The following is a 56,829-nucleotide window of genomic DNA, read 5'->3' on the forward strand; positions in this document are numbered from 1 at the left end:
GCCGCCGGGGCCGCCGGGGCGGGCGGACCGGGCACGGGCCGGGGCGGCTCGACCGGCGCGGGAGCAGCCGCCGGCTGCTGTGCAGCCGGGGCCGACGGCTTGGGTGCGGGCTTCTTCTCGGGTGCCGACGGCTTGGGCGCGCCGTTGCCGGCTCCGGCGGGCGCCTTCTCGGCTGCGGGCTTACCGCCACCGAACGACTCACGCAGGCGACGGGCTACGGGCGCCTCGACGGTCGACGATGCTGATTTGACGAATTCGCCCTGTTCACTGAGTCGGGCGAGCACTTCTTTACTTGTGACACCGAGTTCCTTGGCCAACTCGTGCACACGGGCCTTACCTGCCACTACTTCTCCTGTCTGAGAGGCGACAGCGGTGGTAGGCGCCGCGCCTCGGTTTAGCTATGACGCATGGTCATCGGGACTTCACGGTGTGCTCATGTTCTTCGCTACCTGTTCTTCTGCGGCCGGGCGATCAAGGCACCTCGGCAGTTGTGCCGAAACGCTCCATCACCGCGGTGATGTCCGGTGAACCGGTGATCCGCAACGCTCGGCCGAAAGCCCGCCGGCGAATCGCCGCGTGCAGACACTCTGGATCGGGATGCAGCCAGGCACCCCGCCCCGGCAGCGTCCTCGTCGCGTCAACGGTCACGACCCCGGGACCATTCCCGGAACCGTCACCGTCGGCAACAACGACAACTCGAAGCAGTTCGACGGCCAACACTCGTTCCCGGCACCCGATGCACGTCCGCACTGGTCCCCCGGAGGGGTGATCGGTGCTTCCGCGCATCCGAGCCGATGTCTTGCGCTGGATCACAGGTGAGTCTACCGCCATGGGAGGGTCGAAAAGAAAGCCGGTGCGACGGCTTGGCGTGTCAGTCGGTCGATCGTCGCCCCGCTCAGCTCTCCCCCACCGCACCGGGACGAGGCTGTCGTCGCTCGTGCGCGGCGTCGGCCTCGGCGTCGTCACTGCGGATGTCGATCCGCCACCCGGTGAGCCGGGCCGCCAACCGGGCATTCTGGCCTTCCTTGCCGATGGCCAGCGACAACTGGAAGTCGGGGACGATCACGCGAGCAGCGCGGGCAGCTTCGTCGATCACGGTGACCGACACCACCTTGGCCGGCGACAGCGCGTTGGCGACGAACCGCGCGGGGTCCTCGTCGTAGTCGATGATGTCGATCTTCTCCCCCGACAGTTCGCTCATCACGTTGCGCACCCGCTGACCCATCGGTCCGATGCAGGCGCCTTTGGCGTTGAGGCCCGACATCCGCGAAGCCACCGCGATCTTGGAACGGTGACCGGCCTCGCGCGCCACCGCGACGATCTCGACCGAGCCGTCGGCGATCTCGGGCACCTCCAGGGAGAACAGTTTGCGCACCAGGTTCGGATGGGTGCGCGACAACGTGATCAGCGGCTCGCGCGCACCGCGGGTGACCCCGACGACATAGCAACGCAGGCGGTCGCCGTGCTCGTAGCTCTCGCCGGGGACCTGTTCGGCGACCGGGATGACGCCCTCGTTGCCCTTGGTCTCGCTACCCATCCGGACCACGACCAGGCCGCGCGCGTTGGCGCGCGCGTCGCGCTGGATGACCCCGGCGACGATGTCGCCCTCGCGGGCGGAGAACTCACCGTAGTTCTTCTCGTTCTCCGCATCCCGGAGTCGCTGCAGGATGACCTGACGCGCCGTGGTCGCCGCGATGCGTCCGAATCCCTCGGGGGTGTCGTCCCATTCGTGCAGGACGTTGCCGTCGTCGTCGGTCTGGCGCGCCATCACCTTGACCACGCCGGTCTTGCGGTCGATGTCGATGCGCGCCTCGGGTTCGTGCCCCTCGGTGTGGCGGTAGGCCGTCAACAGCGCGGACTTGATGGTCTCGACGACGATGTCGACGCTGATCCCTTTGTCGGCCTCGATCGCGTGCAGGGCAGCCATGTCGATGTTCACGCTCTAGCCCTCCTTTCCGGATTGGCCGGCCAGCTCCAGCTCACGCGGATTGGGCGGCGAAAACTCCACCTGGACAACAGCTTTGACAACATCCTCCAGCGCAATGTCGCGGACGGAGAACTCCGCGCGCGCACCCTGGCGCACCACGACGCGGACCGACCCGTCGTCGACCGGACCGAGCCGGCCCGACACCGTCGATCCGTCGGACAGCGTCAATTCCACTTTGCGCCCCTGTGCGCGGCGGAAGTGCGCCGGCGTGGTCAGCGGGCGGTCGACGCCCGGCGAGGTCACCTCCAGCACGTAGGCGGGGGTGTCGAGTTCGTCGAGAAGCGCCGAAGCGGTGCGCGACAGCGCCGCGACGGCGTCGAGGTCGAGGCCAGAGTCACTGTCGGCGACGACGGTGATGCGGGGCGGCCGGGCGGCAGTGTCGAGCACCACGTCCTCGAGGTCGTATCCGGCGCGCGCGAAGGCCCCCTCGAGCAGTTCGATCACCTGTCGTTGCGACGGCAATCCCGCAGACCGCTCAGCCACGGCGAGCTCCTCATGTTGAATTGTCCGGACCGGTCGCAGCGCAGGGGCGCGGCGAGCTTTCCCCACGATACGCCAGCCGCGGCGCCCTCCTGCTCGAAAAGACCGTGACCTCTGCCGCGCCGGTGCCACCTGGCAGGATGTGGCACGTGCCGAGCCATCCGCCGACCGTCAGCCGCCGTCGTGTGCTGGCCGGGGCGGCCGGTCTCGTCGTTCTGGGTGGGTTCGCCGCGACGACGACGGGGTGTTCTGCTCCCCCACCTCCGGCGGACCTCGACGACCTGACCACGGCATTGGACCGCGCCCGTGCCGACAGCACGCTGGCCGCCGACGTCGCGGCCGCCACCCGCGGCAAGGTGGCCGACACGCTGACCGACGTCGCCACGATGCGCGCCGCCCACGCCGAGGCGCTGTCCGACGAGATCGTGCGGCTGACCGGGCAGCCCGCGCCGACCACGTCGGTGACGGTGCCCACCGCGACCTCGTCGGCCGCGACCGCCCCGGCGCCGCCGGCGCCCAACCCCGCCGATGTCGTCGGCGCGTTGCGCGTCTCGGCCGACAGCGCCGCGACCTCGGCAGCCACGCTGTCGGGCTACCGGGCCGGATTGCTGGCCTCGATCGCCGCGGCGTGCACCGCGGCCTACACAGTGTCGCTGGCCGCACCGGGAGGGTCGCGATGACCTCGGCCGAACCGACGCCCGTTCGTCCCAGTGACGGCATCGACGGCGCCCTGTATGACGCCGTGGCTGCCGAACATGCCGCGATCTACGGCTACGGCATGGTTTCGGCGCGCTCCGAGCCGGAGATCAACTACCTGGTCGCCGACGCCATGGTCGAACACCGGCGTCGTCGCGAGGAGGCGATCGCCCTGCTCGACGAGCGCGGCGTCGCCGCGCCGCTGCCGGCGGCCGGCTACCGGCTACCCATCGACGTCGACGACCCCGCCGCGGCGGCGGAGCTGGCCGTCCGGATGGAGGAGGACGCGGCCACCGCATGGCGCGCCGTCGTCGAACAGGCCACCGACGAGACGCTGCGGGCCCTCGCGGTCGCCGCGATGATCGACACCGCGGTCAGCGCTGCGCGCTGGCGCGCGGTCGGCGAAATCACCCCGGTTTCCGAGGCGTTCCCCGGCGGCACCGAGTAGCCCTATCGGATGGCAGCCGCGATATCGGCGGCTGCCCCTGCTGCCGGCACGTCGCGCTTCTCCCCGCTGAACCGGTTGCGCAGTTCCACCACCCCGTCGGCCCAGCCCCTGCCGACGACGACGATCCACGGCACGCCGAGCAACTCGGCGTCCTTGAACTTCACGCCCGGCGAAGCTTGGCGGTCGTCGAGCAACACGTCGATACCTGCTCGCTCCAACTCGGCGGCCAGCTCGACGGCTCCGGCACGGGCTTGCGCGTCCTTGTTGGCGATCACCACGTGCACCCCGAACGGCGACACCGAGGCGGGCCAGCGCAGCCCGAGCTCGTCGTGGTGCTGTTCGGCCAGCACCGCCACCAGCCGGGACACCCCGATTCCGTAACTTCCCATCGTCAGCCGCACCGGCTTGCCGTTCTCGCCGAGGACGTCGGCGCCGAACGCGTCGGCGTACTTGCGGCCGAGTTGGAAGACGTGCCCGATCTCGATCCCGCGCGCAGCGACCAACGAGCCCGCCCCGTCCGGTGACGGGTCACCTTCCCGAACCTCTGCGGCTTCGATGGTGCCGTCGGCGGTGAAGTCCCGCCCCGCGACCAGACCCACGACGTGCCGGCCGGGCTCGTCGGCGCCGGTGATCCAGGAGGTGCCGTCGACGACACGCGGGTCCACGAGGTAACGGACGCCGTTGGCCTGCAGCCCTTTCGGCCCGATGTACCCCTTGACCAGGAAGCGGTTGCGGGCGAAATCGGTGTCGTCGAGCAGGGCGTACTCGGCGGGTTCGAGCGCCGCGCCCAGCCTCTTGTCGTCGACCTCGCGGTCCCCCGGTATCCCGATCGCCAGCAGTTCCCAGTCCCCGCCCGGCTCACGGACTTTGACCATCACGTTCTTCAACGTGTCCGCCGCGGTCACCGTCCGCCCGGCGAACTGCGGCAGGTCGGCGCCGTTGGCCCAGTCGACCAGCGTCGCGATGGTGGGCGTGTCGCCGGTGTCGTACACCACGGCTTCAGGTTGCCCCTCGATCGGCAGGGGATCGGGCACCCTCGTGACGACAGCCTCGACGTTGGCGGCGTACCCGGACTCGGGGCACCGCACATAGGTGTCCTCACCGACCTCGCTCTCGGCCAGGAACTCCTCGGAAGCGCTGCCGCCCATCGCTCCCGACACCGCCGAGACGATGACGTACCGGACCTGCAACTTGTCGAAGATCCGTTGATAGGCCCCACGATGGGCGTCGTAGGCGTTCTGCAGACCCTGGTCGTCGACGTCGAAAGAGTAGGAGTCCTTCATCAGGAACTCGCGACCGCGCAGGATGCCGGCGCGAGGACGGGCTTCGTCGCGATACTTGTTCTGAATCTGGTAGAGCCGCAGCGGGAAGTCCTTGTACGACGAGTACTCCCCCTTGACCGTGAGGGTGAACATCTCCTCGTGGGTGGGCCCCAGCAGGTAGTCGTTGGCGCGGCGGTCCTGCAGCCGGAACAACGTGTCGCCGTACTCGGTCCAGCGGTTGGTGGTCTCGTAGGGCGCACGCGGCAGCAGTGCCGGGAAGAGGATCTCCTGACCGCCGATGGCATCCATCTCGTCGCGCACGATCTTCTCGATGCGGCGCAGCACCCTCAGGCCGAGCGGCAGCCAGCTGTACAACCCGGGCCCCACGGGGCGCACGTAGCCGGCGCGGATGAGCAGCTTGTGGCTGGGCACCTCGGCATCGGCAGGGTCGTCGCGCAGTGTGCGCAGAAAAAGCTCGGACATGCGGGTGATCACGAGCGACCACCCTACTTGCCGCGTGATTTCGGCGTGCTTACCGTCGCCCAGCGTCGACAACCACGCCGAAATCGCGGGTCAGAGCTCTCCGGCGTCGAGCGCGTCCTTCACCTCTTGCGCGTGCGCCACCTGCTCCGCGGTGTACTTGATGAACAGCGCCGCACCGCCGACGATCACCGCGACCGCGGCCACCCACAGCAGCCCGTAGGTGTAACCCTGGTCGAGGGCGTGCAGCTGCGCGGGGTTCATGTCCTTGACCGGGCCGGTGGTGCCGCCCAGATACAGGGTGCGCGAGGTGATGACCGCCTGGATGATCGCCAGCACCACCGGACCGCCCAGGTTCTGCAGCATCAGCGCGATCGCCGAGACCGGGCCGATCTGGTCGAAGCCGACGCCGGCGATCGCCGAAATCATCAACGGCACCACGATCATGCCGATGCCCAACCCGCCGATGGTGATCGGCAGGACCAGGTTCGGGAAGTACGGGATGTTCGCATCCAGCGTCGAGCCGTAGAGCATCGCGGCGAGCACCAGCACACCACCACCGATGACCAGCACCCGCGGCGGGAACTTCGACACCAATGCCGAGGACAATCCGAGCCCGATGCCGAGAGCGATGACGAACGGGATGAACCCGATGCCCGCCTTCAGCGCGCTGTAGCCCATGATGTCCTGCACGTAGAGACCGATCAGCACCGTCAGCGTGAACATCACGCCACCGGCCAGGAAGATCGCCGCGAACGTGGCGACGCGGTTGCGGTCGAGGAACAGATCGAACGGCACCACCGGGTTCTCCGCGGTGCGTTCGACCCACAGGAACGCGATCAGGCAGCCGACGGCGGCCAGACCGGAACCGAGCGTCACCGGCGAGGTCCAGCCGGCTTCCGGGCCCATCGAGAACGCGAACACCGCGGCCGTGCAGCCCATCGTCGCCAACAGCGCGCCGGCGGCGTCGAGCTTGAGCCGCTCACGGTTGGTCTCCCGCAGCGTCTTGCGCGCCAGGTAGATCATGATCAGGCCGATCGGCACGTTCACCAGGAACGCCAATCGCCAGGACACCTCGGTCAGCGCGCCGCCGACCACCAGGCCCATCACCGATCCGACGCCGGTCATGGCCGCGAATACCGCCGTGGCGGCGTTACGGGCGGGCCCCTTGGGGAAGGTCGTGGCGATCAGCGCCAGGGCCGTCGGGGACGCGATGGCCGCACCGACACCCTGCAGCAACCGGGCGATCACCAAAGTGGCCTCGTCCCAGGCGATTCCGCACAGGACCGAGGCGATGGTGAACAGCGTCACACCGACGATGAAGGTCCGCTTGCGCCCGATGGTGTCGCCGAGGCGCCCACCGAGCAGCATCAGACCGCCGAACGTCAGCACATAGGCGGTGATGACCCAGCTGCGGCCTGCGTCGGAAAGGTTGAGTTCGTCTTGGATCCTGGGCAACGCGACGATGGCGATGGTGCTGTCCATCGTCGCCAGCAGCTGCATGCCGCCGATCGCGATGACCGCGGCGATGAACCGCCGCGACGGCAACCATGCCGGTGTCCTGCCTGCTCGCGCTCCGTCGCCTCCGCGGCCGCCGGCCGTCTCACCCTCGATCCGCGCGGGCAGAGCACGACCCGAGGCTCGTTTCGAGCCTCGATTTTCTCTGTCTTGTGCATCACGGTGGATGGCGGCACGCTCCGCATCGTTGAGAGCCGTCATAACGAGCTACCCTACAGTAATCTTAAGAATCCTCTAAGCCCCGAAGCCTGCCACCGCCCCTATCACGATGATCGCCGGCGGTCTTATCCCGTCCGACCGGATGCGCTCGGGAGCTTCCGACAACGTCGACCGCAACACCCGTTGTGCGTTCGTGCTGCCGTGCTGGACCACCAGCACCGGCGTATCCGCAGGTCTACCGCCTTTGAGCAAGACATCGGTGAAGAGTTCGATGCGCTCGACGGCCATCAGCAACACGATGGTGCCGCTCATCGCGGCCAGCGCATCCCAATTCACTAACGATTCGGGATGCCCCGGCGCAACATGGCCGCTGACCACTACGAATTCATGATTGAGGCCGCGGTGGGTGACCGGCACGCCGGCCAGCGCGGGCACCGCTATGGCGCTGGTCACCCCGGGCACCACGGTCACCGGGATGCCGGCCTCGGTGCACGCGATGATCTCCTCGTAGCCGCGGGCGAACACGAACGGATCGCCGCCTTTGAGGCGCACGACGAACTTGCCCTGCCGGGCCCGCTCGATGAGTACCGAGTTGATGGCGTCCTGCGCCATCGCCCGCCCGTACGGGATCTTCGCGGCGTCGATCACCTCGATGTCGGGTGAGAGCTCGGCGAGCAGTTCCTGTGGCGCCAACCGATCGGCGACGACGACGTCGGCGTGGGCGAGCAACCGCCGGCCGCGGACGGTCATCAACTCCGGATCGCCGGGTCCACCGCCGACGAGCGCGACGCTACCCTTGACCACGCCGGGCGCGTCCTCGGCGCTCTCGGCGATCAGACCCTGCTGCAGCGCTTCCCGGATGGCGGTGCGGATGGCCGCCGAGCGACGGTGCTCCCCGCCGGCCAGCACGCCGATCGACAACCCCTCGTGGTCGAAGCTCGCCGGGGTCACCGCGGTGCCTTCGACCGCAACGTCGGCGCGCACGCAGAACACGCGGCGGCTTTCGGCTTCGGCGACGATCGTGGCGTTGACGTCCGGGTCGTCGGTGGCAGCGATCACATACCAGGCGCCCTCGAGGTCTCCGTCACGAAATTCGCGCAGCGTCAGGGTGATTCCGTCGAGCGCTTCGACCACGGGGGTGGCAGCCTTGGTGATGACGTGCACGTCGGCGCCGCTGGCGACCAGCAGCGGAAGCCGCCGCTGCGCCACGGTTCCCCCGCCGACGACGACGACCTTCTTACCGGCCAGCCGCAGCCCCACCAGATAGGCATCATCAGTACTCATCGAGCGCGTCACCCGGCGAGCTTAGAGGTTGCGGCGGCGGTGACGAAGCCGGTGACGGTGTCCGGGCGGGCCGCGGGATGGGTGTGCAGGTACGCCGCGTGCACGCCGCCCTGCACCACTCCGTCGTCGACGAAGGTGCCGGCGCGGCCCCGCAGCCGCCACGCGGGCCGCACGGGTGAGGCGAACTGCACTGTGGTGCGGTGGAATTCGTGCCCCACCACCCGGTCGCCGGTGGAGTGCAGCGGCGAATCGGTCATCGCGACGGCATCCCGGTAGCCCAGGGTGAGCTTGTCGGTGAACGTCGCCGTGCCGCCGATCACCCCACACATCGGCATGCCGTCGAGTTCGTCGACCAGATAGGTCAGCCCGGCGCACTCGGCATGAATGGGGGCGCCCCGCGCGGCCAGTGCCGCGATCTGTCGACGGACGGTCTGGTTCGCCGACAGATCGGCGCCGAACTCCTCGGGGAAGCCCCCGGGCAGGACCAGCGCATCGGTGTCGTCGGGTAGCGGGTCGCGGAGCGGATCGAAAGCAACGATGTCCGCGCCGGCAGCATTCAGCAGCTCGACGTGCTCGGCATAGCCGAAAGTGAACGCCTGACCGGCCGCCAGGGCGACGGTGACGGGTCCGGTCACCGGCGCGGCGACGGCCGGGGTCCAGGCCGGGGCGGTGACGCGGCTCGACGCCGCCGCCACCACCGCCGCGAGGTCGACATGACGGGCCACCAGCGTGGTCATCGCCTCGATGGCGGCTTCTGCGCGAACGCCGTGCTCGACCGCCGTGATCAGGCCGAGGTGCCGAGACGGTACCGCCAGCTCGTCGGTACGGGGCACCGACCCGAGCACCGGTACGCCGGCCTGCTCGCACGCCTGACGCAGGACCGCGTCGTGGCGGGCCGAACCGACCCGGTTCAGGATCACCCCGGCGATCCGTACCCCCTGGTCGAACGTCGCGAATCCGTGCAGCAGGGCGGCCACGCTGTGACTCTGCCCGCGCGCGTCGACCACCAGCACCACCGGCGCACCCAGCAGTGCGGCCACGTGCGCGGTGGACCCGCGGGCTGTGCCGGCCTCGGCGGCATCGCCGATCCGGCCGTCGAACAGGCCCATCACACCTTCGACCACGGCGATGTCGGCGTCGTCACTGCCGTGCCGGTAGAGCGGACCGATGAGCTGCTCGCCGAGCAGCACCGGGTCGAGGTTGCGGCTGGGACGTCCCGCGGCCAGGCCGTGATAGCCCGGGTCGATGAAGTCCGGACCCACCTTGAACGGCGCCACCCGCTGTCCGGCACGCCGCAGTGCGCCCATCAGACCGGTGGCGATGGTGGTCTTGCCGCTGCCGGAGGCGGGCGCGGCGATCACGACCGCCGGGGTACTCACCACTCGCCGGCCCCAATGTCGTGGCTCGCCGCGCTCACCACTCGCCGGCCCCATTGTCGTGGCTCGCTGCGCTCACCACTCGATCCCTTTCTGGCCCTTCCGCCCCACATCCATCGGATGCTTCACCTTCGTCATCTCGGTCACCAGATCCGCGGCGTCGATCAACGCCTGCGGGGCGTCGCGCCCGGTGATGACCACATGTTGTGAGCCGGGTCGCTCGCCCAGCGTCGCGACCACCTCGTCGACGTCGACCCAGCCCCACTTGAGCGGATAGGTGAACTCGTCGAGCACATAGAAGGTGTGCCGCTGCTCGGCGAGCCGGCGTGCGATCTCGGCCCAGCCCTCGGCGGCCGCCGCGGCGTGATCGGCCTCGGACCCGGCCTTACGCGACCAGGACCAGCCCGATCCCATCTTGTGCCACTCGACCGGTCCGCCGACCCCGCGCTCCTCGTGTGCGCGACCCAGCTCGCGCAGCGCGGTCTCCTCCCCCACCCTCCATTTCGCGCTCTTGACGAACTGGAACACCGCGATGTCGAAGCCCTGGTTCCATGCACGCAACGCCATGCCGAACGCAGCGGTGGACTTTCCCTTGCCGGGGCCGGTGTGCACGGCCAGCAGCGGCGCGTTGCGGCGCGCTCGGGTGGTCAGTCCGTCCTCGGGGACGGTCAACGGTTGGCCCTGAGGCATCAGGTCCCCTTTCTCAGGCGGCGCCGCGGCCGGCCTGACCCCGCACCACCGAAGTGAGGGCATCGGCGCGCAGCTGATCGAGCCGCACCGCGGGCGCCCCGAGCCGGTGCGCCAGGTCGTCGGCCAAACCCAGACGAACATAAGTGGTTTCACAGTCCACCACGACTGCAGCTGCTCCTTCGGCCAACAGCCGCGTCGCAGCCATCCGGGTGCGCCCCAGCGGATCCGGACCACCGGTGGCGCGGCCGTCGGTCAGCACCACCACCAGACTGCGACGGGCACGGTCACGGGCGCGTTCGCGCACCACCATGTCGCGGGCGGCCAGAAGCCCCTGCGCCAGAGGCGTTTTACCGCCGGTGTCGAATCGGGACAGCCGGCGACTTGCGATGTAGACGGAGTTGGTCGGCGGCAGCAGCACCCTTGCTTCCTGCTGGCGGAAACTGATCACCGCGACCTTGTCGCGGCGTTGGTAAGCATCGCGCAGCAACGACATGGTCGCTCCGGTCACCGCCGACATCCGGTCACGCGCGGCCATCGACCCCGACGCGTCGACGACGAAGATCACCAGGTTGCCTTCGCGCCCTTCGCGGATCGCGCGGCGCACGTCGTCGGGGGCCAGCCGTAGCGGGCCGCGCGCGCGGTGGCGCGCAGCACCGGCCAGGACGGTGCCGAAGACGTGTACCCCGTGTCCGTCGGTGGAATCGGTGGCCGCGGCGACGACGGTGCCGGTGCGGTTGCGCGCCCGCGAGCGCCGGCCGGGCGCCCCTTCCCCGACGCCCGGCACGACCAGAGCACGGGTCCGGAACGTCGCCGCCGGGGGCGCGCTCGGGCGGGTCGACGACTTTCCTTGCCCCGCAGCCGGTTCCGAGACCGAATCGGGCAGCTCGCCGCCCCCACCGCCCGGTGGCTCCGGATCGGGGTCCGGGTCGTGGTCGGGGTTCGCCGGCTCATCCTGCGCAGACTCGCCCGCCTGTTGCATCGCGTCGTCGAGGCGGTCCTCGTCGAGACCGGGGTCGTCGAAGGGGTCGCGCCGACGCCGGTGCGGCAGAGCGAACTCGGCAGCCACCCGGATGTCGTCCTCGGTCACCTCGTGAGCGCCCCGCCACGCCGCGTGCGCGACGGCCGTGCGGGCGACCACGAGATCGGCGCGCATACCGTCGACGTCGAAGGCCGCACACAGAGCGGCGATCCGCCGCAGCTCGATGTCGGGCAGCACCACCTCGGGCACCAGGGCCCGGGCATGGGCGACACGGGCGGCCAGCTCCGCATCCGCCTCGGCGTAGCGGGCCGCGAAACCGTCAGGGTCGGCCTCGTAGGCCAGGCGTTGCCGGATGACCTCGGCACGGACGTCGACGTCGCGGGACGCCGAGACGTCGACGGTGAGACCGAACCGGTCGAGCAGCTGCGGGCGCAGCTCGCCCTCTTCGGGGTTCATGGTGCCGATCAGCACGAACCGCGCGTCGTGGCTGTGGGACACGCCGTCGCGTTCGATGTGCACCCGGCCCATCGCGGCGGCGTCGAGCAGGACGTCGACCAGGTGGTCGTGCAGCAGGTTGACCTCGTCGACGTAGAGCACTCCTCGGTGTGCACGCGCGAGCAGTCCGGGCGAGAAGGCATGCTCTCCGTCGCTGAGCACCTTCTGCAGATCCAGGGAGCCGACCACGCGGTCCTCGGTGGCACCGATCGGCAGTTCGACGAGCTGTCCGCCGTCGCCGCCGGACGCCGTGGCGAGCACGTGGGCCAGCGCGCGGACCGCGGTGGACTTCGCGGTGCCCTTCTCCCCGCGGATCAGGACGCCGCCGATGTCGGGGCGGACCGCGCACAGCAACAGGGCCAGCCGCAGCCGATCGTGTCCGACCAGAGCGCTGAAAGGGTAGAGCGCTCCAGGCGCAGAAGCAGTCAAGGTTTCACCATCGGCACGTGCGGGATCCCGTCGTCGAGGAATTCGTCACCGGCGCGGACGAATCCATGGCTGAGATACATGTCGGTCAGGTAGGTCTGGGCGTTGATGTGGCAGGGGTGGTCACCGACCTCGGCCAGCGCAGAGCGCAGCAACCGGGCGGCGTGTCCCCTGCCGCGGTCGGTACGTTTCGTGCACACCCGACCCAGCCGGAACGCCTTGTGCCCGCCGGGATGTTCTTCCATCAGTCGCAACGTGGAGATCACCGAGCGGTCGGGGGCCTCGAGCCAGAAGTGCCGGGTCTCGGCGAGGAGGTCCCGACCGTCGAGTTCCGGGTAGGGCGTGGCCTGTTCGACGACGAACACCTCGACGCGAAGCTTGAGCAGCTCGTAGAGCGTCGCCGCGTCCAGATCCTTGGCCCAGCTGCGGCGCAGCGCGACGGTCATGACAAGCTCGGCTGTCAAACGGTCGCCACGTGTTCGGTTCCGACGGTTGCGGGAACACCGCTGGCCGGCTTGTCCAACTTGAGCACCTTGGTGCCGTGCGCCCACACTTCCTCGAAAAGCTTTGGCTCGTCGGACAATTGGATGCCCAACGATGGAATCATAGCCTTGAGGGTGGGTGTCCAGCTCTCATAACGGTCCGCGAAGCAACGTTGCATCACGTCGAGCATCGCCGGGACCGCAGTCGAGGCGCCGGGAGAAGCGCCCAGCAGACCCGCGATGCTGCCGTCGCCCGCGGCCAGCACGGTGGTGCCGAATTCCAGCACGCCGCCTTTGCCCTTGGCCTTACGGATGACCTGCACACGCTGCCCGGCGATGTCGAGTTCCCAGTCGGAATCCTTTGCGGTCGGCGCGAATTCGCGAAGCGAGTCGACTCGCGCGGATTCACTCTGCACCAACTGACCGATGAGGTACCGCAGCAGCCCCATCTCGGTCAGGCCCACACCCAGCATCGAGACCAGGTTGTCCGGCTTGACCGAGAACGGCAGGTCGGTGACCTTGCCCTGCTTGAGGAACTTCGGCGACCAACCTGCGAACGGGCCGAACAGCAGCCACGACTTACGGTTGATCACCCGGGTGTCGAGATGGGGCACCGACATCGGCGGCGCACCCAGCGGGGGCAATCCGTAGACCTTGGCCTGGTGGCCGGCAGTGAGCGAGGGCTTGTCGGTGCGCAGGAACTGCCCGCCGACCGGGAATCCGCCGAATCCCTTGGCTTCCTCGATGCCGGCCTTCTGCAGCAGCGGCAGTGCGCCGCCGCCGGCGCCGACGAAGACGAACCGCGCGTTGATGGTGCGCTTGGCGCCGTTGCGGCCGTTGACGATCTTGACCGTCCACGTGCCGTCGGAGTTCTGGCTCAGGTTTCGCACGTCGTTGCCGAAGAGGGTGGTCATGCCACCCTTGGCGCAGAACCCGATCAATTGTCGTGACAACGAGCCGAAGTCGACGTCGGTGCCGTCCTGGGTCCAGTTCAGCGCGACCGGTTCGGAGAAGTCACGTCCGGCGGCCATCAGCGGTAGCCGGCGCGCGAACTCGTCGGGGCTGTCGATGAACTCCATCGACCCGAACAGTGGGTTGGTCACCAGCGCGTCGTAGCGCCGGCGTAGGTACCGCACGTTGTCCTCACCCGCGACGAAGCTGACGTGCGGGATCGGGTTGAGGAAGCTGCGCACGTCGGGAATGACGCCGTTCTCCACGGCGTAGGCCCAGAACTGTCGCGACACCTGGAACTGTTCGTTGACGCTGACCGCTTTGGTGATGTCGATCGAGCCGTCCGGGCGCGCCGGGGTGTAATTCAGTTCGCACAGCGCCGAGTGGCCGGTGCCGGCGTTGTTCCACGGGTCGCTGCTCTCGGCGGCCGCGCCGTCGAGGCGTTCGACGAGTGTGATCGACCAGTTCGGCTCGACCAATCGCAGCAACGCGCCGAGGGTCGCGCTCATGATGCCCGCCCCTACCAGCAGGACGTCTGTCTTCTCTGCTTCCGACACCTGTTCGTGGTCCTTCGTGGTCGCTGCCCGTTGCACGGCTTACCGGTGTTCAGGTTATCCCGGCGCAATGGTGTCCAACCTCCGGACCACCCTCGCATTAGTGTGGCTGTCGTGTCTGGTTGGGAGCCCGATGTGCTGCCCGGATACTCGCGTCGCACCTTCCGGCTGGGTCCCGATCCCGACGGGGAGGGCGAACTCGAGGCGACGCTGGTCCGTCGCGACGGAGCAGAACCGACCGGTCGGCATGCGGTCCTGCTGGTCCACGGTTACACAGACTACTTCTTCCACACCGGGGTCGCGGATCACTTCGCGGCGCGCGGCTTCGCTTGTTTCGCCCTGGACCTGCATAAATGCGGACGTTCGCATCGTCCCGGACAGACACCGCACTTCACTACCGACCTCGCCCGCTACGACGCCGAGTTGGAGCTGGCGGTGACGACCGTCACCGCCGAGACGGGTGCCGATGTGCTGGTGTGCGCCCACTCCGCCGGCGGCCTGGTGGTGTCGTTGTGGCTGGACCGGTTGCGGCGGGCCGGGCGCACAGCCGCACTGGGTCTGACGGGCCTGGTGCTCAACAGCCCGTTTCTGGACCTGCACGGACCGAGTGTGCTGCGCTCGGCGCCGACGGCGGCGGCGCTGAAGGTGATGGCGCGGATGCGGGCCCGTTCGGTGGTGCGCAGGCCGCGCGAGGGCGGTTACGGAACGTCGTTGCACCGCGACTACGGCGGTGAGTTCGACTACGACCTGACGTGGAAGCCCATCGGCGGGTTCCCGGTCACGTTCGGGTGGCTGCACGCGATCCGACGGGGGCAGGCTCAGTTGCACCGCGGGCTCGACGTCGGGGTGCCCAACCTGATCCTGCGTTCGGACCACACCGTCGGTGAGGTGGCCGACCCGCAGTTGATGCAGCGCGGGGATGCTGTGCTCGACGTCGCCCAGATCGCGCGGTGGGCCGGTTGTATCGGCAACCGCAGCACCGTCGCACCCATCGCCGACGCCAAACATGACGTATTCCTGTCTCTGGCCGGACCGCGGGCCGCGGCGTTCGCCGAGCTCGACCGGTGGCTGGACTGGTATCTGACCGACCATCTCGGCGCGGTGGGGCACCCGACGCCGCCGCAGGAAAGGCGAGGGCATGGCTGATTTCGACATCGCGATCATCGGAACCGGTTCGGGCAACACCATTCTCGACGAGCGGTACATCGACAAGCGGGTGGCGATCTGCGAGAGCGGCGTGTTCGGCGGCACCTGCCTGAACGTGGGGTGCATCCCGACGAAGATGTTCGTCTATGCCGCGGGGGTGGCCGGCCAGATCGTGGACTCGGCGCGGTTCGGCGTCGACGGTCACCTCGAGGGGGTGCGCTGGCCCGACATCGTGTCGCGGGTGTTCGGCCGGATCGATCCGTTGGCCACCGGCGGCGAGCATTACCGGCGTTCGTCGCCGAACGTCGAGGTGTTCGGCAGCCACACGAAATTCGCTGCCGGCGGGAATGATTCGGGTTATCGGCTGCGTACCGATGACGGTGAGGAGTTCACCGCCGATCAGGTGGTGATAGCTGCCGGTGCACGCGCGACAGTGCCGCCGGCGATCCTCGACTGCGGCGTGGCGTATCACACCAGCGACACCATCATGCGGATCTCGGATCTACCCGAGCACATCATCATTGTCGGCGGCGGTTACGTGGCCGCCGAATTCGCCCATGTGTTCTCGGCGCTGGGCAGCAGGGTGACGATCGTGCTGCGCGGCACCACGATGCTCAGCCACGCCGACGACACGGTATGTGAGCGGTTCACCGACATCGCGGGGAAGAAGTGGGAGATCCACAGTCGGCGCAACATTGTCGGTGGCACCTCTGACGATTCGGGTGTCACGCTGAGGCTCGACGACGGTTCCACGCTGCAGGGCGATGTGCTGCTGGTGGCCACCGGCCGCGTGCCCAACGGAGACCGTCTCGACGCCCACCACGCCGGGGTGGCGCTCGAGGGCGGACGGGTGACCGTCGACGAGTTCCAGCGCACCACCGCCCGCAACATCTTCGCGCTGGGCGACGTGTGCTCGCCGTTCCAGCTCAAGCACGTGGCCAACCACGAGGCCCGGGTGGTCAAACACAACCTCTTGCAGGAGTGGGACGACACCGACGCGATGATGCCGGTCAACCACCGCTACGTGCCGTCGGCGGTGTTCACCGACCCGCAGATCGCGTCGGTCGGGATGACCGAGAACGAGGCGCGCGCAGCGGGTTACCGCATCCGTTCGAAGGTCCAGGACTACAGCGACGTGGCCTACGGCTGGGCGATGGAGGAAACCGTCGGATTCGCGAAACTGATCGTCGACGACGACACCGGCCTGCTGCTGGGCGCCCACATCATGGGACACCAGGCATCCTCGATCATCCAGCCCCTGATCCAGGCGATGGCGTTCGACCTGCCGGCGCAGGAGATGGCACGGGGTCAGTACTGGATCCATCCGGCCCTGCCGGAGGTGGTGGAGAATGCGTTGTTGGCGTTGTGCGGGGAGCCGGCCTGGCCGCCGGGACGGCGGCATTAGACCGGAGTCGCCGGGACGGCGGCATTAAACCGGAGCCGCCGGGACGGCGGCATTAGACCGGAGCCGCCGGGGCACATCTGTCTAACTGTTCAGATGTTCACATTCGTGTTAATCTCGCCGGGCGAGGTTGGCCGTGTGCGGCATCGATGCAGCACATCAGCCGCACTGGCCGACCCGTATCAATCCGGCCTTCAGTGCGCGTGTCGCGCGCCGATCCAGTGCAGCAGGTCGTGCACGGTCTCGTCTTCGAGTCGGTAGGTCACCGACCGTCCCGCGCGGGTGTTGCTCACCCAGCCTTGCTGCCGGAGCACCCGCAGCGCCTGCGAGACGGCGTTCTCGGAGCGGCCGAGCGCCGCGGCCAGGTCACTGACGCAGATGCCGGGGGCCCGGTGCAGACACAGCAGGATCTCCAGCCGGTGCGGGTCGGAGACCAGGTCGAACCGCTGCGCCCAGCCCGGCGTGTCCACCTCGACCAACGCGGACGACGCGCGCTCCACCAGCTGGTGCTCCTCCATGGGGCCCAATTTAACCGCCCGCGCGGAGCGCGCGGCGCAGTCAGTCCAGGAAGCCGTGCAGCAGGGCAGCCGATGCGCGGACGTGCGCGGTCATCGTCTGCGCGGCGGTCTGCGCGTCACCGGCCAGGATCGCCGCGACGATCGCCTCGTGCTGGTCGTCGGAGTGCGCGATGTTGCGGGTCAGCAACGGAATGCCGTCGAGCAGCTCGTTGAGTCGCATCCGGTTCTGAGCGACCAGCGGCACCAGCGACGGCACGCCTGCGGCTTCGGCGATGGCCAGGTGCAGCCGCGAATCCAGTCGCCGGAAGTCCTGCGGGGACGCGGCGCGCACGTCGGCCAACCGGTTGCGCAGTGCCTCCCGAGCGCCGGTGGTCAACCGTCGCTGCGCGGCCGTACGCACCGCACCGACCTCCAAGATCTCGCGCAGCCGGAGGATGTCGTCCATCTCGGCGCGATCGAGTCGCTGCGCCGCGCCGCGGGGCGCGGGCAACTCGTCGGCCAGGAAGGTGCCGCCGTAGCGGCCGCGCCGCGTCACCAGGTAGCCGGCCTCGGCCAGAGACTTGATGGCCTCGCGCACGGTGTCGCGGCTGACACCCAGCCGCGCCGACAGCTCCCGTTCCGGTGGCAGCGACTCCCCCGGCTGCAGCACACCGAGCCGGATCGTCTGCAACAACCGTTCGACGGTGTCCTCGAAGGCGTTGACCGGCCGGTCCGGACGCAGCAGCGCCGCGCCGGCGTCGACCGGACCCGGTGACCGCACGTCGCCTACAGCGGGGTCACGTAGTGGCCGCTGATACCGCCGTCGACGAGGAAGGACGAGGCGGTGATGAACGACGAGTCGTCGCTGGCCAGGAACGCGACCGCGGCGGCGAGTTCCTCGGGCTCGGCGAACCGGCCGACCGGCACGTGCACCAGCCGGCGTGCCGCGCGCTCGGGATCCTTGGCGAACAACTCCTGCAGCAACGGGGTGTTCACAGGTCCGGGGCAGAGTGCGTTGACGCGGATCCCCTGCCGTGCGTACTGCACGCCGAGTTCGCGGGACATCGCGAGGACCCCGCCTTTGGAGGCGGTGTAGGAGATCTGCGAGGTCGCCGAACCCATCACCGCGACGAACGACGCGGTGTTGATGATCGACCCCTTCTGTTGCGGAACCATGTGGCGCAGAGCAGCTTTGCAGCAGAAGAACACCGATTTGAGGTTGATGTCCTGCACGCGCTGCCAGGCCTCGATGCCGGTGTTCTCGATCAGGTCGTCCTCGGGCGGGGAGATCCCGGCGTTGTTGAACGCGACGTCGACCGCTCCGTGCTTCTCGACCGCGGTGTCGAACAATGCGTCCACCGCCGCCTGGTCGGACACGTCCACGGCGACGAAGGTGCCGTTGAGGTCCTCGGCGACGGTCTTCCCGGCGGCGGGGTCGATGTCGCCGATGACGATCGTCGCCCCTTCGGCGTGCAGGCGGCGCGCGCTGGCCAGGCCGATGCCGCTGGCACCGCCGGTGATGACGGCGACCTTGCCCGCCATGCGTTGGGTCAGATCCACTTAGCTCTCCTCGGAAACGGCGATGAAGACGTTCTTGGTCTCGGTGAACGACAGGGGCGCGTCGGGTCCGAGCTCACGACCCAGACCGGACTGTTTGAACCCGCCGAAAGGCGTGCTGTAACGCACCGACGAGTGGGAGTTGACCGACAGGTTGCCGGCCTCGATCGCGCGGGTCACCCGCAGCGCACGCGACAGGTTGTCCGTCCAGATCGACCCGGACAGACCGTATTCGGTGTCATTGGCCAGCGCGACGGCGTCGGCTTCGTCCTCGAACGGCAATACCGCCACGACGGGCCCGAAGATCTCCTCGGTGACGGTGCGGTCACCGCGCTGCGGTGTCAGCACCGTCGGCGGGAACCAGAAGCCCGGCCCGGTCGGCGCGGCGCCTCGGAACGCCACCGGCGCGTCGTCGGGCACGAACGAGGCCACCGACTCCCAGTGCTTCCGGGACACCAGCGGACCCATCTCGGTGTCCCCGGCGCCCGGGTCGCCGACCTTGACGCCCTGCACCGCTGGTTCGAGGAGCTCCATGAACCGGTCGAACACGCTGCGCTGCACCAGGATCCGGCTGCGCGCACAGCAGTCCTGGCCGGCGTTGTCGAACACCCCGTAGGGTGCGGTCGCCGCGGCGCGCTCCAGGTCGCAGTCGTCGAAGACGATGTTGGCGCTCTTGCCGCCCAACTCGAGAGTGACGCGTTTGACCTGTCGAGCCGCACCGGCCATCACCCGCGTGCCCACTGCGGTGGAACCGGTGAAGACGATCTTGCGGACCCCGGGGTGGGTGACGAACCGTTCCCCGACCACCGAGCCCCGTCCGGGCAGCACCTGGAACAGATCGGCGGGCAGACCGGCCTCGACGGCCAGCTCCCCCAGCCGCATGGTGGTCAGCGGGGTCCATTCGGCGGGCTTGACCAGTACGGCGTTGCCAGCGGCCAGCGCGGGCGCGAAGCCCCACGAGGCGATGGTCATCGGGAAGTTCCACGGGGTGATCACCCCGACGACCCCGAGGGGCTCGTGGAAGGTCACATCCCAGCCATCGGCGACGGGAATCTGGTTGCCGGACAGCCGTTCCGGGGCGGCCGAGTAGTACTGCAGGACGTCGCGGACGTGCCCGGCCTCCCAGCGCGCATTGCCGATGGGGTGCCCGGAGTTGGCGACCTCCAGAGCCGCGAGCTCGTCGACATGGGCGTCGACCACCGCGGCGAACGCGCGCAGCGCCTCGGCGCGTGCAGCGGGCGCCTGGCGCGCCCAGCCGCGCTGCGCTTCCACGGCGCGGGCCACGGCGTCATCGACGGCGGCTTCGTCGCAGAGCTCGACGGTGCGCAGCTTCTCCTCGGTCGCGGGGTTGATCACGTCGGTGACGGTCATCGACTCACCTCCTGGGTCTTTCGGGTGGCATAGCCGGCAGCTGCTCCGACCAGGCCGGCGAACAGTCGCAGGTCGTCGAGGCGTTCCTCGGGATGCCACTGCACCGCGACCACCCAGTGGTCGGGGTAGCGGTGGGGGTCGGTCTCGACGGCTTCGATCACACCGTCGGTGTCGGCCGCCGACACGATCAACCCGTCGCCGAGCCGGTCGATGGCCTGATGGTGGTAGCACTGGGCGTCGGTGTCGGGGCCCACCAACGCGGCCACGCGGGTGTGCGCGACGGTGGTGATCGACGACGTGCTGAACACCGCGTTGCCCTGTTGGTGGCGGCTGTGACCGACCACGTCGGGCAGGTGTTGGTGCAGGGTTCCGCCCAGGGCCACGTTGAGCACCTGCGCGCCCCGGCAGATGCCGAGCACCGGCAGCCGGCGCCGCAGCGCCGCACGCACCAGGGCCAGTTCGAATGCGTCGCGCAGACGGCTGTCGGGGGTGGCCTCGTCGGTGGCAGGGTGGGGCGGGCTGCCGTAGGCGGCGGGGTCGACGTCGGGACCCCCGGTGATCACCAGCGCGTCGAGACCGTCGAGGATGCGCTCGGCGATGGCGTCGTCGACGGGCTGCGGCGGCAGGAGTGTCGCGATCCCGCCCGCCATCGCGACACCTTCGAAGTAGATGGCGGGCAGAAAGCTCGCCCGCACATCCCACACCCCGGTCTGCGCCTGCTGCAGATAGGTCGTCATCCCGACGACGGGACGAACGGGAGCATCAGAAGCGTTCAAATCCGCGGATCCTTTCCCAGTCGGTGACGGCGGCGTTGAACGCCCGCAGCTCCACGCGGGCGTTGTTGACGTAGTGGTCGACGACGTCGTCGCCGAACGCCGCACGCGCGATGTCGGAGTTCTCGAACAACTCCGCCGCCTCGGACAGCGTGGTGGGCAGCCGGTCGGCGCCACCGGTGTAGGCGTTGCCCTCCGTCGGTTCCGGCAGCTCGAGTTCGTTCTCGATACCGTAGAGGCCGCCGGCGATCAGCGCGGCCACCGCGAGGTACTGGTTGACGTCTCCGCCGGGCGCGCGGTTCTCCATGCGCATGCCGTGGCCGTGCCCGACCACCCGCAGCGAGCAGGTGCGGTTGTCCAGGCCCCACGCGACCGCGGTGGGCGCGAAGCTGCCTTCGGCAAAACGCTTGTAGGAGTTGATGTTCGGCGCATAGAACAGCGTGAAGTCACGCATGGTGGCCAGCTGGCCGGCGATGAACTGCCGGAACATCGTCGACATGCCCAGGTCGTCGGACTCGTCGGCGAACACCGCTGACCCGTCCTGTCCGCGGAACGAGATGTGGATGTGGCAGCTGTTGCCTTCGCTCTCGTCGAATTTCGCCATGAAGGTGATGCTCTTGCCGTGCTGGTCGGCGATCTCTTTGGCGCCGTTCTTGTAGATCGTGTGGTTGTCACACGTGACCAGCGCCTGGTCGTAGCGGAAGCCGATCTCCTGCTGGCCCAGGTTGCATTCGCCCTTGACGCCTTCGCAGAACATGCCCGCGCCGTCCATTCCGAGCCGGATGTCGCGCAGTAGCGGCTCCATGCGCGTCGATGCATGCATGGCGTAGTCGATGTTGTAGTCGCTCGACGGCCGCAGTCCCCGGTAGCCGGCTGCCCACGCCTCACGAAACCCGGTGTCGAACACCATGAATTCCAGTTCGGTGGCGGCGATCGCGTCGAGCTTTCGCTCCTCGAGCCGGTCGAGCTGGGCGCGCAGGATGCCGCGCGGCGCCTGCCGGACGGGCCGGCCGTCGGTCCACGACAGGTCGGCCATGACGAGCGCGGTGCCCGGCAGCCACGGCACCCGGCGCAGCGTGGTCATGTCCGGGGACATCATCATGTCGCCGTAGCCGGTCTCCCAGCTCGACATCGCGTACCCGTCGACGGTGTTCATGTCGACGTCGACGGCCAGCAGGTAGTTGCAGCATTCGGCGCCGTGCTCGGCGACGTCCTCGACGAACAGCCGCGCGGAGATCCGCTTTCCGGTCAGGCGTCCCTGCATGTCGCAGAAGGCGACGATCACCGTGTCGATGTGACCGGCGGTGACCAGTTCGGACAGTTCGGTCGGGGACAGCAGACCACGTGCGCCGGCGCTCATCAGTACCTGCCTCGTATCGGTGGACGGGACTCGGACTACTCGAGCAGCGGGCTGCTCACCGGACACAGGTTGCCACGGGCAAAGGTCGGGCGCCAGACCAATGAGCGAGACACGGCTCTGTGACACGCATCTCGATCTTGATCGTCGAACTGGGTTTGACCCGTTGACACCGGGGTAGATAACCCCCGCGTCGCGCCAGCGGCCCGTCGCAGTCTGGTCTGTCAACGACGTTTGTGGAGTAGGGTCGAACAGGTGTGTGGAGCCACCGGCGAGGTACGCCTTGACGGAAAATCACCCGATGTCAGCGCCGTCACGAAGATGGCCGAGGTCATGGTCCCGCGCGGACCGGACGCCGCCGGCGCGTGGTCGCAGGGCCGGGTGGCCCTGGGCCACCGGCGGCTGAAGATCATCGATCTCAGCGAGGCGGGCGCCCAGCCGATGGTCGACTCGGAACTCGGTCTGACCATCGCCTGGAACGGGTGCATCTACAACTACGAGGAGTTGCGCGACCAGCTCAGCGCGCACGGTTACCGGTTCTTCTCCCACAGCGACACCGAGGTCCTCCTCAAGGGCTACCACCACTGGGGTGACCGGTTCGTCGACCACCTCAAAGGCATGTTCGCGTTCGCGATCGTCGAACGCGACAGCGGCCGGGTGCTGTTGGGACGTGACCGGCTGGGCATCAAACCGCTCTACATCAGCGAGAACGCCGACCGGATCCGATTCGCGTCGTCGCTGCCCGCGCTGCTGGCCGGCGGGGACATCGACACACGCATCGACCCCGTCGCGCTGCACCACTATCTGACCTTCCACTCGGTGGTGCCGCCGCCGCGCACGATCCTGCGTGGCGTGACGAAGGTCCCCCCGGCCTCGCTCGTCGCGATCGAGCCGGACGGGCGGCGTCTCACCACCACCTACTGGGAGCCGGACTTCACGCGCCGCGACGAACGCGCCGGTTGGTCCGAACGCGACTGGGAGGACGCGGTACTGGAGTCGCTCCGCGTCGCGGTCAAACGGCGGTTGGTCGCCGACGTGCCCGTGGGCTGCCTGCTGTCCGGGGGCGTGGACTCGAGCCTGATCGTCGGCCTGCTCGCCGAAGCGGGCCAGGCGGGGTTGAAGACCTTCTCGATCGGGTTCGAATCGGTCGGCGGGGTGCAGGGCGACGAGTTCAAGTACTCCGACATCATCGCCCGACACTTCGGCACCGACCACCACCAGATCCGGATCGGCACCGACCGGATGCTCCCGGCACTCGACGGCGCGATCGGTGCGATGAGCGAGCCGATGGTCAGCCACGACTGCGTCGCGTTCTACCTCCTCTCCGAGGAGGTCTCCAAGCACGTCAAGGTCGTGCAGTCCGGGCAGGGCGCCGACGAGGTGTTCGCCGGCTACCACTGGTATCCCCCGATGGGCGCACCCGAGGCAGCGTCGGTGGACGGATCGGTGGCCAGTTACCGCAGCGCTTTCTTCGACCGCGACCACGCCGCCTACACCGCCCTGGTGTCCCCCGCGTTCGCCACCGCCGACGACCCCAGCGAGTTGTTCGTCACCGAGCACTTCGCGCGCCGGGGCGCGCAGACCGGCGTGGACCGGGCGTTGCGCCTCGACACGACGGTGATGTTGGTCGACGACCCGGTCAAGCGGGTCGACAACATGACCATGGCCTGGGGCCTCGAGGGGCGGGTGCCGTTCCTCGACCACGAGCTCGTCGAGCTCGCCGCCACCTGCCCGCCGGAGCTCAAGACCGCCCACGAAGGCAAGGGTGTGCTCAAACAGGCTGCCCGGCAGGTCATTCCGTCCGACGTCATCGACCGGCCCAAGGGATACTTCCCGGTGCCTGCGCTGACCCACCTGGAGGGCCCGTACCTGGAGCTGGTGCGCGACGCGCTCTACGCGCCGGTGGCCAAGGAACGCGGACTCTTCCGGCCCGACGCGGTCGAACGGCTGCTCGCCGATCCGAACGGCAGGCTGACCCCGCTGCGCGGCAACGAGCTGTGGCAGATCGCGCTGCTGGAGTTGTGGTTGCAGCGTCACGGGATCAACGGACCGGCCGCATGACCATGACCGATCCCGCAGTCGAGCACAGTGAAGCCATCACCATGGCCTTGCACGACGCTTCGCCGCCCGAACTCGTCGACGCCATGGCCGACGACGTGGTCCTCGAGCTGGGTTGGGGGCGTCTGCTTTTCGGGCAGACCTTCGCCGATCCGGAGCGACTGGCCAGGTCGCTGCGCGACGAGGCCCAGGGCCGGCGCGACATCTGCATCTATGCGCGTGAGCCCCACGTCCTGGTGGCCAAGGCGCCGGCCGAACTGTTCATCGACCCCAGCCACACCTACCGGTTGCGCTTCGCCGAGGCCGAGGACGAGCCGATCAGGCTCAACGGCTTCACCATCCGCTCGCTGGAGAGCCGCGACGACGCCGACGAGATGAACCGCGTGTACGTGCGGTGCGGCATGGTTCCCGCCCCCACCGACGTGATCTGGGACAACCACCGCGAACAGGAGTCGGTGGACTATCTGGTCGCGGTGGCCGAGGACGGCACCATCATCGGTACCGTCACCGGCGTCGACCACGCGACCCTGTTCGACGATCCGGAGAACGGTTCGAGCCTGTGGACGCTGGCGGTGGACCCGGCGGCGACCGTCCCGGGCGTGGGCGCGGCGCTGACGCGCACCCTGGCGGCGCTGTACCGCGAGCGCGGACGCGCCTACATGGATCTCTCGGTCACCCACGACAACACCGCGGCCATCGCCCTGTACGAGAAGCTCGGTTTCATCCGGGTCCCGGTGATGGCCGTCAAGCGCAAGAACGCGATCAACGAGCCGCTGTTCACCCATCCCCCGGAGACCGTCGACGACCTCAACCCCTACGCGCGCATCATCGCCGACGAGGCCATGCGCCGCGGTATCTGGGTCGAGGTCCTCGACGCCGAGGCCGGCGAGATGCGCCTGTCCCACGGCGGACGCAGTGTCCTGACGCGGGAATCGTTGTCCGAGTACACCTCTGCGGTCGCGATGGCGCGCTGCGACGACAAGCGACTGACCCGCCGCATCGTCGCCGAGGCCGGGATCGTGGTGCCCAAAGGCCGGTTGGCGACCTTCGACCAAGCGGACCACGACTTCCTGGCCGAGGTCGGTGACGTCGTGGTCAAGCCGACCCGGGGTGAGCAGGGCAAGGGCATCACCGTCGGCATCGAGAGCGCCGAGGAACTCGACGCCGCGCTGGCCCGCGCCCGCGAACAGCATCCCGAGGTCCTCATCGAACAACGCGCCCCCGGCGACGATCTACGGCTGGTCGTCATCGACGGCAAGGTGGTCGCGGCGGCACTGCGGATGCCCGCGGAGGTGACCGGCACCGGGCGTCACACGATCCGCGAGTTGATCGAGGCGCAGAGCCGTCGCCGGGCGGCGGCCACGGGTGGCGAGTCGCGGATCCCGATGGACGTGGTCACCGAGACGACCGTGCGGGAAGCCGGATACTCGCTGGATGACGTCCTGCCCGAGGGCACCCGCCTGCGGGTGCGGCGGACGGCCAACCTGCACCAGGGTGGCACCATCCACGACGTGACCGCCACCGTCCATCCCGAGCTGTGCCGGGTCGGGGTCGCCGCCGCGGCGGCCATCGGTATCCCGGTCACCGGCATCGATCTGCTGGTGCCCGACGTGACCAAACCCGAGTACGTGTTCATCGAGGCCAACGAGCGTCCCGGGCTGGCCAATCACGAACCACAGCCCACCGCAGCCGCGTTCGTGGATTTCCTGTTCCCCAACCAGCCGGGCCTGCCTCAGGCGTGGACGCCCGACGAGGCGCCCACGCAGCAGTAGCTCCTCACCAGGTGCTGGTGCGCAGCACGATCTCGGCGGCCAGCTGCGCGGTGGAGTCCGCGGCCTGGCGGCGCCCCAGCAGATCGACCACCCGGTACTCGCCGTAGACGAAACGCTGACTGGCCTGCGCCACCGCCCGCGCGGAGCTCGTGCTCACCAGCGCCGTGGTGTTGAGTTCCACCGGCGGGCAATGCTCGTCGCGCACCACGCCGTTGTGGTCGGCCACGCGCGGGTGGCCGCGGTCCACGACCACCAGCCCGATGAACCGGTCCAACCGGGTGGCGGCGAGTTCCCAGGCCAGTTCCCCGCCGGCACGATCCCCCACCAGCAGTGCCCACGGCACGTCGAGGGCGTCGAGGATGCCGACGACGGACTTGGCCGTCAGCCGCGGGTCGGGCCCGATGACCACCGTCTTGAGCGACGCGGTGTGCAACCGCTGACAGACCCCCTCATATGCCGACGGCGTCTTCTGCGCGGCACTGAGGACGACCACGACCGATCCCTTGTCCGGTCCGGCGACGTCGACGGACACACCGAAACCATCGACGGTCACCAGAGGAGAGGGCATTCGGTAAAGCTACAGTGCCCGGCCCCGGCAGGGGGCCGAATTCCGGCGCTCGGCACGGTTCTCACGCGGTCTGGGCGCGCTGCGCCTGCTTGTCGACCACGTCCAGAAAAGTTTGCGGCAGTGTCGCTTTGACCGGAATGGACGGATCCGGTGTGGGGAACGCGACACCGAAAACCGCAGTGGTGCCGATGTTCTCGAACGAGAAGTAGGCACTGCTCTGCGAGCCCGGCAGCCGCATCGTCTGCTGGTAGACCAGGGCCTGGGCGCGGGGCCCGTCGATCTTGGTCGTGGTCATCGGAATCCCCGGGGTGGCCGGGTCGAAGAAGGTCTCGAACTCGGCGCAGCGCTGCGCGGTGGCGGCCAACCGTTCCAGGTTCAGCGGCCAGCTGAGCACCGTGATCACCATCCGCGCGCCGTCGTAGGCGACGACGTACTCGGCGGCGCTGCCGGGACCGCGTTCGGCGCCGTCGGCGATGTCCCGGGTCAGTCCGTCGCTGCAGCCGCGGGGCCGGGACAACATGGCCGGCGGCGCGCCCGCCCCGTCGGGTTGGCCGGTGTCCTTGTCGAGGCGTTCGTAGCGCACCCCGGGCGCAAAGTCGGCCTCGGTGAGCAGAACCCGGTCCAGACGGGCGCCGGGCCAGGTGGGTGTCCCCGGCACCGCGGCCGAGCAGCCGGCGGTCAACGCGACGGTCAGCACCGCGCCCGCGGCCCGCCCGATCATGGGGCCAGGGTCAGGATCTCGGCGCCGGAGTCGGTGACCACCAGAGTGTGTTCGAACTGTGCGGTCCACTTCTTGTCCCTGGTGACCACGGTCCAGTCGTCGTCCCAGATCTCGTAGTCCAGGCTGCCGAGGTTGATCATCGGCTCGATCGTGAACGTCATGCCGGGTTCGAGCACCGTCTGCACCGACGGCTGGTCGTAGTGCAGAACCACCAGCCCGTTGTGGAAGGTGGTGCCGATGCCGTGTCCGGTGAAGTCACGAACGACGTTGTAGCCGAACCGATTCGCATACGCCTCGATGACGCGGCCGACCACCGACAGCGCCCGCCCGGGCTTGACCGCCTTGATGGCACGCATGGTGGCCTCGCGGGTGCGCTCGACCAGCAGACGATGTTCCTCGCTGACGTTGCCGGCCAGGAAAGTGGCGTTGGTGTCGCCGTGCACCCCGTGGATGTAGGCGGTGACGTCGATGTTCACGATGTCGCCGTCTTCAATGACCGTCGAGTCCGGGATCCCGTGGCAGATCACCTCGTTGAGCGACGTGCAGCACGACTTCGGGAAGCCCTTGTAACCGAGCGTCGACGGGTAGGCGCCGTGATCGACCATGTATTCGTGGGCGATGCGGTCCAGCTCGTCGGTGGTCACCCCCGGCGCGACGGTCTTGCCGGCCTCGGCCAGAGCGCCTGCTGCGATGCGGCCCGCGACACGCATCTTCTCGATCACCTCGGGCGTCTGCACCCACGGCTCGGAGCCCTCCGCGGCCGTCGACTTGCCGACGTACTCCGGGCGAGGGATCGACTTGGGCACCGGCAGCGTCGGCGAGACGACACCGGGCCGTAGGGCAGTCCGTAATGACATAACGCCAATGCTAGCGTTCGCCCATGCAGGTCACCCCGGGACATTTGTTCGCTCAGCTGGACTTCCGTGACGTCGAGGAGAACGACGAGCGGTTGGTCCTCGAGCTGGACAACCGGCCCGACCTGGTCAACCGACGCGGTGCGCTGCAGGGCGGATTGGTCGCCACGTTGATCGACATCGCCGCGGGCCGGCTCGCCGACCGCCACGTCGGTCCCGGGCAGGATGTGACCACCGCGGACATGACCATCCACTACCTGGCGCCGATCCTGGAGGGTCCGGCACGCGCCGAGGCGACGGTGGTGCGGGCGGGGCGACGGCTGTCGGTCATCGCCGTCGACGTCACCGACGCTGCGCGCAACCGGCTGGCCGCGAGGGCCACGGTCAGCTTCGCGGTGCTCGACCCCCGCTGACGTCAGTCGGCGCGCATCAGGCGCGGCCCCCGGCCCAGCCACGTCTTGCGGGGTCCACGAACGTCCACCGAGCCGAACACCACCTTGCCGGTGAGGATGACGTGCGGGTTGCCCTCGGCCGGCGCATCCCTGCGGTGGTCGTGCGCGCTGCCGACGTTGACCTCGACATCGTCGATGGACGCGCTGGCGCCGTCGGGCAGGCGCAGCTCCAGGCCGCCGAACCTCATGTCGAGTTCGATCACGACGATCGGACCGGCGAACTTCGCGCGGGTCAGGTCCAGATCAACCGAACCCATTCGACGATGCAGCGCCAACCGGGTGGGCACCACCCATTCGCCGTGCCGCTTGAGCGAACCGAGCACACCACGCAGTTCGACGCGGTCGGCCGCGGAGGTGACGATGGCTCCCGGCCCGGGCAGGTCACCGACCAACGCGTCGAGATCGGAGCGCATCCGCGCCTGCGAGACCGCCGCGGAGCGCTCCTCGAACTCGCCGATGTCGATCAGCCCGAGGGCGACCGCATTGTGTAGACGGCGCAGCGTGCCGTTGCGGTCGGCGTCGGAGATCCTCATCTCGACGGCGTCGACCGGTGGCGGGCGGTGGTTGTCGGTGGACATGGCCCCTCCACGGTACCGCCGCGGTGTTGCGACGATCAGGCCTGATAGTCCGGCGGCAGCGCGTCGAGCATGCCCTTGAGCATCCGCACCGCGTACTCCGAGCTGCCGCCCCCGACGATCAGCGCGGCGAACGCCATGTCCCCGCGATAACCGGTGAACCACGAGTGCGAGCCTCCGGCGAACTCGGCTTCACCGGTCTTGCCGCGCACGTCGCCGGCCCCCTGGAGGTCTTTGGCGGTGCCGTTGGTCACCACCAGCCGCATCATCGGGCGCAGTCCCTCCACCACCTCGGGACTGACCTGCTGCTGCGCACCCGTGACCTCGGTCTGGCGACCGTCGATCAGGTACGGCACCGGGGTGCGTCCGGCCGCGACGGTGGCGGCGGTCAACGCCATCCCGAACGGGCTGGCCACGACCTTGCCCTGCCCGAAGCCGTCCTCGGTGCGTTCGGTGAGGTTCACCGTCGGCGGCACCGAGCCGGTGACCGTACGCAGCCCCTCGATCAGGTAATCGGGGCCGATGCCGTACTGCGACGCGGCCTGGGTCAGCCCGCGCGGCGGCATCCGGCTGGCCAGCTCGGCGAAGGTGGTGTTGCACGAACTGGCGAACGCCCGCGACATCGGCACCGTGCCGAGGTCGAAACCGCCGTAGTTGGGCACCGTGCGGTGACCGATGTCCATGCGGCCCGGACACGCCAGAAGCGTGTTCGGAGTGGCCATGTCGCGTTCCATGGCCGCGGCCGCGGTGATGATCTTGAACGTCGACCCGGGCGGATAGAGGCCCATGGTGGCCACCGGTCCGTCCCGGTCGGCCGCGGCGTTCTGCGCGACGGCCAGGATCTCCCCGGTCGACGGTTTGAGCACCACGATCATCGCCTGCTTGCCCGTGGTGTTCACGGCGTTCTGCGCGGCGTTCTGCACCGAGCGGTCCAGCGTGATGCGCACCGACGGGGCGGGTTGGCCCGCGACCTCGTGCAGGACGTCGACGTCGACGCCGTTCTGGTTGACGGTGACGACCCGCCAGCCGGGTTCGCCGTCGAGTTCGTCGGCCACCGAGTTCTTGACGTCGGCGATCACCGCGGGCGCGAAGGTGTCGTCGGTGGGCACCATGTCGGGCTGCGGGGTGATGACCACGCCGGGCAGCGGTGCCAGCACCCCGGCGACCGCGTCGCGGTCGGCCTGACGCAACGTCACCAGGCTCAGCGGACCGTCGGAGGAGCTGGCCTGTTCGGCCAGCCGCTGCGGGTCGAGGGTGTTGTCGAACCGGTGCAGCGTCTCGGCGACGACGCGCGCCGTGGTCATCAGGTGCGCACCGGCGGCTTTGGCGTCGAGCGCGAAGTGATGGCGATAGCCCGGAACCAGCACGTTGGTGCCGGTGCGCTCGTGCACCGAGGCCCGCGGCGGCGACTCGGCGCGCAGCGCGAAGCTCTGGTTCTCCCCCAGCCGCGGGTGCAGGCCGGTCGCGCTCCAGCGCACCTGCCAGCCGCGTTCGTCGCGCACCATGTTCAGCGCGCCGTCGTAGGTCCAGGATCGGTTCCTCGGCAGGTGCCAGGTGTACCGGTAGTTGATGGCGCCGGTGTCCTGGGCGTACTTCGCGCTGAGGATCTGCGCTTGCAGGCCGGTCGCCTGCAGCCCGGCCCACGCCTCGCTCAGCGCGATCCTGGCCTCGTCCGGACGGTCGGCGTACTCGGCCGCGGCCGCGATGTCACCGGCGGCCAGGGCCGCAAAGAACTGCTCGGCGGCGGGTTCGGGGCCGTCGGGTCGCGGTGTGCATCCGGCCAGGACGGCGACGAGGGTGAGCACCGCCGCGGTTGCAGCGACGCGTGATGCGAATGAGACTCGTGATGCCATCGGGACTGATGGTAAAAGTCACGATCCGATTTCGGCGCAGGCGCACCGCAGCTTCGCGAGATTTCCGGATCAGCTGCCGGCGGCCGGTGCCCGCACCACCAACGGCACGGCGGGAAAGTAGGCCGCCATCTCCGACCGGGAGGCGCGCAGCGCGGCCGTGCCATAGCCACGCTTGCGGTGGCCCGGCTCGATCCAGATACGCACGTCGACCTCGCCGCCGGTCAGCTCCCCGAAGACCATGCCGACTTTGGCGACGCCGACCTCGGCGACGAACCACGCAGCCTCCTCGGCCGCGACCCGCGTCGCGGCGCGGCCGATCTCGTCGTCGAGTTCACCGGGAGGCCCGGGGCTGCCGTCGCCCGCCGACTGCACATCGGCGGTCCGCGCGGCGAACACGTCGCGGTCCCGGTGCGGGTCGAAGGGCCGCAGCTGCAGCCGGTGCGCCGAGACCGGCGTCGGTTCGCTCGCCGGGATGGCCGTTTCCCGACTGTCGAGGTTCTCCAGCTCCGCGGCGATCCGGCGCCGCCCGACCCGGGTGAGCCGGTCGAACGACAGGCGCAGCACCGCCTCGGCGGCCGCGGGCGTGGTGTCGAGCAGCGCTTCCAGCGCCTCGATGGCCGCGTCGTAGTCTTCGGCGCCGACGACGGTGTCGAGAACCTCGTGCCGACGTTCCAGGGCGGCGACGAGCGTGTCGGCGATCAGTCGGCGTTCGGCCCGCGCGTCATCGGTCATGGGGCAAGTGTCGCTTCCCGGTGCTCCTAGTCGAGCAGCACCGTGGCGAACGAGGCGATCTCGGTGAACCCCACCCGCGCGTAGGTCGCGCGGGCGACGCTGTTGAAGCTGTTGACGTAGAGGCTGGCGATCCGACCGCCGGCGACGATCGCGGCCGAGACGGTCGCCGTGCCGGCCGTACCCAGCCCGCGGCCCCGGTAGTCGGGGTGGACCCAGACGCCCTGGATCTGGCCGACGGCCGGGGACTGCGATCCGACTTCGGCTTTGAACACCACCTGGCCGCGGTCGAAGCGCGCCCAGGCCCGTCCCGCGGCGATCAGTCCGGCCACGCGGCGTCGATAGCCCCGACCGCCGTCTCCGGTGCGTGGATCGATGCCCACCTCACCGATGAACATGTCGATGGCCGCCACGAGATAGGCGTCGAGTTCCTCCATGCGTACCTGACGCACGGCCGGGTCGATCACGCAGGCGGGCGCGGTGTCCAGGGCCATGAGCGGTTGGTGGGCGCGGACGTCGCGGGCCGGACCCCAGACCGGCTCCAGCCGCTGCCACATCGGCAGCACCAGTTCGGAACGACCGACCAACGACGAACACCTGCGGGCGGAGCTCATCGCCTTGTCGGCGAAGGCGTTGAGGTCTCCCGGTCCGCCCCGCAACGGGATCAGATTGGCACCGGCATAGCAGAGGGACTCGCTGGCGCGTCGCCGCGTCCACAGCTCACCGCCGATGGCCGCCGGTTCGATACCGTGCTCGGCGACGCGGGAGGCCACCATGCACGAGGCCACCGGGTCGTCGTCAAGAACCTGGCGCACGGCCGCGAGGTCACGGCTGTCACGCACCACCGATACCCGTCGCTCGTCAACGAGGCGAAAGATCGGAGGAGCCGACATCTGGACTCTTTCTCGACAATGCGGCGGCCAGCCCGATCGGGCGGCTGTTGACCCCTAGCTTACGGTGACAATCGGCGAACCGGGGGCATCCTGTCCTGGTTGCACGCCGATTTCCTCGGCCAGCCGCAACGCCTCTTCGATCAGCGTCTCGACGATCAGCGCCTCGGGAACGGTCTTGATGACCTCACCCTTGACGAAGATCTGTCCCTTGCCGTTGCCCGAGGCCACGCCGAGGTCGGCTTCGCGCGCCTCGCCCGGCCCGTTGACCACGCAACCCATCACGGCGACGCGCAGGGGCACGTCCATGCCCTCCAGGCCGGCGGTCACCTCGTTGGCCAGCGTGTAGACGTCGACCTGCGCGCGTCCGCAGGACGGGCAGGACACGATCTCCAGGCCGCGCGGCCGCAGGTTCAGCGATTCCAGGATCTGGTTGCCCACCTTGACCTCTTCGGCCGGCGGCGCGGACAGCGACACCCGGATGGTGTCGCCGATGCCCTTGCTCAGCAGCGCGCCGAACGCGACCGCGGACTTGATGGTGCCCTGGAACGCCGGGCCGGCCTCGGTGACGCCGAGGTGCAGCGGATAGTCGCACTGCGCGGCGAGTTGTTCGTAGGCGGCGACCATGACGACCGGGTCGTTGTGCTTGACGCTGATCTTGATGTTGCCGAAGCCGTGCTCCTCGAACAGCGAGGCCTCCCACAGCGCCGACTCCACCAGCGCCTCGGGCGTGGCCTTGCCGTACTTCTCCAGGAAGCGCTTGTCCAGTGAGCCCGCGTTGACTCCGATGCGGATCGGGATCCCGGCGTCCCCGGCGGCTTTGGCGACCTCGGCGACGCGGCCGTCGAACTCCTTGATGTTGCCCGGATTCACCCGCACCGCAGCACATCCGGCGTCGATCGCGGCGAAGATGTACTTCGGCTGGAAGTGGATGTCGGCGATCACCGGGATCTTGGACTTCTTGGCGATGATCGGCAGCGCGTCGGCGTCTTCCTGGCGCGGGCACGCCACGCGCACGATGTCGCAGCCCGACGCGGTCAGCTCGGCGATCTGCTGCAGGGTCGCGTTGATGTCGTGGGTCTTGGTGGTGCACATCGACTGCACCGAGATCGGGTGGTCACTGCCGACGCCGACGTCGCGCACCATCAGTTGGCGGGTCTTGCGGCGGGGAGCCAGCACCGGCGGTGGCGCCGGCGGCATCCCCAGACCGATGGAAGTCATCAGAGTCTCTCCTACTGGAACAACCTGATCGGGTTGACCAGGTCAGCGGTCACGGTCAGCAGCATGTAGCCGGCCACCAGCACCAGCACCACGTAGGTGGCGGGCATCAGCTTGAGGTAGTTCACCGGTGCGGCCGGCAGGATGCCGCGGGCCGAGCGGAACATGTTGCGGATCTTCTCGAACACCGCGATGGCGATGTGGCCGCCGTCGAACGGCAGCAGCGGCACCAGGTTGATCGCGCCGAGCACGAAGTTCAGCTGCGCCAGGAAGAACCAGAACGCCACCCACAGTCCGGCGTCGACGGTGTCCCCGCCGATGATGCTGGCCCCGACCACACTGATCGGTGTCTCGGGGTCGCGTTCACCGCCGCCGATGGACTCCACCAGCGCGCCGACCTTGGTCGGGATCTTGGCCAGGGCCTTGCCGAGCTCGACGGCGAGATCACCGGTGAACGCGAAGGTGGCCGGCACCGCTGAGAGCGGGTTGTATTGCGTCGGACCGAAACTGGCCGCGGTGACGCCGATGGTGCCGACGTCGACGGGCTGCGGCGGTGCACCGTCCTCGCCGGCGACGAATCGTTGGCTGGGCACGACGTCGACGGTGGTGGTGAACTCGCGGGTCTGGCCGTCGCGTTCGCGTTGCACGGTGAAGTCGGTGGGTCCGTCGAGCGCGCGCACCGCGGCGACCATCTCGTCGAAGGTGGCCACCGGGGTGTCGCCGACCTTGACGACGACGTCGCCGGCCGCGATGCCGGCTGCGGCGGCCGGGCTCGAGGTCAGGCAGTCACCCAGAGTCCCCTGAGTCACCTCGGATTTCACACACGAGGTCTCCCCCACCATGGCCGTGGTGGGCTGGTGCAGGTTCGGCAGCCCCCACACGATCGCGATCATGTAGATCAGCACCAGGCCGATGACGAAGTTCATCCCGGGACCGGCGCCGAGCACCGCGACGCGCTTCCACGTCTTCTGCTTGTACATCGCGTGGCGCTGCTCGTCGGGCTCGAGTTCCTCCACCGACGTCATGCCCGCGATGTCGCAGAAACCGCCGAGCGGGACGGCCTTGAGGCCGTACTCGGTCTGGCCGAGCTTGTTGGGCCGGTGGGTCGACCACAGGGTCGGCCCGAAGCCGACGAAGTAGCGGCGGACCTTCATGCCGGTGGCGCGGGCCACCCACATGTGACCGCACTCATGCAGCGCGACCGACACCAGAATGGCCAGTGCGAACAGCACGATGCCGATAACGAACATCACGGGGCGGCAGCCTCTACCTTCTTACGCGTCACGTACCTGCGGTTTCGCGCTCGACGGCCTGTCGAGCCCGCTCTCGAGCCCAGCGCTGCGCGTCGAGCACCTCATCCACGGTAGCTGGTTCTGCGGCCCACTGGTCGGCAGCGCGCAGCACCGAGTCCACGGTGCGCACGATCGCCGGGAACCGGAGCCGGCCGGCCAGGAAGGCCTCGGCGGCCTCCTCGTTGGCGGCGTTGTAGACCGCGGTCAGGCAACCGCCGCGCCGGCCGGCCTCCCGCGCCAGCTCGACCGCCGGGAACACCGTGTGGTCCAGCGGCTCGAACTCCCACGTCGACGCGGTGGTGAAATCGCAGGCCGCGGCCGCGCCGGCGATCCGGGCCGGCCACCCCAACGCCAGCGCGATCGGCAGCTTCATGTCGGGTGGGCTGGCCTGAGCCAGCGTGGAGCCGTCGGTGAACGTGACCATCGAGTGCACGATCGATTGCGGATGCACGACGACGTCGATGCGGTCGTAGTCGATGCCGAACAGCAGGTGCGTCTCGATGAGCTCGAGGCCCTTGTTGACCAGTGACGCCGAGTTCAGGGTGTTCATCGGGCCCATCGACCACGTCGGATGCGCGCCGGCCTGCTCGGGCGAGACGTCTTCGAGCGCTTCGGCGGTCCAGCCGCGGAACGGTCCACCCGAGGCGGTCAGCACCAGCCGGGCGACCTCGTCGGGGCTGCCGCCGCGCAGACACTGCGCCAGCGCGGAGTGCTCGGAGTCCACCGGGACGATCTGGCCCGGCGCGGCCGCCTTGAGCACCAGCGGACCACCGGCGACCAGCGATTCCTTGTTGGCCAGCGCGAGCCGGGCGCCGGTGGCCAGGCTGGCCAGCGTGGGCTGCAGTCCGAGCGCGCCGACGAGCGCGTTGAGCACGACGTCGACGCCGGCGGTCTCTGCTACGGACTCCACCAGCCGGGTGGCCGCCTCGGGTCCGGTGAACGGCACGTCGCCGACGGTGTGCGCGGCGGCCGGGTCGGCCACGGCGATGTTCGTCACGCCGGTCTGGGCCCGCTGCTGGGCCAACAGCTCGGGGTTGCCACCGCCGGCGGCCAGACCGACCACCTCGAAACGGTCCGGATTGGCTGCGATGACCTCGAGCGCCTGGGTGCCGATGGACCCCGTACTGCCCAGGATCAGCACCCGCAGCCGGTCCCGTCGGCTCCCATCACCATCTGTCACCCGTCCATTGTGCCGCGCACCCGGCCTCGGTCCTCACCGCCGGCCGACGAAGGCGTCGAATGTGTGACACAACGGTGACGTCACGCGGGGACACCCATCCAGGCGGGTCCCGGCGCGGAATCACCGGTGTCAGCAGAGGGTGGGCATGGACGCCCGCTCGCGAAGGGATGGAAAGCGATGATCACAGTTCACCGGAAGACGGTTGCCGCCGCGAGCATGGCAGCCATGGCGATCTTCGGCGCGGCCGCGTGTTCGAGCGACAGCTCCACCGAGGCCACCGAGACGTCCACCACCACCTCGATGGCCGAGCAGACCACGTCGGCGGCCCCGACCACCAGCGCCATGGCCGACCCGGCCGCCAACCTGGTGGGCAGCGGGTGCGCGGCCTACGCCGAACAGGTTCCCGAGGGACCGGGATCGGTCGCCGGTATGGCATCCGATCCGGTGACCGTGGCGGCGTCGAACAACCCGATGCTGCAGACCTTGACGCAGGCGCTGTCGGGTCAGCTCAACCCCGACGTCAACCTCGTCGACACCCTCGACGGCGACCAGTTCACCGTGTTCGCCCCGACCGACGACGCGTTCGCCAAGATCGACCCCGCCACCATCGAGCAGCTCAAGACCGACTCCGAACTGCTCACCAGCATCCTGACCTACCACGTGGTCCCGGGACAGGCCGCGCCCGACCAGGTGCCCGGTGAGCACACCACCGTGCAGGGCGCGCCGGTGACGGTCACCGGCACCGGAGAAGGCCTGCGCGTCAACGAGGCCGGTCTGGTGTGCGGTGGTGTCCAGACCGCCAACGCGACGGTCTACATGATCGACACGGTCCTGATGCCGCCGGCGAACTGATCGTCATCGAACCCAGAGTCCCCCGTGCGCGGCGCGGGGGATTCTGCGTGTCCGGCCCCGACGCTTCGCCGGGATTTTCGAAAACTTCGGTGCGCCAACCCATCCGACCGGCCGTCCGCTCCGAACAGCAGATGTAAGTCGACACGCACTGGAGCGGCCGCACCGGGGGTTCGCTGCCGAAAGGAGCTCGAGAAATGACTGTCAATGGAAAAGCCTTGGCGGGAGCCGGTTTCGCCGTGGCCGCTGCGATCGGACTCGCGCTGGGCACCGCAGGTACCGCGGCGGCCGCCCCGGTCGGACCCGGCTGCGCCGCCTACGTCGCGCAGGTGCCCGACGGCCCGGGTTCGGTCCAGGGTATGGCGCAGTCACCGCTGACGGTGGCCGCGTCGAACAACCCGCTGCTGACCACGCTCACCAAAGCCGTTTCGGGACAGTTGAACCCGCAGGTCAATCTCGTCGACACCCTCGACGGCGGTCAGTTCACGGTGTTCGCGCCGACCGACGAGGCGTTCGCCAAGCTCGATCCCGCCACCATCGAGCGACTCGGCACGGACGCACCGTTGCTCACCAACATCCTGACCTATCACGTGGTGCCGGGGCAGGCCGACCCGTCGGCGGTCGTCGGCACGCACACCACCGTGCAGGGCGCCCAGGTCAATGTGACCGGCCATGGCGACCAGCTGAAGGTCAACGACGCGTCGGTGGTGTGCGGCGGGGTGCAGACCGCCAACGCCACTGTGTACCTGATCGATTCGGTCCTGCTGCCGCCGGCCTGACGATCACCGGACCGGGGGCGGTCAGGGCAGCGTCGCCCTGACCGCCCCTCGGTGTGGATCCTGCTCAGTCCCTGACCCGGGCGATCACGGTCTCGGCGAACCGCTCGATCGGGCCGCGGAAGCGCTCCACATCGGTAGGGTCACCGGCGGCGCCCGCACCCATCCACGGGGCGCACATCACCGCGGTGATGCCCGCATCGCGCGCCCGCTGATAGATCTCCACCGACGGTGGCTCGAGCAGCGCGAGCAGAATCTCGAACGGTTCGTGCTCGCGGCCGCACTCGCGCCGCAGTTCGGTCAGGCGGCGCGCGTAACCGACCGCTTCGTCCCAGCGGTAGGCGTACCCGACCCAGCCGTCGCACAGCCGGGCCGCCCGCCGCAGCGCGGCGTCGGACTCGCCGCCGACCAGGATGGGCACCGGCCGCGGAGGGTGCGGTTCGATCATCATCTCCGGGATGTCGTAGAACTCGCCGTGCCACGACACCCAGCCGCCCTGCCACAGCGCGCGCAGCGCCGGGATCATCTCGTCGAGCCGTTTGCCGCGGGTGTGGAAGTCCTGACCCATGAGGGCGTATTCCTCACGCATCCAACCGACTCCGGCCGCCAGTGACACACGGCCGTTCGACAGGACGGCGGCGGTGGCGACCTGTTTGGCCACCTCCACCAGCGGGCGCGCGGGCGCGATGTACACGGCGTTGGAGAATTTCAAACGGGTGGTGACCGCGGCCATCGCTCCGGTGAGCACCCACGCGTCGGGCCACGGCGTCTCCGGCGGCCATGGCGGTGTGCCGCTCTCCGAGTCCGGATAGTGCGACGTCAGCCGGCGCGGATAGACCATGTGGTCGGAGGTCACCATCCCGTCGTAGCCGGCCTCGTCGAGCATGCGGGCCAGTGCGACCGCTTCGTGTGCCTGCATGAACGCCGTGCCCGACCAGAATTGCACCAACGTGTCCTCTCGTTTGTTCCGTACCGGTTTCCTGCGCCCGCGTTACGGGCAGCATCAATGCCATGACCGCCGTGTTGTGGTTCCGTCGCGATCTCCGGCTCGCCGACCATCCCGCCCTGCTGGCCGCCGCCGAAGCCGACGGGGAGGTGCTGGCCTGCTACGTGCTCGACCCCCGCCTGGCCGGCGCCGGGGCGCGAAGGCTGCGCTACCTCTACGACGCGCTGGCCGAACTGCGGGCGGCCCTCGACAACCGGTTGCTGATCCTCGCCGAGGATCCGCGCACCGCGCTCCCCCGTGTCGTCGAGGCCGTCGGCGCGTCGTCGGTGCACGTGTCCGAGGAGTTCACCCCGTTCGCGGCCCGCCGCGACCAAGCGGTGCGGTCGGCATTGGGCGACGTGGAATGGGTGGCCACCGGGTCGCCGTACCTGGTGTCGCCGGGCCGGATCACCAAGTCCGACGGCACCCCGTTCAAGGTGTTCACCCCGTTCTTCTCGGCGTGGCGCGACCACGGCTGGCGGGAGCCGGCGGAGTCGTCGGCGACGTCGGCCACCTGGATCGACCCGGCCGAGGTGTCCGGCGCTCTGGCGGACCTGCCGGCCGCCGGGGCCGACATCGACCACCCCGCCGGCGAGTCCGCCGCCCGACAGCAGTGGCAGCGGTTCGTCGAGGACGGACTGAAACCCTATGCCGACCAACGCAATCGGCTCGACGTCACCGGCACGAGCCGGATGTCGGCGCATCTGAAGTTCGGCACCATCCACCCCCGCACCCTGGCCGCGGCCATCGGCCGGGGCGAGGGACCGCAGGCGTACCTGCGTGAGCTGGCGTTCCGCGACTTCTACGCGGCGGTGCTGCACGCCTGGCCGGAAAGCGCCTGGTGGAACTGGAACAGGACGTTCGACGCGATCGAGGTCGACGACGGCGCTGAAGCCGAGGCTGCGTTCGCGGCCTGGAAGGCGGGCGCCACGGGTTTCCCGGTCGTCGACGCGGGGATGCGCCAGCTGGCCGCTACCGGGTTCCTGCCCAACCGGGTGCGCATGATCGCGGCCTCGTTCCTGGTCAAGGATCTGCACCTGCCGTGGCAGTGGGGGGCGCGCTGGTTCCTCGACCAACTCGTCGACGGCGACATGGCCAACAACCAGCACGGGTGGCAGTGGGTGGCCGGCAGCGGCACCGACGCCGCCCCGTACTTCCGGGTGTTCAACCCGTCGTTGCAGGGCGCGAAGTTCGATCCGTCGGGAACCTACGTGCGCCGCTGGGTCGAGGAGCTCGCCGATCTTCCCGCAGAGGTCGACGTGCACCGCCTCGGCGCCGACCGCCCGCACGACTACCCCGAACCGATCGTCGACCACAAGCAGGAACGCGCCGAGGCGCTGCGCCGCTACGACGCGCTGCGCTGAACCTGTTCCGGCAGGCTCTACGGCATCGCGTAGTAGAGCTGTGCCAGAATGACCCCGAGACATGCCGCCCGATCGTGAGGAGCAGCTGTGGCAAGCACCGAGGTGGAGCGACACACCGGCGTCGACGTCGAGGACGTGCCATCCGCGGAGTGGGGCTGGTCGGCGGAGAATCCGCGGATCATCCAGATCGGCGGCCTGCTCGCCACCGCGTTCCTTCTGCTGCTCATCCACGGCAACCACACCGGTCGCGTCGAAGACTGGTTCATGGTCGGTTTCGCTGCGCTCACGTTCAGCTTCGTCGCCCGCAGCTGGTGGGTGCATCGCTACCGCGACCTGCAGTAAGAATCGCGGGCAGTCAGTCCGGCGCCGAAATCGGCACCAGGTCGGTGCCGTCGATCGGGTACCACAGGGCCGCGCTGCGGAAGTCCTCCGCGCCCGACACGGGCCCGGGGTGCCCACACGAGAGCAGGGCGTGTTTCTTGAAAGCGCGTGCCGCCGCGCTGAGCTGATGGCGCACCGGGCTGAAGCGGCGGTCCGCGGAACACCACGGCGAAGCACCCCACACCGTCACCTCCGTACGGGCGCGCCCCAGCGCGCGCTGGACTTCGCGCCGCACACCGACGTCGCTGTCGAGGACGGCTGCGTCCACCGCCCACGCCGCACCCGACCGGTCCCGCAACGCGTCGGACGGCGACTGCACCGTCTCGGCGCCGACGCCGATGATCTGCAACGCTCGGCGCTGCTCACCGGGTGGCACGACGACGGTGACCTGCCAGCCCGCCCGGACCCGATCGCACAGCCACCCCGCCGCGGCTGCCACGACGCGCGAGACGTCGGAGGTGACCACGGTGAGGTCATAGCTCAGGCTCGGCTCCGCGCCGGGCGCCGCCGCGCCGGGGCGCTCGAGTCGGGCGACCGTGTCGTCCGTGTCGTCGAAATCGTCCTCGGCGTCCACCTCGAACGTGCCAGCGCTCACCGTACGCCTCCCTCGAAGCCCACCGCGCGACCGGCGCCGCGCCCACCCAGCGTGACACTTACTCGATCTTCTGTAAAGGACCAATCGGGTCTCGGAACAGACTCGCAGCGACCGTCACGGTCAAAGAGGCGGGCCGCCAACCGAATCAGGCCGGCTACGACGCCCGAGCCAGGGGCAGCGCGGTATCGACCGGGGTCAGCCTGTCGGGTAGTCCGGCGGCCCGCCGGATCTCGCCGAACGCGTCGATGATCGCGTCGGTGGCCTCGTGCGGGTCGCGCAACGTCTGGTCGTCGGTCAGCACCGAGATGGCCAGCTGGTCCACATAGCTCCACACGGTGATGTTCATGCCGCTGCCGGCGACGATCGGGCCCACGGAGTAGATCTCGTCGATCGTGGCGCCCTCGAAGACGCCGCGCTCGCGCGGGCCGGGGACATTGGAGATGGTCAGGTTCATCACCATCGCCGACTCCACCCGCCGCGCCTGACTGCGGAACAGGCTCGGCGTCAGCGCCGGCGGCAGGTAGGCCAGCCACGACGGCAACAGCATCTCCCCGAGCAGACGGTGGTTCTCCTTGGCGATCGCGGTCGAGGTGGCGGTCAGGCGGACCCGCTCCAACGGGTCCTCGATGTGCACCGGCAACGACGGCGTCATGTAGGAGAACTCGTTTCCGGTCAACCGGTCCGGCGAGGTGTCGAAGCTGATCGGGACGCCCGCGATCAACGGCGCATCGGCACGCCCGTCGTAGCGCAACTGCAGGGTGCGCAGCGCTCCGGCAGCCGTGGCCAGCACGATGTCGTTGAGCGTCACCTGCAGGTGCCGCGCCGTCTGCTTCACGTCGGCCAGCGCCAACGGGGCGGTCGCGAAACGCCGGCCCGGGCTGACGACGTGGTTGATGAACGTCCGCGGCGGCGCGAAGTTGCGGGCCAGCTCCGGGTGCCGGCCGCGCATACGCATCTGTTTGCGCACCCGCGACACCCCGGCTGCCGTCTCCCCCACCAGTCCGGGCAGCCTGCGCAGCTGCCGCAGGTGGTCACGGCCCGCGGCACGCAGCAGATGCGCCCGGGCCCGGGACTCGGGCGCCGGCGCGGGCAGCGCTCCGCTCACCGCGGGCTCGGCGGGCCCTATGGCCATCGCGAGCTGGTTGGCCGAGGCGACCCCGTCGGCCAGCACGTGATGCACCTTGTGGATCACCGCGATCTTGTTGTCCGCCAACCCTTCCGCGACATACATCTCCCAGAGCGGACGGCGGCGGTCGAGCGGCGTGCCGGCGATCTCGCCGATCAGGCGGTCGAGTTCGCGGCGCCCACCCGGAGCCGCGACCCGGGCGCGCCGGATGTGGTAGTCGACGTCGATCTCGGCGTTCTGCACCCACATCGGGTGGTGGAACTTCCCGGGAATGTCGATCAACTGATAGCGCAGCGGGGCCAGCGCATGCAGCCGCGGCAGTGCCGCGGTGCGGAACAACTCGAAATCGAATCCTCCGGCGCCGGAGACGTCGAGGATGCCGATCTTGAGTGTGTGCATGTGGATTTCGGGTGTCTCGCTGTAGAGCATCATGGCGTCGACGCCGTTGAGTCGTTTCACTGGACAGTCCCCGTTCGTTGCACCGGACGCCGTGTACCCACTTGTCGCGCGATTCTCTCACGGCGACCCGTGGTGCCGGTTTGTAAACTCCTCCGGATACGGCGACAGAGAGGTCGAGGCCGATGAGCTTGGTGGCAGGGCGGGGCCCGTTGAGTGGGGACCGGGCCGGAACGCTGTTCGGAGCCGACCGGGTCGACGGCGATCTGGTCTACATCGAACCCCACCCCCGCCGGATCGAGGGCTATCGCGGCGGCGTCCGCGTCGTGGACACCGAGGACGCGCTGCTGGTCCACCGTCGCGGCGATGTGCTGCGGTACGCGTTCCGTGCCGCCGATATCGGCGATCTACCCGCCGATGCGGTGCCGGAGGCGCCGGGTTATGTGACCGTGCCCTGGGATGCGGTGGACCGCTGGGTGGAGGAGGGCCGACAGCTGGTGCACTATCCGCCCAATCCGTATCACCGAGTCGACTGCCTGCCGACATCTCGGCGGCTGCGGGTCCGCGTCGGGGACACCGTGCTGGTCGACACCAGCGACACCGTCGTCGTGTTCGAGACGGCCCTGGCGCCGCGGCTCTATGTCGGGCGTGCCGCGGTCCGCACGGACTTGTTGCAGATCTCGCAGACCGAGACCTACTGCAACTACAAGGGCTACGCCACCTACTACCACGTACGGGTCGACGGGAACCTCGTCGAGGACGCCGCATGGAGTTACGAGAACCCGCTGGCCGAGAGCCACCTTCTCCGCGGTCTGCTGAGCTTCGACGACACCCGCGTCTGCGTCGAGGCCGAGGTGCCGCGCACCGAGTCCTGAAGAACCGTCCCCGGGCGGGTCGGCATTGGGTAACTTCGGCCGGATGTCGACGCTGACGAACCGCCAGATCGTGCTGCGCCGCCGGCCCCACGGCTTCGTGGGCCCCGAGGACACCGAGCTCGTGACCGTCGCGGCACCCGAGCCCGCCGACGGGGAAGCTCTGGTCCGGACCACCTACGTGGGTATCGACGCGGCCGTGCGCACCTGGCTCGACGACCAGCCCGGGTACCTGCCCCCGGTCGGGTTGGGTGAGGTGATCCGCGCCGCGGGCATCGGTCAGGTGGTCCAATCCCGTTGTGCGCGATACGCCGTCGGCGACATCGTCACCACACTGACCGGGTTCGCCGAGTACTGCATCGTGCGCGACGACATGTTCACCACGCCGGTCGACGGACCCGCCGAACAGGTGGACCAGGGCGCGGTCATGTCGATCTACGGCCCGACGGGCGCCACCGCCTACTTCGGGATGACCGGCATCGGACGTCCCCGGGCGGGTGAGACCGTCGTGGTGTCGGCCGCCGCGGGAGCCACCGGCTCCGTCGCCGGACAGATCGCCAAGATCGCCGGCGCCCGGGTCGTGGGTATCGCCGGCGGCGCGCACAAGTGCCGGGCGGTGTTGGAGGACTTCGGGTTCGACGCCTGCATCGACTACCGCGGCGAGGATCTGCCCGCCGCGCTGAAGCAGCACTGTCCGCGCGGGGTCGACGTGTACTTCGACAACGTCGGAGGACCCATCCTCGACGCCGTGCTGGGCCGGCTCGCACCGAAGGCCCGCGTGGTGCTGTGCGGGGTGATCTCCAGTTATCTGACCGGAGAACATCCCGGGCCGGCGAACTACGTCAATCTGTTGTCCAAGACGGCATCGATGCAGGGATTCAACGCGCTCGACGAGTGGGGCCGCTTCGACGAGGCGTTCGCCGCTCTGCGGCGCTGGCACGACGAGGGTCTACTGGTGCACCGCGAACACGTCTACCACGGTGTCGACGCGTGCGTCGAGGCGCTCAACGGGTTGTTCACCGGCGCCAACATCGGCAAGACACTGGTCAAACTGGCCGACGTGACCCCGGTTTCGGCGCTCACTGCGCCGCGATGACGGTGCTGCCGAACTGTTCGATCGCCTCGATGGCACGGGCCCGGCTGTCACCGGGGATGCCGACCTGAACCCACGTCACGCCGAGCCGCTCGAGCTGTTGCACCCCGTCGAGGTAGGCGGCCGGGTCGAAGTCCGGCGACCCCGGATTGCCGCCGACGTCGTTGGTGATCGCGATGTCGATGTCATGCGGGTCCCGGTCCTGTTGTTCGAGACGTCGCCGCAGGTCGTCGATCTGGCCGGCGAGTTGCTCGTTGGATTCCAGTGCGGCGGTGCGGGCGGTCTGGGCCAGGCCGGCCGGCGCACGGAACGGGCACCATCCCTGCCCGAAGCGGGCGACGCGGGCGCGGGCCGCCGCGGTGTTGCCGCCGATCCAGATCGGTGGGTGGGGGTCGCTGACGGGTCTGGGGTGGGCGGTGATGCCCGTCGCGGTGAAATGCCGTCCCTCGAACGTCACGTCGTCGTTGGTCCAGGCCTCCCGGATCACCTGCAGGGACTCTTCGAACAGCGCCGCGCGTTCCTCGAAATCCACTCCCAGCGCCGTGAATTCGCGCTTGAGGTACCCGACGCCGACAGCGAGGGTGAAACGGCCGTCGGACATCAGGTCCAGGGTGGCGCCGGCCTTGGCGACGACGAACGGATTGCGGTACGGCAGCACGACGATGTTGGGGATCAGCCGCAACCGGGAGGTGTGTGCGGCTGCGAACCCCATCGCGACGAACGGGTCCAGGGCGTCGTGGCCGCCGGCCTGCAGCCACCGCTGCGTCGGTGCCGGGTGGTCGGTGAACCCGAAGCCCGAGAAGCCGGCGCGTTCGGCGGCGGTGGCCACCGCCGCGATGCCGGCGCCGGTGACCAGTTCCGGGTTGTACGGGTGGCTGTGCATCGGATGGGTGATGGTGAATCTCATTGCGCGACGCTCCTCATCCGGTCCAAGAACAATCTTCTTGTTTTCCGAGAATGTCGTTACCATGCGGGGGACCGAAAGTACAGCGCGTCGACAGTCTTGGGGTGCCAGAAGTGAACCGTCCGGAAGTCGGGGTCTACCTCCCCCAGATGGGATTCTCGTTCGACGAGGTCGCCCACCGCGCCCAGCGTTGCGACGAACTCGGCATCGATTCGTTGTGGCTCTACGACCACCTCTACGGCCCCGGCGTCCCCGACATCGCGTCCCTGGAGGCCTGGACACTGGCCACCGCGCTGCTGACCCGGACCCGACGGCTGCGGGTCGGACACATGGTGTTGTGCAACCAGTTCCGCCACCCCGTCACCCTCGCCAAGATGGCCACCACCCTCGACCAGATCAGCGGTGGCCGGCTGTCGCTGGGGTTGGGCAGCGGATCGATCGAGGACGAACACCGCCGCGCGGGACTGCCGTGGGGCACGTTCGCGCAACGCTCCGGACAACTCGCCGAGACCTTGGAGATCCTGCAGCAGGCGTTCACCGACGGACGGATCGACTTCGCCGGCAAGCACTTCCGCGTCAGCGACATGCCGGTCAATCCGGGTCCGCTGCAGCAACCGCGACCCCCGATCGTGGTCGGCGGCGTCGGCGAGAAATACACCCTCCCACTGGTGGCCCGCTACGCCGACGTGTGGAACGTCCCGACGTATGCGCTCGACGCCATCGACGACAAGATCGGGGCGCTGCGCGCGGCCTGCGAACGCGTCGGCCGCGACCCGTCCTCGATCGTGATGTCCATCGAAGCGGTCATGGCGCTGGCTCCGGACGAACAGGCGCTGCCGCAGGTCCGCTCACTGGCCGAGAAGCGGTTCGGCGGGCCTGGGTTCGGGTTGCACGACACCGATTTGATCGGCACGCCGGCGCAGATCGTCGAGCGGCTGTCGGCTCTGCGCGACAAGGGATTCGGTCAGATCGTGCTGTTCACCCACGACCGCGCCTCGGATCAGACGCTGGAGCTGTTGGCGGGCGAGGTCCTACCTCACCTCTAGGAGCGCTGCGCAGCGGCGTACGCCGGGCGCCCCAGGCCGAGCACCTGCTGGGCGATCATGTTGCGGAACACCTCCAGCGTTCCGCCGTAGATGCCGGTCGGTTCGGCCAGCCGGAACAGGTATTCCGCGCGCAGACCCTCGGGTACCGCCGATGCTGCGCCGTCGATGTCCATCAGCTCGGGTGCCACGTCACGCAGCGCCTGGGCATTGGCGACCCGGCCGAACATCGACGAGCTGCTCAGCGCGGCCTCCAGACGAGCGACGCTGCGCCCCAGCCGATACGCGACGGCACCGTCGTCGAGGCGACCGTCGCGCGCCGTCTCCCCCGCGACCCGATCGATTTCCTCGGCGAGCAGCAGCACGTGCTCGGTCATCGTGGCGAGCTTCTGCAGACCGCCCTCGTCGCGCTCCACGGTCCCGTGCTCGGCCGCCAGCGCCGCCCGCAGCACCGTCCAACCGCCGTTGACCGGCCCGACGCGGTAGCGGTCGGCCACCCGGACATCGCTGTAATAGGTGATGTTCGTGCGATCGCCGTCGACGGTGCGCAACGGCTGGATCTCCACACCGTCGGCGTCCAGCGGCACCAGGAACATGGTCAGGTTCTGGTGTTTGGGCGCCTGCGGGTCGGTGTTGGTGATGAGAAAGACGAACTGCGCGTTCTGCGCGTTGGACGTGAACATCTTCGACCCGGTGATGATCCAGTCCGTGCCGTCGCGCACCGCCCGGGTCTTGCAGGTCGCGACATCCGAGCCGCCCTCGGGTTCGGTGTAGCCCAGGCACAACCGGTGGCGGCCGGCCAGCACCGGCGGCAGGATCTCAGCCTGCAGTTCCTCGGAACCGAACTGCTCGACCGCACGCGCGACCATCACCGTGGTGGGCCAATGGAACCACGGGGTGTGGGCCCGGCCGATCTCCAACTCGAACAGGCGGCGTTGCACCGCGGTGAACCCACCGTCGGCCGTCGCGCGGAAATCCCGCTCGAGATAACCGGCATCGGCCAACGCGAGGTGCACACCTTCGTCGAAGTTCTCGCCGGTCTGCCGGTCCCGCTCGAGGACCTCCTCGGTCACCACGACCGAGAGGAACTCCCGTAACTCGTCGGCGAACGCCCGGTCATCGTCGGACAACGTCACCGCGGAGAAATCCACGTGCTGACCACCTTTCTCGACACGACGAGACCACACCCCGCAGCGTGACACCGACGCACCCTTTTGTAAAGTATGCCGCACGGTCCCGCGTGGCAGCGGGCGTCGAGGAACGGAGCATCGTGGGAATCGTGACGACGACGTCGGAGACTGCCTTCACCCAGTCCCCGGAGGAGATCTACGACTTCGTGACCAATCCGGCGAACTGGCCGAAGACCTATCCCGGCAGCGCGCACGTCGGCAAGGTTCCCGACAAGCTGCCGCTGGAGGTGGGCGACACCTGGACCGAGACGGGCCCCGACGGCAACCGCATCTTCACCTGGCATCTGGCGATCGCTATGCGACCACGGCTGTGGGTGTTCAACTCGGTCGGCAATCTCGGTCACGACGCCGACGGCACCGGCGGCCTGCCGGGACGAATCACGGTGCGCTACAAGTTCACCCAGCCCGGACAGGACGTCACGCTGTTCAGCCGCACCATGACCGTCGAGGCCTACAGGGAGTCACCCCTGCCCGACAAGTTCTTCCAGATCGTCAATCCGGCCAACATCGATGCCTACCACCGAGCGATCGCGCGGGAACTCGGCGGTCAGGACAGCAGCGCCTGACGCAGGGCCGCGGCCTGCAGGTCGAACAGCCGGGCACTGGTGTCCCAGTCCGGAAGCAGGGAATCGAAGCCGTGGCAGGTCCCGGCGAAGGTGTGCAGTCCGGTGGTGACACCGGCGGCCATCAGCGCCCGGGCGTAGTCGATCGCCTCGTCGCGCAGCGGATCGAGTTCCGAACACGTGATCAGTGTCGGCGGGTGCCCGCCCGACACGTCGGCGCGCCCGGGCACCGAGGTGCTCGTGGGTTCCTGTCCACTCAGGTAGTGCCGCCACATCCACTGTGCCGCTGGCCCGTCGAAGCCCGGCGTCGTGCTGAACTCACGCTTGGACGCGGTGTCGCGGTCGTCGAGGACCGGTTGGTGCAGCAACGTAAACGCAAGCGCAGGGACGGTTCCGGCGGCCGCGCGCTGCGCCAGTCCGGCGGCCAGCGCCCCGCCGGCGCTGCTGCCGGCCACCGCCACTGCGTCGGGCCTGATGCCGAGTGCGACCGCGCGGCCGACCGCCCACTCCAGCACGGCGACGGCGTCGTCGATCGCCGCCGGGAACGGGTGCTCGGGAGCCAACCGGTAGTCCAGGGACAGCACGGTGCAGCGGGCCCGCCGGGCCAGCTCGACGCACTGGAGGTGATCGGTGTCGAGGTTACCCAGGACGAAAGCTCCGGAATGGCAGTAGATCACCGCCGGAGCCGGCGGTGGCCCGCCACGGTAGATGCGCACGGCGACGACGTGTCCGCCGGCGGTGGCGACCTCCTGCTGCTCGACCTCGACACCGGTGAGGTCGGTGTGGATCGCAGCCTCGGCGCGGCGCTGGTTGAGGCCGTCGCGCACCACCCCGAGCACCGGCGGCGACAGGTCGGTGCGGGCGGCGACCAGATGCCGCAGGGCCGGGTCGAGCCGGTCGACGAGATCGCGGGTCATTCTCGTGTGGCGCTCTGCGCGCCGACGGTGATGGCCGGACGGGTGGCCGGCGGGTCGAAGCTGTAGTCACCGGCGCGAAACCAGCGCGTCATCGCCCAGAACGCCCGGGCGCTGCGTGGCCACTGCGTGACCACCCGACCGTTGGCGGCCCGGAAGTAGCTGCTGCACCGGGTCAGCCACACCGTGCCCTGCATCCAGCGGTCGATCTGCTCCAGATAGCGCGATGTCACCTCGGAGCGCACCTCGATGTAGTCCTTGCCTCTGCGGCGCAGGTGTTTCAGCGCCCGCACGATGTAGTGCGCCTGGGCCTCGAGGACGAAGATCACGCTGTTGGAACCGACGTTGGTGTTCGGTCCGTAGAGCATGAAGAAGTTGGGGTAGCCCGGGACGGCCATCCCCAGATAGGCGAACGCGCCGTCGCGCCAGGTGTGGCGCAGCGGTGTGCCCGCCGCGCCGAGGACCTCGATCTGACCCAGGTAGTCGGCCGCGGCATAACCGGTGGCGCACAGCACCACGTCGACGTCGAGTTCGGTGCCGTCCTCGGTGACCAACGATCGTGCCCGCAGGGCGCGTGCCGCGCTCGAGACCACCTCGACGTGCGGCTCGGCCAGAGCCTGCAGGTAGTCGGTGGCGAAGACCAGCCGCTTGCACCCCAACGGGTGGTCCGGGGTCAACCGCTCCCGCAGTGCCTCGTCGGGGATGGTCCTCTCGAGGGTATTCAGCGCGATGGCGCGGAACTCCTGGGTCTTGTCGCTGCCGTTCTCGATGACCGCGATGTTGGACTCACTGCGCAGCCACAACCGGGTGCGGTAGATCTTCTTGGCCAGCGGAATGTGGGCGAACATCCACTTCTCCCGCTCGGTGTAGGCCCGGTCCGGTTTGGGCAGCACCCAGGTCGGTGATCGTTGCACGGAGTACACCTTGTCGGCGACCTTGGCGACCTCCGGAACCAATTGCGCAGCGGTCGAACCGGTTCCGAGCACCGCCACCCGCGCGCCGCGCAGATCGACCGAGTGGTCCCAGCGCGCGGTGTGCATGACCGTCCCGGTGAAGGGCTCCTCTTCGACCAGCGCCGGCATCACCGGCTGGGTGAACATCCCGACCGCCGAGACCACCACGTCGAAGCAGTGCTGCTCGCCGGTGGCGGTGCGCAGCCGCCACCGCCGGGCGGACTCCTCCCACTCGGCCGAGACGATCTCGGTGCCGAGCCTCAGATGCGGGCCGAGGTCGTACTGCTGCGCGCAGCGTTCGAAGTAGTCGAGGATCTCGGGCTGACCCGACCACAGGCGCGACCACTCGGGGTTCAGCGCGAACGAATAGGAGTACAGATGGGATTTCACATCGCACGCCAGGCCGGGGTAGGTGTTGATGCGCCAGGTTCCCCCGACACCGTTTTCCCGATCGAAGATGGTGAAGTCCTCGAATCCGGCTTTGCGCAGGAAGATGCCGAGTGCCAGTCCCCCCGGCCCCGCGCCGATGATGCCGACCGAGATCTGCTTGCTCATACGCGTTCTCATCCGATCTGCAGGGATTGCCCACCGTCGACGATGAGCTCGGATCCGGTGATGAAGGACGCCTGTTCGGACACCAGGAACGCGACCGCGTCGGCGATCTCCGTCGGTCGGCCGATCCGGCCCAGCAGCGCGTGGTCGGCCAGCCGGGTCTGGGTGGACTCGTCGAGCATCGGCGTCTGCACAGGACCGGGCAGCACGGCGTTGACCCGGATACCGTCACGCGCCAACTCGACAGCTGCGACCTGGGTGAGTCCGCGCAGCGCCCACTTCGACGAACCGTAGGCACTGTGGTTCGGGAACGGTCGCACCGCCCCGGTGCTGCTGGTGTTGACGATCGACGCGCCGCTCGCCTTCCGTAGTTCCGGCAGCGCCGCCTGAATCCCGAGGAAGGGCCCCAGGCAGTTGACCTGCCAGCTGTTCTGGAATCCGGCCTCCGTCTCCTCGCTCAAGGAGGCCCGGTGCAGCACGCCGGCGTTGTTGACCAGCGTGGTCAACGCGCCGAACGTCTCGACGGTGACGGCCACCGCGGCCTGCCACTGCTCGGCCGATGTCACATCCAGATTCACGCCGATGACCGCGTCGGTTCCGAGTTCGCCCACCGTGGCGGCCAATTCGTCGCTGCGACGATCGCATGCGGCCACGCGGAAACCGTCGGTGAGCAGCCTCCGCGTGATCGCCGCGCCCTGACCGCGGGCGGCGCCGGTGACAAGGGCGACGCGCAGCGGACTCATCGGTACCCGCCGGGTGTGTCGGCCGCTTCCGACGGTGTCACACCGCGCGCCTCCTCGAGATGGGCTGCGGCCCCGCGCCGCAACGCCTGGGACTCCGAGGCCAGGGTGATCATCTGAAAGCCCTCCTGCCACAGTGCGTTTCCGTGAGTGCCGGTACCTGCGTGGATTCCGCTGACCAGACCTGTTGCCGCGGTACGCTGCTGGATACCGATGATCGCGTCCCGGACCGACTGTTCGGCCAGCGCGCCCACCGGTGAGTGACCCATCGAGATGGCCAGGTCCGCGGGACCGACGTAGATGCCGGTCAGGCCGGGGACGGCGCAGATGTCGTCGATCGCGACGAGCCCGGCGGTGGTCTCGATCATCGCGAACACCGAGACCCGGTCCTGCAGTTGCGCCGGATCGAATCCCATTGCCGCGCGCAGCGGCCCGTAACTGCGCAGCCCGTGGGGCGGGTACCGGGTGGCCGCGACCGCGGCGGCCGCCTGTTCGGCGGTCTCGACCATCGCGACGATCACCCCGTCCGCTCCCGCGTCGAGCACCCGCCCGATGGGGGCGGCATCGACGCCGGGCAGGCGCACCACGGTCGCGATCGGGACGTGTTCGAGGCGGCGCAACATCTGCGCGACGTCGGCGTCGTCGAGATACCCGTGCTGGACGTCGAATCCGACGTAGTCGTAGCCGGCGGCACAGAACTCCTCGGGCCCCAGCATCGTAGGGCCGACCACCCAGCCGCCCCAGACCGGCGCACCGGTGCTCAGCAGGTCCTGCAGTCTGCTGGGGCTCATCAGGGCACGATCGCGATCTTGACGCGGCCCGGTGTCGGGCGGGCGGCCAACTCGAAGGCCTGCTGCACTTCGGTCACTTCGAAGGTGTGGGTCAGGTAGCGGTCGAGCAGACCGGGGTGGGCGCGGGCGAACGCGTCGGCGTCGGCGAGCACGCGGCGCCGGTCGAGGGTGACGCCGGCCTTGAGGGTGAGGTTGTTGCGCAGCAGCGTGCGCATGCTGATCGGGTAGGTGTCGTCGTCGGGGACCCCGAAATAGAAGACGGTGCCACCGAACCCGACGGCGTCGATCGCGTGCGCCAGCGTGGCGACCTGGTGACCGACGGCTTCGATGACGACATCAGGACGCCGGTCGGCGGCCAGATGGCTGACCCAACGGTCGCTGGTGGCACGCACGACGGTGTCGACACCGAACGCCGGACCGATGTCGCTCCGGTCCACCGGGTCCACACCGCTGACGTGGGCTGCTCCGCGGGCTTTGGCCACATAGGAGAACAACAACCCGATCGACCCCTGCCCGATCACCGCGACGCGGCGTCCGGTGAGGTCGGGCAGTTGTTCGACGGCGTAGAGCACACACGCCAACGGCTGCAGCGCGACCGCGTGGGCGGGGTCCAGCGCCGGGTCGTAGGCGGCGAGGCCGTCGCCGTCGGAGACGACGTACTCCATCAGACCGTCGAAACCCGACGCCCATCCGACGACGCGGTCTCCCGTCCGGTGTGCGGGGTGACGGCTGGCGATGACCTCGCCGGCCACTTCGTGGATCGGGAAGCCGTCTTTGTCCGCCGCGCAGGGGCCGGTGTCGAACGGCAAGCGGCCCTTGGTGCCGCGGAAACCGGGAAGGTCACTGCCGCAGATCCCCGCGGCCGTCATGCGCAGCAACACCTGACCGTCGCCCAGATTCTCCGGAACGGGTTGTTCGGCCACCGTTTCGATGAAGGTGTAAGGCGCGACGAGGCGGTAGGACCACACGTCAGCCGACCTCCACGGGGATGCTGTTCCAACCCCATTGGAAGCTCGACGGTGGCCGTTGCGCCGCGGCCGTGTCGACGGTGAAGTCGTCGACCCGCTTGAGCCACTCGCTGACCATGATGGTGATCTCCAGGCGCGCCAGATGCGCACCCAGACAGAAGTGCTGTCCGCGACCGAATGCCAGCAACCGCTCGATGGGCCGGTCCCAGCGGAACTGTTCGGGATCGGGGTATTCCCGCTCGTCGCGGTTGGCCGAGGCCAGCAGCGTGATGACCCGCTGACCGGGTTGCATCGTGGTGCCGTGGATCGTGAAGGGGCGCCGCACCGTTCGCGCGAACCACTGCGCCGGGGCGCAGAAGCGGATCATCTCCTCGCGGGCGATCGCGACGTTGGTGTCGAGATCGGCACGCACCGCGGCGAGTTGGTCGGGGCGGGAGAACAGCTCCCACAGTCCGTGCGCGACGATCTTCGGCACGGTCTCGGTGCCTCCGATGAACACCCCCAGCATCTGCACCGCGGCCTCGGAATCCGACAAGCCGGATCCGTCGGGCAGCCGGTAGTTCAACAGGTTGTCGGCGATCGGCACGGGTGCACCGTCACCGGCGCGCCGTCGTTGCACCACCGGGGTCAGGTACTCCAGGTAGCCGGGCCGTGAGTTGGCGACCTCGACCCCGCTGCCGGGCTGTGCGAGGCTGCCGGCGTTGACCGTGGCCAGCACGTCGGGGGCCAGATCGTCGGGCAGCCCCACCAGGTCGCACACCACCGACGCCGCGACGATCCCGCCGTAATCCTGGGTCAGGTCGAAGCGTCCCCGGCTGAGCAGTTCGTCGAGCCGCTCGTTGGCCCGCACGCGGATGCGGTCGGCGAGCGCGTTGATGTTCTTGGGCCGGAACGGCGTTGCGGTACAGCGCCGGACGTCTTCGTAGAGCGGGGAGCCGAAGTTGGCGTGGAACGGCATCGGGTGCAGCGGCGGGTCGGGTACCGGTCCGTCGTTGTGCTCGGACAGGACAGCCGCCGACGGCAGCGTCCCCTCCGATGCGACGAACGTTCCGTCGTTGATCTCCAACACCGTCCAGATGTCGTCGAACCGGGACAGCGCGTAGGTGTCCCACACGGGCACGTAGTACACCGGGTACCGGTCGCGCAGCACACGGTAGAACGGCTGCGGGTCGGCCATCACCGCCGGGTCGAACGGGTCGTAGGCGAACGTGTCGGAGGCGGATTCCGTGCTGGTCATCGATGCTCCCTCACTGCAGCGGCGACGGTGGCAGCGCGGCCAGGATCGAGTCCTCCCAGCCGTCCCGCAACGCCGGGGCCACACTCATCCAGGTCACGATCTCGGCCGGTGGGTGTTCTTTCCAGGACGGGTAATGGTTTTCGAAGCAGTCCCAGTCGCCTTCCAGCGCCCAGTAGTGGATCACCTCGTTGAACCGGAACGTGGTGATGAACGAGCCGAGCCAGCGCTTGCCCGTGGATTCCGACCAGGGCACGTACAACCGTTCGAGTTCGCGGATGTAGTCGTCCTGGCGGCCCGGCTTGGTCTGCATGATCTCCTGGATCACCAATCCCGCCTTGAAATCCGCCGCGCGCAACTCGGCAAGGGTCTTGTTGCTGCGGCCCGCATACATGATGCGGCCCTCGCCGCGTGATCGCGTATCGCGCAGGAAGTCCGTCCAGCGTCGGGCACCGTCCTGGTGGCTGCCCGCGCGGGCCTGCGCCCGACCGATCCGGGCATAGTCGGCGAAGGAGTCGATCTCCCAGATCACGGTGATCTGCGGCCAGTGCCCGTTGTAGGGCGTGGTCTCCCAGATGGCGAACAACCGCGCGCCCAACTCGCTCATCATCGGGTGGTAGGTGGTGTCGAACTCCGCCAGGAACTGATCGGTGTGCGCCGAGCCCAGGTCGATCGTCTCGTGCAGGTACAGCAGAGTGTGGCTGTGGTACTTCTTCATGTTCACGTAAAGACCCCGATCCGGCGCGGGCCGCAGACGGTTGACAGCTGCACCCAGCGAGCGTGACACTTGTCTCGTGTTTTGTAAAGCCTGTCGGCGTTCGCGTCGGGCACAGTGCGGGACCGCGCGCCAATGACGTTGACGCCGTTGGCCGGTGACTTCTGTTTCGGCGAGGGTCCGCGCTGGTTCGAGAATCTGGTCTGGTTCTCCGACATGCTCGGCGAGGCCGTACACACCGTCACTCTCGACGGGCAGATGAGCACCCTCGAGCTGCCGGGCAATTACCCGTCCGGACTCGGATTCTGCCCGGACGGCACGCTGTTGATCGTGTCCACCGAAGCGCGGCAGGTGCTGCGGTATGACGGGGAATCCGTCGAGGTCTACGCCGACCTCTCCGACGTGGTCCCGGCGGCCCTGGGCGACCTGGTCATCGATTCCCGCGGCACGGCGTTCGTCGGGTCCCAGGCCCGCGAGGGCGGTGTGATCGTGCGCCTCGATCCCGGTGACACGCGGGCCGGTGGGATCACCGTGGTGGCACACGACCTGGACTTCCCGAACGGCATGGTGCTCACACCCGACGGCACCTCGTTGATCGTCGCCGAGTCGGTGGCGCGCCGATTGACCTCCTTCACCATCGACACCGACCAAAAGCTGACGAATCGAACGGTTTTCGCCGACAACCTGGCCGGACCGCCCGACGGCATCTGCCTGGACGCCGACGGTGGCGTCTGGGCGGCTCTGACCCTGGCGCACGAATTCGTCCGGATCGTCTCCGACAACGGCGACGCCCGCGTGACCGACCGTATCGACATCGGGGACCGCGCCGCGATCGCATGTATCCTCGGCGGCCCCGAGGATCGCACCCTGTTCCTGGTGTCGGCTGCCGACGCCTACCCGCAACGCCTCCTGGGAACACGACTGGGCCGCCTGGAGGCCACCACCGTCGACGTTCCCGCCGCCGCCCAGCCCTGAACCCTGTCGAAAGGCCACCATGACCGACGCGTACTACGTGCTGCTCGACACCGACGGTGAGCGCGGAGAGCGCTTCTGCACCACCGACTTCGTACGCAGCACGTGGTCGGCGTCCATCCAGCACGCAGCACCGGTGTCGGCGCTGCTGGTGCGCGCCCTGGAACGCTGCGAACCACGCGAGGACACACGTCTGAGCCGGGTGCTGGTCGATCTGCTGGGACCGGTGCCCGCCGAGGGCGACCTGTGGGTGTGCGCGCGACGGGAACGCGCGGGCACGCAGATCGAGTTGATCAGCGCCGAGATGTCCGCACCGGGGCC

General features: G+C 69.0%; 57 protein-coding genes (1 of these 57 only partly in view). 17 read left to right on the top strand and 40 right to left on the bottom strand.

Going from position 1 to position 56,829, the window contains the following annotated elements; all coding sequences use genetic code 11:
* The 4 genes from ACAG25_RS22540 to rimP form a co-directional block, all read right to left on the bottom strand.
* The coding region (locus ACAG25_RS22540; protein ID WP_370490702.1) for a translation initiation factor IF-2 N-terminal domain-containing protein at positions 1–344 on the bottom strand (344 nt) is incomplete at its 3' end.
* A gap of 127 nt (positions 345–471) precedes the next feature.
* On the bottom strand, positions 472–717 hold the full coding sequence (locus ACAG25_RS22545; RefSeq protein WP_370490703.1) for a YlxR family protein: 246 nt from the start codon (positions 715–717) through the stop codon (positions 472–474).
* A gap of 178 nt (positions 718–895) precedes the next feature.
* On the bottom strand, positions 896–1,939 hold the full coding sequence (gene nusA / locus ACAG25_RS22550; RefSeq protein WP_370490704.1) for a transcription termination factor NusA: 1,044 nt from the start codon (positions 1,937–1,939) through the stop codon (positions 896–898).
* A gap of 3 nt (positions 1,940–1,942) precedes the next feature.
* Positions 1,943–2,470: a ribosome maturation factor RimP gene (gene rimP / locus ACAG25_RS22555; RefSeq protein WP_370490705.1), complete on the bottom strand. Its 528-nt coding sequence runs from the start codon at positions 2,468–2,470 to the stop codon at positions 1,943–1,945.
* Between the two features lie 137 nt (positions 2,471–2,607).
* Here rimP and ACAG25_RS22560 point away from each other — a divergent pair, with 137 nt between their 5' ends.
* Positions 2,608–3,147, top strand: coding sequence for a hypothetical protein (locus ACAG25_RS22560; protein ID WP_370490706.1), 540 nt, complete (start codon positions 2,608–2,610; stop codon positions 3,145–3,147).
* On the top strand, positions 3,144–3,611 hold the full coding sequence (locus ACAG25_RS22565; RefSeq protein ID WP_370490707.1) for a ferritin-like domain-containing protein: 468 nt from the start codon (positions 3,144–3,146) through the stop codon (positions 3,609–3,611). The genes ACAG25_RS22560 and ACAG25_RS22565 overlap by 4 nt, the downstream gene beginning before the upstream one ends.
* Positions 3,612–3,613: 2 nt before the next feature.
* Here ACAG25_RS22565 and ACAG25_RS22570 read toward each other — a convergent pair whose 3' ends face one another.
* The 8 genes from ACAG25_RS22570 to mqo form a co-directional block, all read right to left on the bottom strand.
* The gene (locus ACAG25_RS22570) at positions 3,614–5,368 is read right to left on the bottom strand and encodes a proline--tRNA ligase (protein WP_370490708.1); all 1,755 of its coding nucleotides are present in this window, start codon (positions 5,366–5,368) and stop codon (positions 3,614–3,616) included.
* Positions 5,369–5,446: 78 nt separating this feature from the next.
* Complete coding sequence (locus tag ACAG25_RS22575; RefSeq protein WP_370490709.1) at positions 5,447–7,072, bottom strand: MFS transporter; 1,626 nt, start codon at positions 7,070–7,072, stop codon at positions 5,447–5,449.
* Positions 7,073–7,105: 33 nt separating this feature from the next.
* On the bottom strand, positions 7,106–8,314 hold the full coding sequence (cobA, locus tag ACAG25_RS22580) for a uroporphyrinogen-III C-methyltransferase (protein WP_370490710.1): 1,209 nt from the start codon (positions 8,312–8,314) through the stop codon (positions 7,106–7,108).
* An 8-nt stretch (positions 8,315–8,322) separates the two neighbouring features.
* The gene (locus ACAG25_RS22585; RefSeq protein WP_370490711.1) at positions 8,323–9,693 is read right to left on the bottom strand and encodes a cobyrinate a,c-diamide synthase; all 1,371 of its coding nucleotides are present in this window, start codon (positions 9,691–9,693) and stop codon (positions 8,323–8,325) included.
* A 72-nt stretch (positions 9,694–9,765) separates the two neighbouring features.
* Positions 9,766–10,380: a cob(I)yrinic acid a,c-diamide adenosyltransferase gene (cobO, locus tag ACAG25_RS22590; protein WP_370490712.1), complete on the bottom strand. Its 615-nt coding sequence runs from the start codon at positions 10,378–10,380 to the stop codon at positions 9,766–9,768.
* A 13-nt stretch (positions 10,381–10,393) separates the two neighbouring features.
* Positions 10,394–12,283: a magnesium chelatase subunit D family protein gene (locus ACAG25_RS22595; protein WP_370490713.1), complete on the bottom strand. Its 1,890-nt coding sequence runs from the start codon at positions 12,281–12,283 to the stop codon at positions 10,394–10,396.
* Positions 12,280–12,726: a GNAT family N-acetyltransferase gene (locus tag ACAG25_RS22600; RefSeq protein WP_370490714.1), complete on the bottom strand. Its 447-nt coding sequence runs from the start codon at positions 12,724–12,726 to the stop codon at positions 12,280–12,282. The genes ACAG25_RS22595 and ACAG25_RS22600 overlap by 4 nt, the downstream gene beginning before the upstream one ends.
* A gap of 14 nt (positions 12,727–12,740) precedes the next feature.
* Positions 12,741–14,306, bottom strand: coding sequence for a malate dehydrogenase (quinone) (gene mqo, locus ACAG25_RS22605; protein ID WP_370490715.1), 1,566 nt, complete (start codon positions 14,304–14,306; stop codon positions 12,741–12,743).
* A 75-nt stretch (positions 14,307–14,381) separates the two neighbouring features.
* On the opposite strand from mqo, the gene ACAG25_RS22610 reads away from it, so the two are divergent.
* Both ACAG25_RS22610 and mtr read left to right on the top strand, forming a co-directional pair.
* On the top strand, positions 14,382–15,413 hold the full coding sequence (locus tag ACAG25_RS22610) for an alpha/beta hydrolase (RefSeq protein WP_370490716.1): 1,032 nt from the start codon (positions 14,382–14,384) through the stop codon (positions 15,411–15,413).
* Positions 15,406–16,818 carry a mycothione reductase gene (gene mtr / locus ACAG25_RS22615; RefSeq protein ID WP_370490717.1) on the top strand — a complete coding sequence of 471 codons (1,413 nt, stop codon included), beginning with the start codon at positions 15,406–15,408 and terminating at the stop codon, positions 16,816–16,818. The genes ACAG25_RS22610 and mtr overlap by 8 nt, the downstream gene beginning before the upstream one ends.
* Positions 16,819–17,009: 191 nt before the next feature.
* On the opposite strand, the gene ACAG25_RS22620 is transcribed toward mtr, so the two are convergent.
* The 6 genes from ACAG25_RS22620 to ACAG25_RS22645 are packed head-to-tail and all read right to left on the bottom strand — an operon-like array spanning position 17,010 to position 22,373.
* Positions 17,010–17,333, bottom strand: coding sequence for an ArsR/SmtB family transcription factor (locus ACAG25_RS22620; protein ID WP_370490718.1), 324 nt, complete (start codon positions 17,331–17,333; stop codon positions 17,010–17,012).
* 40 nt (positions 17,334–17,373) lie between these two features.
* Positions 17,374–18,093 (bottom strand): FadR/GntR family transcriptional regulator, encoded by a 720-nt coding sequence (locus tag ACAG25_RS22625; RefSeq protein ID WP_370490719.1) that lies wholly within the window; start codon positions 18,091–18,093, stop codon positions 17,374–17,376.
* Between the two features lie 5 nt (positions 18,094–18,098).
* Positions 18,099–18,872 (bottom strand): 3-oxoacyl-ACP reductase, encoded by a 774-nt coding sequence (locus ACAG25_RS22630; RefSeq protein WP_370490720.1) that lies wholly within the window; start codon positions 18,870–18,872, stop codon positions 18,099–18,101.
* Positions 18,873–20,240: an aldehyde dehydrogenase gene (locus ACAG25_RS22635; RefSeq protein WP_370490721.1), complete on the bottom strand. Its 1,368-nt coding sequence runs from the start codon at positions 20,238–20,240 to the stop codon at positions 18,873–18,875.
* Positions 20,237–20,977 carry a gamma-glutamyl-gamma-aminobutyrate hydrolase family protein gene (locus ACAG25_RS22640; RefSeq protein WP_370490722.1) on the bottom strand — a complete coding sequence of 247 codons (741 nt, stop codon included), beginning with the start codon at positions 20,975–20,977 and terminating at the stop codon, positions 20,237–20,239. Before ACAG25_RS22640 ends, ACAG25_RS22635 begins: the two co-directional genes overlap by 4 nt.
* A 25-nt stretch (positions 20,978–21,002) precedes the next feature.
* Positions 21,003–22,373, bottom strand: coding sequence for a glutamine synthetase family protein (locus ACAG25_RS22645; RefSeq protein WP_370490723.1), 1,371 nt, complete (start codon positions 22,371–22,373; stop codon positions 21,003–21,005).
* 252 nt (positions 22,374–22,625) lie between these two features.
* On the opposite strand from ACAG25_RS22645, the gene ACAG25_RS22650 reads away from it, so the two are divergent.
* Both ACAG25_RS22650 and ngg read left to right on the top strand, forming a co-directional pair.
* A complete protein-coding gene (locus ACAG25_RS22650) occupies positions 22,626–24,431 on the top strand; it encodes an N-acetylglutaminylglutamine amidotransferase (RefSeq protein WP_370490724.1) in 1,806 nt (601 codons plus the stop codon).
* Positions 24,428–26,200 carry an N-acetylglutaminylglutamine synthetase gene (gene ngg, locus ACAG25_RS22655; RefSeq protein ID WP_370490725.1) on the top strand — a complete coding sequence of 591 codons (1,773 nt, stop codon included), beginning with the start codon at positions 24,428–24,430 and terminating at the stop codon, positions 26,198–26,200. Before ACAG25_RS22650 ends, ngg begins: the two co-directional genes overlap by 4 nt.
* A gap of 4 nt (positions 26,201–26,204) precedes the next feature.
* On the opposite strand, the gene ACAG25_RS22660 is transcribed toward ngg, so the two are convergent.
* The 3 genes from ACAG25_RS22660 to map all read right to left on the bottom strand — a co-directional run bounded on the left by ACAG25_RS22660 (position 26,205) and on the right by map (position 28,346).
* The gene (locus tag ACAG25_RS22660) at positions 26,205–26,768 is read right to left on the bottom strand and encodes an alpha/beta fold hydrolase (protein ID WP_370490726.1); all 564 of its coding nucleotides are present in this window, start codon (positions 26,766–26,768) and stop codon (positions 26,205–26,207) included.
* A 61-nt stretch (positions 26,769–26,829) separates the two neighbouring features.
* Complete coding sequence (locus ACAG25_RS22665) at positions 26,830–27,489, bottom strand: hypothetical protein (RefSeq protein ID WP_370490727.1); 660 nt, start codon at positions 27,487–27,489, stop codon at positions 26,830–26,832.
* On the bottom strand, positions 27,486–28,346 hold the full coding sequence (gene map, locus ACAG25_RS22670; protein ID WP_370490728.1) for a type I methionyl aminopeptidase: 861 nt from the start codon (positions 28,344–28,346) through the stop codon (positions 27,486–27,488). The genes ACAG25_RS22665 and map overlap by 4 nt, the downstream gene beginning before the upstream one ends.
* Before the next feature lie 23 nt (positions 28,347–28,369).
* On the opposite strand from map, the gene ACAG25_RS22675 reads away from it, so the two are divergent.
* The gene (locus ACAG25_RS22675) at positions 28,370–28,756 is read left to right on the top strand and encodes a PaaI family thioesterase (protein ID WP_370490729.1); all 387 of its coding nucleotides are present in this window, start codon (positions 28,370–28,372) and stop codon (positions 28,754–28,756) included.
* Positions 28,757–28,758: 2 nt separating this feature from the next.
* Here the strand turns inward: ACAG25_RS22675 and ACAG25_RS22680 are convergent, their stop codons facing one another.
* From ACAG25_RS22680 to dxr, 7 genes are all read right to left on the bottom strand, one after another.
* Entirely contained in the window at positions 28,759–29,373 is a 615-nt protein-coding gene (locus ACAG25_RS22680; RefSeq protein ID WP_370490731.1) for a DUF1707 domain-containing protein, read from the bottom strand.
* 35 nt (positions 29,374–29,408) lie between these two features.
* Positions 29,409–31,223 (bottom strand): penicillin-binding transpeptidase domain-containing protein, encoded by a 1,815-nt coding sequence (locus ACAG25_RS22685; RefSeq protein WP_370490732.1) that lies wholly within the window; start codon positions 31,221–31,223, stop codon positions 29,409–29,411.
* Between the two features lie 69 nt (positions 31,224–31,292).
* Positions 31,293–31,955, bottom strand: coding sequence for a GNAT family N-acetyltransferase (locus tag ACAG25_RS22690; RefSeq protein ID WP_370490733.1), 663 nt, complete (start codon positions 31,953–31,955; stop codon positions 31,293–31,295).
* 26 nt (positions 31,956–31,981) lie between these two features.
* Entirely contained in the window at positions 31,982–32,845 is an 864-nt protein-coding gene (locus ACAG25_RS22695; protein ID WP_370490734.1) for a GNAT family N-acetyltransferase, read from the bottom strand.
* A gap of 54 nt (positions 32,846–32,899) precedes the next feature.
* Positions 32,900–34,063 carry a flavodoxin-dependent (E)-4-hydroxy-3-methylbut-2-enyl-diphosphate synthase gene (gene ispG / locus ACAG25_RS22700; protein ID WP_370490735.1) on the bottom strand — a complete coding sequence of 388 codons (1,164 nt, stop codon included), beginning with the start codon at positions 34,061–34,063 and terminating at the stop codon, positions 32,900–32,902.
* Between the two features lie 11 nt (positions 34,064–34,074).
* Entirely contained in the window at positions 34,075–35,313 is a 1,239-nt protein-coding gene (locus ACAG25_RS22705; RefSeq protein ID WP_370490736.1) for an RIP metalloprotease, read from the bottom strand.
* Positions 35,314–35,341: 28 nt separating this feature from the next.
* A complete protein-coding gene (gene dxr, locus ACAG25_RS22710; RefSeq protein ID WP_370490738.1) occupies positions 35,342–36,532 on the bottom strand; it encodes a 1-deoxy-D-xylulose-5-phosphate reductoisomerase in 1,191 nt (396 codons plus the stop codon).
* Between the two features lie 177 nt (positions 36,533–36,709).
* On the opposite strand from dxr, the gene ACAG25_RS22715 reads away from it, so the two are divergent.
* Both ACAG25_RS22715 and ACAG25_RS22720 read left to right on the top strand, forming a co-directional pair.
* On the top strand, positions 36,710–37,384 hold the full coding sequence (locus ACAG25_RS22715) for a fasciclin domain-containing protein (RefSeq protein ID WP_370490739.1): 675 nt from the start codon (positions 36,710–36,712) through the stop codon (positions 37,382–37,384).
* 194 nt (positions 37,385–37,578) lie between these two features.
* Positions 37,579–38,160, top strand: a complete 582-nt coding sequence (locus tag ACAG25_RS22720) for a fasciclin domain-containing protein (RefSeq protein WP_370490740.1) — start codon at positions 37,579–37,581, stop codon at positions 38,158–38,160.
* Positions 38,161–38,224: 64 nt separating this feature from the next.
* Here ACAG25_RS22720 and ACAG25_RS22725 read toward each other — a convergent pair whose 3' ends face one another.
* Entirely contained in the window at positions 38,225–39,103 is an 879-nt protein-coding gene (locus tag ACAG25_RS22725) for a TIGR03619 family F420-dependent LLM class oxidoreductase (protein ID WP_370490741.1), read from the bottom strand.
* A 65-nt stretch (positions 39,104–39,168) separates the two neighbouring features.
* On the opposite strand from ACAG25_RS22725, the gene ACAG25_RS22730 reads away from it, so the two are divergent.
* On the top strand, positions 39,169–40,506 hold the full coding sequence (locus ACAG25_RS22730) for a deoxyribodipyrimidine photo-lyase (RefSeq protein WP_370490742.1): 1,338 nt from the start codon (positions 39,169–39,171) through the stop codon (positions 40,504–40,506).
* Between the two features lie 87 nt (positions 40,507–40,593).
* The gene (locus tag ACAG25_RS22735; protein WP_370490743.1) at positions 40,594–40,848 is read left to right on the top strand and encodes a DUF2631 domain-containing protein; all 255 of its coding nucleotides are present in this window, start codon (positions 40,594–40,596) and stop codon (positions 40,846–40,848) included.
* A 13-nt stretch (positions 40,849–40,861) separates the two neighbouring features.
* Here ACAG25_RS22735 and ACAG25_RS22740 read toward each other — a convergent pair whose 3' ends face one another.
* Entirely contained in the window at positions 40,862–41,482 is a 621-nt protein-coding gene (locus ACAG25_RS22740) for a hypothetical protein (RefSeq protein ID WP_370490744.1), read from the bottom strand.
* A 154-nt stretch (positions 41,483–41,636) separates the two neighbouring features.
* Positions 41,637–43,067 carry a wax ester/triacylglycerol synthase family O-acyltransferase gene (locus ACAG25_RS22745; protein ID WP_370490745.1) on the bottom strand — a complete coding sequence of 477 codons (1,431 nt, stop codon included), beginning with the start codon at positions 43,065–43,067 and terminating at the stop codon, positions 41,637–41,639.
* Positions 43,068–43,189: 122 nt separating this feature from the next.
* Here ACAG25_RS22745 and ACAG25_RS22750 point away from each other — a divergent pair, with 122 nt between their 5' ends.
* Together ACAG25_RS22750 and ACAG25_RS22755 are read left to right on the top strand one after the other, a co-directional pair.
* Entirely contained in the window at positions 43,190–43,879 is a 690-nt protein-coding gene (locus ACAG25_RS22750; RefSeq protein WP_370490746.1) for a DUF427 domain-containing protein, read from the top strand.
* Between the two features lie 43 nt (positions 43,880–43,922).
* On the top strand, positions 43,923–44,972 hold the full coding sequence (locus ACAG25_RS22755) for an NADP-dependent oxidoreductase (protein ID WP_370490747.1): 1,050 nt from the start codon (positions 43,923–43,925) through the stop codon (positions 44,970–44,972).
* Here ACAG25_RS22755 and ACAG25_RS22760 read toward each other — a convergent pair.
* On the bottom strand, positions 44,956–45,876 hold the full coding sequence (locus tag ACAG25_RS22760) for an LLM class F420-dependent oxidoreductase (RefSeq protein ID WP_370490748.1): 921 nt from the start codon (positions 45,874–45,876) through the stop codon (positions 44,956–44,958). The genes ACAG25_RS22755 and ACAG25_RS22760 overlap by 17 nt on opposite strands.
* A 110-nt stretch (positions 45,877–45,986) precedes the next feature.
* Between ACAG25_RS22760 and ACAG25_RS22765 the strand changes: the two genes are divergently transcribed.
* The gene (locus tag ACAG25_RS22765) at positions 45,987–46,919 is read left to right on the top strand and encodes an LLM class flavin-dependent oxidoreductase (RefSeq protein ID WP_370490749.1); all 933 of its coding nucleotides are present in this window, start codon (positions 45,987–45,989) and stop codon (positions 46,917–46,919) included.
* Here the strand turns inward: ACAG25_RS22765 and ACAG25_RS22770 are convergent.
* Positions 46,916–48,067 carry an acyl-CoA dehydrogenase family protein gene (locus ACAG25_RS22770; RefSeq protein WP_370490750.1) on the bottom strand — a complete coding sequence of 384 codons (1,152 nt, stop codon included), beginning with the start codon at positions 48,065–48,067 and terminating at the stop codon, positions 46,916–46,918. The two genes, ACAG25_RS22765 and ACAG25_RS22770, sit on opposite strands and share 4 nt — an antisense overlap.
* 119 nt (positions 48,068–48,186) lie before the next feature.
* Here ACAG25_RS22770 and ACAG25_RS22775 point away from each other — a divergent pair, with 119 nt between their 5' ends.
* Complete coding sequence (locus ACAG25_RS22775; RefSeq protein WP_370490751.1) at positions 48,187–48,672, top strand: SRPBCC family protein; 486 nt, start codon at positions 48,187–48,189, stop codon at positions 48,670–48,672.
* On the opposite strand, the gene ACAG25_RS22780 is transcribed toward ACAG25_RS22775, so the two are convergent.
* From ACAG25_RS22780 to ACAG25_RS22810, 7 genes are read right to left on the bottom strand one after another with little or no spacing between them, the layout of a single operon-like run.
* Positions 48,654–49,586: an alpha/beta hydrolase gene (locus tag ACAG25_RS22780; RefSeq protein ID WP_370490752.1), complete on the bottom strand. Its 933-nt coding sequence runs from the start codon at positions 49,584–49,586 to the stop codon at positions 48,654–48,656. The genes ACAG25_RS22775 and ACAG25_RS22780 overlap by 19 nt on opposite strands.
* A complete protein-coding gene (locus ACAG25_RS22785) occupies positions 49,583–51,091 on the bottom strand; it encodes a flavin-containing monooxygenase (protein ID WP_370490753.1) in 1,509 nt (502 codons plus the stop codon). The genes ACAG25_RS22780 and ACAG25_RS22785 overlap by 4 nt, the downstream gene beginning before the upstream one ends.
* A gap of 8 nt (positions 51,092–51,099) precedes the next feature.
* On the bottom strand, positions 51,100–51,831 hold the full coding sequence (locus ACAG25_RS22790) for an SDR family NAD(P)-dependent oxidoreductase (RefSeq protein ID WP_370490754.1): 732 nt from the start codon (positions 51,829–51,831) through the stop codon (positions 51,100–51,102).
* Entirely contained in the window at positions 51,828–52,619 is a 792-nt protein-coding gene (locus ACAG25_RS22795) for an HpcH/HpaI aldolase/citrate lyase family protein (RefSeq protein WP_370490755.1), read from the bottom strand. Before ACAG25_RS22795 ends, ACAG25_RS22790 begins: the two co-directional genes overlap by 4 nt.
* Positions 52,619–53,587 carry a zinc-binding dehydrogenase gene (locus ACAG25_RS22800; RefSeq protein WP_370490756.1) on the bottom strand — a complete coding sequence of 323 codons (969 nt, stop codon included), beginning with the start codon at positions 53,585–53,587 and terminating at the stop codon, positions 52,619–52,621. Before ACAG25_RS22800 ends, ACAG25_RS22795 begins: the two co-directional genes overlap by 1 nt.
* A gap of 1 nt (position 53,588) precedes the next feature.
* A complete protein-coding gene (locus tag ACAG25_RS22805; protein ID WP_370490757.1) occupies positions 53,589–54,824 on the bottom strand; it encodes a cytochrome P450 in 1,236 nt (411 codons plus the stop codon).
* A 10-nt stretch (positions 54,825–54,834) separates the two neighbouring features.
* Entirely contained in the window at positions 54,835–55,539 is a 705-nt protein-coding gene (locus ACAG25_RS22810; RefSeq protein ID WP_370490769.1) for an NIPSNAP family protein, read from the bottom strand.
* 132 nt (positions 55,540–55,671) lie between these two features.
* Between ACAG25_RS22810 and ACAG25_RS22815 the strand changes: the two genes are divergently transcribed.
* The gene (locus ACAG25_RS22815; protein WP_370490758.1) at positions 55,672–56,511 is read left to right on the top strand and encodes an SMP-30/gluconolactonase/LRE family protein; all 840 of its coding nucleotides are present in this window, start codon (positions 55,672–55,674) and stop codon (positions 56,509–56,511) included.
* Positions 56,512–56,530: 19 nt separating this feature from the next.
* Positions 56,531–56,829, top strand: partial view of a thioesterase family protein gene (locus tag ACAG25_RS22820; protein ID WP_370490759.1) — the start only. It continues 520 nt past the right edge of the window; only the first 299 of its 819 coding nucleotides appear in the window; it begins with the start codon at positions 56,531–56,533; its stop codon lies off the right edge, out of view.

Source organism: Mycobacterium sp. pV006 (genome assembly GCF_041287115.1).
Lineage (GTDB): Bacteria > Actinomycetota > Actinomycetes > Mycobacteriales > Mycobacteriaceae > Mycobacterium.

Coding starts and splice junctions, on each gene's coding strand:
- ACAG25_RS22560 (WP_370490706.1), top strand. CDS start 2,608: ATGTGGCACGTGCCGAGCCATCCGCCGACCGTCAGCCGCCGTCGTGTG.
- ACAG25_RS22565 (WP_370490707.1), top strand. CDS start 3,144: ATGACCTCGGCCGAACCGACGCCCGTTCGTCCCAGTGACGGCATCGAC.
- ACAG25_RS22575 (WP_370490709.1), bottom strand. CDS start 7,072: ATGACGGCTCTCAACGATGCGGAGCGTGCCGCCATCCACCGTGATGCA.
- cobA (WP_370490710.1), bottom strand. CDS start 8,314: ATGAGTACTGATGATGCCTATCTGGTGGGGCTGCGGCTGGCCGGTAAG.
- cobO (WP_370490712.1), bottom strand. CDS start 10,380: ATGCCTCAGGGCCAACCGTTGACCGTCCCCGAGGACGGACTGACCACC.
- ACAG25_RS22600 (WP_370490714.1), bottom strand. CDS start 12,726: ATGACCGTCGCGCTGCGCCGCAGCTGGGCCAAGGATCTGGACGCGGCG.
- mtr (WP_370490717.1), top strand. CDS start 15,406: ATGGCTGATTTCGACATCGCGATCATCGGAACCGGTTCGGGCAACACC.
- ACAG25_RS22620 (WP_370490718.1), bottom strand. CDS start 17,333: ATGGAGGAGCACCAGCTGGTGGAGCGCGCGTCGTCCGCGTTGGTCGAG.
- ACAG25_RS22635 (WP_370490721.1), bottom strand. CDS start 20,240: ATGACCGTCACCGACGTGATCAACCCCGCGACCGAGGAGAAGCTGCGC.
- ACAG25_RS22640 (WP_370490722.1), bottom strand. CDS start 20,977: ATGACGACCTATCTGCAGCAGGCGCAGACCGGGGTGTGGGATGTGCGG.
- ACAG25_RS22645 (WP_370490723.1), bottom strand. CDS start 22,373: ATGAGCGCCGGCGCACGTGGTCTGCTGTCCCCGACCGAACTGTCCGAA.
- ngg (WP_370490725.1), top strand. CDS start 24,428: ATGACCATGACCGATCCCGCAGTCGAGCACAGTGAAGCCATCACCATG.
- ACAG25_RS22660 (WP_370490726.1), bottom strand. CDS start 26,768: ATGCCCTCTCCTCTGGTGACCGTCGATGGTTTCGGTGTGTCCGTCGAC.
- ACAG25_RS22665 (WP_370490727.1), bottom strand. CDS start 27,489: ATGATCGGGCGGGCCGCGGGCGCGGTGCTGACCGTCGCGTTGACCGCC.
- map (WP_370490728.1), bottom strand. CDS start 28,346: ATGTCATTACGGACTGCCCTACGGCCCGGTGTCGTCTCGCCGACGCTG.
- ACAG25_RS22675 (WP_370490729.1), top strand. CDS start 28,370: ATGCAGGTCACCCCGGGACATTTGTTCGCTCAGCTGGACTTCCGTGAC.
- ACAG25_RS22680 (WP_370490731.1), bottom strand. CDS start 29,373: ATGTCCACCGACAACCACCGCCCGCCACCGGTCGACGCCGTCGAGATG.
- ACAG25_RS22685 (WP_370490732.1), bottom strand. CDS start 31,223: ATGGCATCACGAGTCTCATTCGCATCACGCGTCGCTGCAACCGCGGCG.
- ACAG25_RS22690 (WP_370490733.1), bottom strand. CDS start 31,955: ATGACCGATGACGCGCGGGCCGAACGCCGACTGATCGCCGACACGCTC.
- ACAG25_RS22695 (WP_370490734.1), bottom strand. CDS start 32,845: ATGTCGGCTCCTCCGATCTTTCGCCTCGTTGACGAGCGACGGGTATCG.
- ispG (WP_370490735.1), bottom strand. CDS start 34,063: ATGACTTCCATCGGTCTGGGGATGCCGCCGGCGCCACCGCCGGTGCTG.
- ACAG25_RS22715 (WP_370490739.1), top strand. CDS start 36,710: ATGATCACAGTTCACCGGAAGACGGTTGCCGCCGCGAGCATGGCAGCC.
- ACAG25_RS22720 (WP_370490740.1), top strand. CDS start 37,579: ATGACTGTCAATGGAAAAGCCTTGGCGGGAGCCGGTTTCGCCGTGGCC.
- ACAG25_RS22730 (WP_370490742.1), top strand. CDS start 39,169: ATGACCGCCGTGTTGTGGTTCCGTCGCGATCTCCGGCTCGCCGACCAT.
- ACAG25_RS22750 (WP_370490746.1), top strand. CDS start 43,190: ATGAGCTTGGTGGCAGGGCGGGGCCCGTTGAGTGGGGACCGGGCCGGA.
- ACAG25_RS22755 (WP_370490747.1), top strand. CDS start 43,923: ATGTCGACGCTGACGAACCGCCAGATCGTGCTGCGCCGCCGGCCCCAC.
- ACAG25_RS22760 (WP_370490748.1), bottom strand. CDS start 45,876: ATGAGATTCACCATCACCCATCCGATGCACAGCCACCCGTACAACCCG.
- ACAG25_RS22780 (WP_370490752.1), bottom strand. CDS start 49,586: ATGACCCGCGATCTCGTCGACCGGCTCGACCCGGCCCTGCGGCATCTG.
- ACAG25_RS22785 (WP_370490753.1), bottom strand. CDS start 51,091: ATGAGCAAGCAGATCTCGGTCGGCATCATCGGCGCGGGGCCGGGGGGA.
- ACAG25_RS22790 (WP_370490754.1), bottom strand. CDS start 51,831: ATGAGTCCGCTGCGCGTCGCCCTTGTCACCGGCGCCGCCCGCGGTCAG.
- ACAG25_RS22795 (WP_370490755.1), bottom strand. CDS start 52,619: ATGAGCCCCAGCAGACTGCAGGACCTGCTGAGCACCGGTGCGCCGGTC.
- ACAG25_RS22805 (WP_370490757.1), bottom strand. CDS start 54,824: ATGACCAGCACGGAATCCGCCTCCGACACGTTCGCCTACGACCCGTTC.
- ACAG25_RS22810 (WP_370490769.1), bottom strand. CDS start 55,539: ATGAAGAAGTACCACAGCCACACTCTGCTGTACCTGCACGAGACGATC.
- ACAG25_RS22815 (WP_370490758.1), top strand. CDS start 55,672: ATGACGTTGACGCCGTTGGCCGGTGACTTCTGTTTCGGCGAGGGTCCG.